The sequence below is a fragment of the Ruegeria sp. AB7 genome, from assembly GCF_056542625.1.
Map to the genome: position 1 here is coordinate 114339 of NZ_JBQGAC010000003.1, position 56544 is coordinate 170882.

Below are 56544 nucleotides of genomic sequence, written 5' to 3' on the forward strand. Positions count from 1 at the left end.
GTTTCGAGGTGGTTCTAAGCTTTCGGATCAGGCCCCTTATCCCTCCGTAGAGACAGATGGGTTGGGCCGGCATCGATTCTTCTGCCCTGACTTTGTCGAAACGCCCCTTGTGAATGCATCGGCGCTGGCACCCGTCGCGAATCTCTGGGTTAAAGATGAGCGAAGCCGTATGGGCCTGGGATCGTTCAAAGCGCTGGGTGCGGCTTATGTGATCGCCTGCGAAGCGAATGACATCTCGGTCACGCCAGATGGTAACACGCTCAAAGGGCGCACCTATGTTACGGCAAGCGCGGGCAATCACGGGATGAGCATGGCCGCGGGCGCGCGCACTTTCGGAGCTGATGCAGTTGTCTACATCGCAGAAACAGTTCCAGAAAGCTTTGCAGATCGCCTGCGCGCTCAAAACGCACAAGTGGTCCGGGCGGGTGCTGATTACGCCGCCAGCATGGAAGCAGCCAGTCAGGCGGCGCAGAACAATGGCTGGACTTTGCTCTCGGACAGTTCCTGGGAGGGGTATACTGAACTACCGTACTTGCTGATGGAAGGGTATCTGCAAATGGCGGTCGAAGCCGCCGAGCAATGTACTGAGGCACCAACGCACGTTCTTCTGCAAGCCGGTGTTGGCGGCATGGCCGGAGCCGTCGCTGCCTATGCGCGGGTCGTTTGGGGAGATGCTCCGCAGATCATTGTTGTCGAGCCAACCTCTGCCCCGGCGCTGCAGGCCAGTATCGAAGCGGGGCATTGTGTGTTTGCTGACGGGCCCGACAGCATCATGGGGCGACTGGATTGCAAAGAGCCCTCGCTGATCGCCTTGAACGGCTTGGCCCGAGATGCCGATCTGTTTCTGACAATCGAGGATGACACTGTCGAAGCACAGCTTCCGGCCATGGCGAAGGCCGGGTTGGAAACCAGCGCCTCGGGCGGTGCTGGCATTGCGGCCGTTCTGAACGACGCGATCCGTAGTGAACTGGGTATTGGACCGAATTCCAAAGTGCTCTGCATCTTGAGCGAGCAACCTGCATGAGAGGTTTCGCACCAGAGGAATTCGCGACCCGCGTTGCGCGCGCCCAGCATCGGATGCAAGAAACCGGTCTATCGGCCCTGTTGCTTACGACTGAGCCCCAGCTTCGCTATTTCACAGGTTATCTGACCCGTTTCTGGGAAAGCCCAACGCGGCCTTGGTTTCTGATCGTTCCGATTTCTGGCAAGCCGGTTGCAGTAATCCCATCCATCGGTGCTGCATTGATGGCGCAGACATGGATCGACGACATTCGAACCTGGAGTGCACCCGACCTTGAAGATGATGGGGTATCCCTGCTGGCCGATACACTGAGAGAGTTGACGCCTGAAAACGCCTCAATCGGCTGCCCCGACGGGCATGAGACCCATGTAAGGATGCCACTGGCCGATCTAAGGCATCTCGAATCCGCAATTGGAGCGCGCCAAATTACGGGTGACCATGGCATCCTACGGGCGCTGCGCATGGTGAAATCTGACGCTGAGATCGCAAAGATTCGAACTGCCTGTCAGATTGGTGCCCACGCCTTTGCACGAGTGCCCGAGGTTGCCTCAGCAGGGACACCGTTGGATCAGATATTTCGAAACTTTCAGAGACTCTGCCTTGAAGAAGGTGCCGACTGGGTGCCCTATCTGGCCGGAGGGGCCGAGCAATGCGGGTACTCGGATGTAATCTCACCCGCGACACAGACCCCGCTTCGTATAGGCGATGTGCTGATGCTCGACACCGGCCTCGTCCACGATGGCTATTTTTGCGACTATGATCGCAATTGGTCCATCGGCCCAGCGAGCAAAGCGGTACGCGATGCACATGCCAGATTGGTCGAGGCTTCGGATGCAGCGTTTGATCAAGCCCGCCCAGGCGTGACGGCTTCTCAGCTTTTTCATACGATGAACACAATACTTACCGATGGCAGCGCGGGTACCGATGCCGGGAGACTGGGCCACGGGTTAGGAATGTCGTTGACCGAATGGCCTTCGCTTATTCCCGATGATCATACTGAACTGCAACCGGGAATGGTTTTGACGCTTGAACCGGGTATTGCGGTCGATGGCAAAATTCTCGTGCACGAAGAAAACATTCTGATCACCGAAGGCGCGCCCGAATTCCTCAGCCCCCGGATAGGACCGGAGATTGCCGAGATATGAGCACGTTGCCGTACACACTGGATCCTGACGATCCCTCGGCCGTACCAATGGGGCTGATCGTTTTACAGACTGACGAGACAATCGAACCTGAGTTTCGTAGCCTTTTTATCGATGACAAAAGCCCTCTTTATGTCAGCCGCATTCCCAGCGGGGCCGAGGTTAACACCGACACGCTGGCGCAGATGGAGACCGACTTGCCTGCAGCGGCTGATCTGCTGCCAAAGGCGCGGCCCTATCGAGTTGTTGGCTATGGATGTACGTCAGCCAGTTCGGTTATCGGCTCGGATCGGGTTGAGCAGATGGTCATGCAGACCTGTAATACAGCGACCGTCACCAACCCGTTGCGGGCAGCCTCCGCCTGCGCGAGACATTTGGGCGTCTCAAAATTTGCACTGCTGTCGCCTTACATTGAAGAAGTAAACACTCCGTTGCGACGCGCGTTTGCAGAACAAGGCATCTCGATGGATGTGTTTGGCACTTTCGGCGAATCCGAAGAAGCCAAAGTTGTGCGGATCTCAACCGATTCCGTGGTCGATGCCGCCGTGCGACTGGGAAGAGATTCAACAGTCGACGCCGTATTCCTTAGTTGTACGAACCTTCGGACACTGACGGCTATCCCAAGGATCGAAGCGCAGATCGGTAAGCCTGTCCTGTCAAGCAACCAGAGTTTGGCCTGGCATATGAAACAACTGAACGTGTCGCAAAATTAGGCAAATGCGGCGTTTACGCGACTCCAATTGCTTTACGGGCTTGCGACCATTTGTTAGCCTCGTCATCAATGCACGAGAAGATCAATGAGGCCCGGACCAACCGGGTAATCATTTGACGCAACAGGGGGTCTTGTGACCGACACAAATAGCGACGCCGCGTTTGTTGAATTTCAGCGCGTTCAAAAGTCTTATGATGGCGAGAACCTCGTCGTCAAAGATCTCAACCTGGCAATGCCAAAGGGCGAATTCCTGACCATGCTCGGGCCGTCCGGATCAGGTAAGACGACCTGCCTGATGATGCTTGCCGGATTCGAAACCGCCACACATGGCGAGATTCTTCTGGATGGAAAACCCATCAATAATATCCCTCCGCACAAACGTGGCATCGGGATGGTGTTCCAGAACTACGCTCTGTTCCCGCATATGACTGTGGCCGAGAATCTTTCATTCCCGCTGGAAGTCCGCAAGCTGGGCAAGTCCGAGCGCGAGGAGAAAGTCAAACGCGCGCTGGACATGGTGCAGATGGGTGCCTTCGGCAATCGTCGCCCCGCGCAGTTGTCGGGTGGTCAGCAGCAACGGATCGCACTGGCACGTGCGCTGGTTTTCGAGCCCGAACTGGTGTTGATGGACGAACCGCTGGGTGCGTTGGACAAACAACTACGCGAGCATATGCAGTTCGAAATCACCCGTCTGGCGCATGAACTGGGCATTACCACCGTCTACGTGACCCACGACCAGACCGAGGCATTGACCATGTCCGACCGTGTTGCGGTGTTTGACGATGGCCGCATTCAGCAACTGGCCCCGCCGGATCAGCTGTATGAAGAACCCGACAACAGTTTCGTGGCGCAATTCATCGGTGAAAACAATACCCTGGAAGGTGTTGTCAAATCCATCGATGGAGATACCTGCCTTGTGCAATTGGATGACGGCTCGGAAATCGATGCGGTGCCGATCAACGTGCACAATCCGGGCGAACGTACCAAGGTCTCGATCCGGCCCGAGCGCGTAGAATTCAATAAAGACCGACTGCATGCCGATGCACATACGTTGAAAGCAACGGTCAAGGAATTCATCTATATGGGCGACGTGTTCCGCTTCCGCATGTCGGTGGCGGGCAATGACGAGTTCATCGTCAAAACACGGAATGCCCCCGACGCCATCCGTCTGAATCCCGGACAGGAAATCGAGATCGGCTGGCTTGCAAAGGATTGTCGTGCGCTCGACGCATAGACCAAGCCGCGCGATACAAACGTGGCTTACCGAGGGACCAGCTGGCGAAAACCCGTGCGTCAGCTGACCAAACAACAAACGGGAAGTACTGGGAGTAACACATGAAAACTACCAAAACACTGCTGACAGCAGCTGCTATTGCGACAGCGGCTGGCGGCGTTTCCGCCGAAGAGATGACCATCGTCTCGTGGGGCGGCGCCTATTCCAAATCACAGCTCAAGGCTTATCACGAGCCCTATTCGGAGAAGACCGGCGTCACCATCCTGAACGATGACAGCTCGAACGAGGCCGTCGCCAAACTGCGTGCGATGAACGAAGCGGGCAACATCACGTGGGACGTGGTTGATGTGGTTGCGGCGGACGCGATCCGCCTCTGCGACGAAGGTCTGGCACTTGAGATCGATTTCGACACTCAACTGGCCCCTGCCCCCGATGGCACGCCTGCCTCCGAAGATTTCGGTGACCTTCTGGTCAGCGACTGCTTTATCCCGCAGATCGTCTATTCAACCACTTTCGGTTATCGCACAGATCTGGTCGGTGATACTCCGCCAACCGACATCTGCGCAGTATTCGATCTTGAAGCCTATCCCGGCAAGCGCTCGCTGGAAAAGCGCCCGATCAACAACATGGAATGGGCGTTGCTGTGTGACGGCGTTGCAAAAGACGACGTTTACGACGTTCTGGCCACTGCTGAAGGTCAGGACCAGGCCCTGGCCAAACTGGACACCATCAAGGACAGTGTCGTCTGGTGGTCTGCCGGTGCCGACACGCCACAATTGCTGGCTGATGGTGAAGTTGTCATGGGTTCGACCTATAACGGTCGCCTGTTCAGCGTGATCGAAGAACAAAAGCAGCCGGTAGCGATGCTGTGGGATGCTCAGGTATTCGATCTTGATGGCTGGATCATTCCTGCAGGCCTGAGCGAAGAGCGTCAACAGCGCGCGCTGGACTACATCATGTTCGCAACTGACACGCAGCGTCTGGCAGATCAGGCCAAGTACATCTCGTACGGCCCGGCTCGTGCTTCCTCTGCTCCGCTGGTGGGTCAGCACGCCGATCTGGGCATCGACATGGCACCACATATGCCGACCGATCCGGAAAACGCCAAGAACACGTTCCTGTACAACTACGAGTTCTGGGCGGATTACCGCGACGATATCGACGCCAAATTCCAGGCTTGGCTGGCGCAATAAGCGTCTGATTTCCTGAGATTGTCGGGGGCGGCCTATCGCCCCCGACCCCAAAAATACCCAAGGGGTAACGATGACTGACGCCACCCAAAATACTGGTCCCATGCTGGCCGCGGACGGCACGCCACTCAAGCAATCGCTGGCCCGGTCTCTGCGACGGCAAAAGCTGCGGGCCTTGATGCTGGTCGCCCCACTGCTGCTGTTCGTTATGTTCTCGTTCATCGTGCCTATTGCGGCGATGCTGTTCCGATCCGTGGAAAACAGCATCGTACAAGAGACACTGCCCTTGACGGTCGAAGCATTGCAAAGCTGGGATGAAACCAGCGGCGAGTTGCCCGACGAGGCCGTTTATGACGCCTTTGTCCGCGACATGGTCGTCGCCGTCGATAACAAGACACACACCCGGCTGGGTTCGCGTCTGAACTACGAAGAGACAGGCATGTCTTCGATGTTCCGCCGCTCGGGTCGGAAAATGGGTAAGCTGGACCCCGAAACCGATGGGCCGTTCAAAGACCAGGTCATCGAGATTCACGACGGCTGGGGTGAACCGCAGACATGGGCGGTTATCAAGACGCATTCGCCCGCTGTCACCAATGGCTATTTCCTGAACGCTGTGGACATGCGCCGCACGCCCGAGGGCGCGCAGGCGCAGCCCGAGGACAAGCAGATCCTGATCAAGCTGTTCGGACGCACTTTGTTCATGTCGCTGGTGATCACCGCGTCCTGTATCCTGCTGGCCTATCCGGTCAGTTATTTGCTGGCGACACTTCCGATGCGGGTGTCGAACCTGCTGATGATCCTCGTGTTGTTGCCCTTCTGGACGTCATTGTTGGTGCGAACCTCGGCGTGGAAGGTGATGTTGCAGCAACAGGGCGTGATCAATGAAACATTGGTCTGGCTGGGACTGGTAGCCGACGACGCCAGGCTGGTGATCATCAACAACCAGATCGGCACGATCATAGCTATGACGCATATCCTGCTGCCGTTCATGATCCTGCCAATGTATTCGGTGATGCAAACCATACCGCCCTCGTACACCCGCGCCGCAAAATCCATGGGCGCGACCAACTGGACGACATTCTGGCGCATCTACTTCCCGCAATCCATTCCTGGCATTGGCGCGGGCTCAATCCTCGTGTTCATTCTGGCGATCGGCTACTACATCACGCCTGAAATCGTTGGCGGCACCAAAGGTGTCTTTATTTCGAACCGGATTGCCTATCACATCTCGTCCTCGCTGAACTGGGGGCTGGCCGCGGCATTGGGAACGATCCTTCTGGGCGTCGTACTGCTGCTCTACTGGTGCTACGACAAGATTGTCGGCATTGATAACGTGAAGCTGGGATAATCGACATGGCCGCACTTACTCCGATATCCCGCAAACCTTTGTCCATGGTCTTGCCAAGCGTTGCGCTGGCAGGCGCCTTCGCCGGTATCTTTGTTGGCGCGGGCAATGGCTCGGTCTTCCTCGGCATCATTGGCGGTGCAGCCTTGATCGCCGCTGTGGCCTGGGTCTACATCACGTTACTCAAGAACGAAAAGCTGGCACGATGGATCAATATCCTTGGCTTTGGCATCGTCGGTTTTCTGTTCTCTGGCCCAATGGGCGGCGTTCTGGGCCTTTTGGGTGGATGGTTCTTCGTCTGGTTTATCTTTTGGCTGTACGAAGGTCGATATCGCCAAAAACTGTTGCCCTATCTGACCGCGAAACAAGTGTTCTATCACTACTTGTTCCGGGTGATCTGCGGCGCGATCTTCGTGTTCCTGATCACCCCGATCCTCGTGGTTTTGCCGCTCTCGTTCAACGCGCAGGACTTCTTTACCTTCACGCCAGAAATGCTGCGTCTGGACCCGGAAGGGTACTCGCTAAAGCACTACCGCGATTTCTTCACCAACAATGAATGGCAGCGCAGCTTCAAGAACTCGCTCATCATTGCCCCGATTGCGACGGTCATCTCGGTCTCGCTGGGGACGCTGGCGGCCATTGGCCTCAGCCAGAGCCACGTTCCAGGCCGCCGCGCCATCATGGGCATCCTAATCTCGCCAATGATCGTGCCGCTGATCATTTCAGCCACAGGCATGTTCTTCTTCTACAGCGATATCGGCCGCTTCATGGAGGGAACACTGGGCATGAACAAGAACTTTGTGGGCTATGTGAAAGTGATCCTCGCTCACGCCGTCCTGGGTATTCCATTCGTCATTATCACCGTGACCGCAACGCTGGTGGGCTTTGACCGCTCGCTGACGCGGGCAGCGGCGAATATGGGCGCGGGTCCAGTGCGGACATTCTTCAAGATCCAGATGCCCTTGATCCTGCCGGGTGTGATCTCAGGCGGCTTGTTTGCCTTCATCACCTCATTCGACGAGGTGGTCGTGGTACTGTTTGTCGGCTCGGCTAGCCAAAAAACGCTGCCATGGCAGATGTTCACCGGCCTGCGCGAACAGATCAGCCCGACTATTCTGGCGGTGGCCACGATCCTCGTGGTGATCTCGATTGCGCTGCTGACCACGGTCGAGCTGCTGCGCCGCCGGTCCGAGCGCCTGCGGGGCCTTTCCCCCGCTTGACGCAGGCCTAGGTCTGATCTAACGATTCACCTGTTCATCCCAGCCGCGATGGCGTCGCGGACGCACTGGGATGATCGGCTCTCGGACCCCGAGACCGCCTGTCCTGAACGCCGGGACAAGTGGCCGGGTTTGCCGCCCGGCAATGATGAGAGACCAAGTCATGACAGATACAACAAAACGCCCCGAATTCTTCATTTGCCACAATGGCGACAAAGCGCCCCTGCCGTTCAGCGAGGGCGAATACGACCGCCGCCTTGGCGCCCTGCGCGCAATCATGGCCAAGCATGACATCCCCGCCGTCCTGCTGACCTCGATGCAGAACATCGCCTATTATTCCGGCTTTCTGTACTGCTCTTTCGGCCGCCCCTACGGCTGCGTGGTAACACAGGACGCTTGCACCACTGTCTCGGCAAACATCGACGCGGGCCAACCGTGGCGGCGCTCGGTTGAGGACAACGTCATCTACACCGACTGGAAGCGCGACAATTACTGGCGCGCAGTGGCCAGCCTGATCGGCGGGGCCAAACGGATCGGGATCGAAGGCGACCACATGACATTGGCGGCGCGCAACACGGCGCTGGACATGCTGGGCGGACCGGAACTGATCGATATCGCACCTGACACGATGTTTGCCCGCATGGTGAAATCTGCAGAAGAAATCGAACTGATCAAAGGCGGCGCACGCACCGCTGACGTGGGTGGGGCCGCCATTCACGCAGCGATCCGTGAAGGCGCCACCGAGATCGAGATCGCCATGGCTGGACGCGACGCGATGGAAGAGGAAATCGCCCGCGCCTACCCGGATGCCGAATACCGCGACACATGGGTCTGGTTCCAGTCGGCGCTTAACACCGACGGCGCACATAACCCGGTGACTAAACGCGCGCTGCAAAAGGGCGATATCCTGTCGCTGAACACCTTCCCGATGATCTCGGGCTATTACACCGCGCTGGAACGCACGCTGTTCCTGGGCGAACCCGACGCCGACAGCCTGCGCCTGTGGAAGGCCAATGTCGCGGCGCACGAACTGGGCCTGAGCCTGATCAAACCCGGCGCGACCTGTTCGGGCATCACGGCTGAGATCAACCGCTTCTTCGCGGATGAGGGCCTGCTGCAATACCGTTCGTTCGGGTATGGCCATTCCTTTGGTATCCTCAGCCACTACTACGGGCGCGAGGCGGGTCTGGAGCTGCGCGAAGATATCGACACGGTGCTGGAACCCGGCATGGTCGTCTCGATCGAGCCGATGCTGTGGATTCCCGAAGGCCAACCCGGCGCGGGCGGCTATCGTGAACACGACATCCTTGTGGTTGGTGAAGACGGCGCCGAGAACATCACCGGCTTCCCCTATGGTCCCGGCCACAACATCATCGGGGCATAAGAAAACGGGTGGGGCTGATGGCCCCACCTACTACCGCTGGTTGCGTTCGTGAAAGATGAAGCCGAGAAAGTTCAGCAACAGCTGCGCTGCCAGAATCTGGGTGCTCTCGGTCGGGTCATACGCAGGCGCGACCTCGACCAGATCGATGCCTACAACATCCCCGCGTTTGGCCAGACCCTGTAGAATTTCCAGTACATCGTAGTAGAGAAACCCGCCATGGCTGGGCGTACCTGTGCCCGCCGCGATTGAAGGGCAAAAAGCGTCGATATCTATCGTTACGTAATACCGTGCCCCCTGCGGGATACGCGCCAGCACTGCCTCGGCCCCCAGTTTGCGCACCTGCCGCACCGACAGGATATCCGAGCCCCGCGCGCGGGCGTCCTCGTAGCCCTCTTTCGCAGTGGATGAGACATTGCGGATGCCCAACTGCGTCATGCCTGAGACATAGTCTTTCTCAATCGCCCGCCGCATCGGGTTGCCATGTCCGGCGGTCACTCCGTGGCGTTCATCGACAAAATCCAGATGCGCGTCGATCTGCACCACATGGATCGGGCCGTTCTGCGCGCAATCCCCGGCGAAGGCATTGATACAGGGGATGTTGATCGAATGGTCCCCGCCAATTGTCACCGGCAAGGCCCCTGCTTTCAGGATCTTGCCCACCCCCAAGGCGATATTCGCATGGCTCTCGTCGGTCTTGGTATGGATAATATCCGCATCCCCCAGATCAACGATCCGCACGGAGCCATCCAGATAGGTTGCGTCATCTTCGTGATCATAAGCCCCGGCGTGGCCGAAACTGAACAGGGTCGAAGCTTCGCGCACGGCCCGAGGTCCAAACCGCGCTCCCGGTCGCCATTGGGTCCCGAAATCGAAGGGCGCGCCGAGAACGGCGATATCCGCCTCTATCTCATCCCAATTCTCAACATAGGGAGATTTGGCGAAGGTTGAGATGCCGACAAAAGGCAGGTTTAGTCGCCCCGCCTTATAACCATGGTCTTGCATGGGTATTTCCTTTTTCATTGCCACTGTCACGTTCGATGACATCAATCGCAGCAGCATCTTGTGCTCAGGATGGACCAATGTCGAGATGCCCGGCGTGCAGCTTCAGAATTTCGAGCCACTCACGCGAGTGTTGCGTGTATGTGATCTGCTTTGCGGGCAAGATCGAATATGAACCCGATCGGAGGATGCCATGTCGATTCCACGTCGCAGCTTTGTCGGCCTGTTGGGGGCAAGCGCTGTAGCACCTCGCGCTCTTTGGGCGCAGGATGACCCTGTCTACGATGCCGTACGTTCAACTTTGTATGGTAGTCGGACCGATTTCGAAGCCGGGATGGCGTTCCTGACCGAGCGCAGCAACCCGGACGTTGTGCCCGCGCTTTTGACGGCGATGCGCTATGGCAGACGGCGAGAGCGAGACATTGCCAAAGTCATGGAAGCGTTGAGTGGCGCGCGCCACGGCACGGACTGGTTCGAATGGATGCTATGGCAAGAACGGAACGCTCAGATTGTACCTCATCCATCTTTGATACCGTTCAAACGCGAAGTTCTTTTGGGCATCGATCAGAACTTCGATGTGTTCCTGAAACCCGAATATTTGCAACGCGACAACATGAAGATTCGGCTGGAAGAGATCAGTTGGGGTGGTGTGCTCAAGGACGGTATCCCTTCGCTGGACAATCCCAAGCTGATCCCTGCGGCGCGGGCGGACTACATGAAAGACGACGATTTGGTCTTTGGCGTCTCGATCAACGGCGATGTACGCGCTTATCCGCTGCGCATCATGGGCTGGCACGAGATGTTCAACGAGGTGATCGGAGGCGTTCCGGTAGCACTGGCCTATTGTACGCTGTGCGGATCGGGGATTTTGTTTGAAACGCAGGTCGAGGGGCGGCGGAAGCCGTTTGTATTTGGCTCGTCCGGGTTCCTGTATCGGTCGAACAAATTGATGTTCGACCGTGAGACGCATTCGTTATGGAACCAGTACACAGGTAAGCCCGTGGTCGGACCGCTGGTCAACAGTGGGATCGAGCTGAAGCAGCGTCCTGTGGTGATCACCCGCTGGGACAGCTGGAAGGCGTCGCATCCGGATACGCAGGTGCTGTCGCTCAGCACCGGTCATCGGCGCAACTATGGCTCGGGCGTTGTGTATCGCGATTACTTTGCCTCACCCGATCTGATGTTCCCGGCCTTGGTCGATCAAAGTCGGCATCGCCAGAAGGACTACGTGTTCGCCGTGCGCCAGTTCGGCGCGGCGCGGGCGTGGCCGTTGGACGCGTTCAAGGGCAAGCCGGTGATCAACGACGCGATTGGCGGGCGGGCACTGATGCTGATGGGCGACCCGGACAAGCGCAGCGTGCGCGCCTACGAGCGTGGATCGCGCCAGTTCCGCGCGACCACCGATGGCGGGCTGCTGGACGAAACGGGCAACAAGTGGCGCGTCACCGAAGAGGCACTGATTGGCCCGGATGGCGCAGAGTTGCCGCGCGTCGCGGGACATATCTCGTATTGGTTTGCCTGGGACAATTATCTGGGCGACGCAGCCAGCGTTTACGGACGCTGATCAAGAATGTTCCTCGGCCGCTGTGGCGGCCAGCGCGCGGTTGTAAGCTTTCAGCGCGTCGATGTGATAGAGCGCGCCAACGGGGTTTTCACAGCCGTCCTTGTCGATGATCACCACCGGGATGCAAGGGATGTCATCGCGGTCGAAATATGGCATCGCGGCCTCAAGCGTGGCGCTGGCCTTGACGCATAGGCCTTGTTCGATCAATGCCTGCGCGTCTTCCTTGGAGATCGAACGCGCGTCCCCCAGCGGGCGCATCACCGCGCCTGCCCGCAACATTGCCAGCAGGTACGCCTGCGGCCCGGCGGCCAGGTGCACATTGCGTCGTTCCAGCTGGGTCAGGAAGAAGGACCGGTCCACAAGGCGCGAGGCCAGCGCAGTGGACATCGAGACCGAAACCATCACGGCGAGGCCGATCTGCCAGTCTCCGGTCAATTCAAACACGATGAGCGTGGTCGAGATTGGTGCGCCCAGCACCGCGGCAGCCACCGCGCCCATCCCGGCAAAGGCATAGAGCGTATGGGTGCCTGACACATCTGGCAGCAATCCGGTGGCGATCAGGCCGAAGGCCAACCCGGTCAGCGCTCCGATCATCAATGAAGGGGAAAACACACCACCACCCATGCGACCGCCCATGGTAATCGCCACTGCGACGGTCTTGATGACCGCGAACAGGATCGCGGTCGTCAGCACAAGGTCCCCGGTCAAGGCACGGATCGTGGTTTCGTATCCCACGCCGATGATGTGCGGAAACCAGACCGCCAACAGGCCGAGCATCGCGCCCGAAACACCGGGGCGCAGCCAGCGCGGCAGAGACAAGCGGTTTTGGATATGCGTGCCGATATCCTCGGCGAAGAAGATCGATCGCATCAGCAGTAGCGAAACCAGCCCGCAAATCAGGCCTAGGATCAGAAAGGCGGGCAGCTCGACATAGAATTGCAACGACCCGGGCGTTTCCAGCGTGAATTCGGTCACGTCACCATAAGCCAGCCGATTGATCACGGTCCCCGCGACCGAGGCGATGACAATGGGCGCAAAGGCATGAACGGCGAAGTGGCGCAACACAACCTCAAGCGCAAACAAGGCCCCGGCGATAGGGGCGTTGAAACTGGCCGAAACAGCAGCGGCCACAGCGCAACCCAATAGGTCGCGCCCGGTGATACCGTCGGCGTGGATACGGTCGCTGACCCAAGTCGAGATGACCCCGGCCATATGCACAACAGGTCCTTCCCGCCCCGTGGATCCGCCTGAGCTGAGCGTGATCAGCGAAGCGAAAAAAGATGCGATACCGGCCTTCTTTTCGACCCGTCCATCAGTGATGGCCGCACCCTCGATCACATCAGCTACCGAACGCACACGGCCATCATCGGTGTACCTGTTCAGGATGATCCCGACGACCAACCCGCCGACCACAGGTGTAAGGAAAATCCAGAGCCAATGCAGCTTCTCAGCATGGCTGTGCAGGAACAGGATATCTTCGGTGTTGTAGAGATAAGCCTGCAACGACGAGATCGCCATCCGGAATCCCAGCGCCATGAAGCCTGCAGCGATCCCGATGACCAGAGCAATAAACCAGAACTGAATCTGGCTGGGGCCACGATGAAGCATTACCCGCCATGCATCCCGCAGCGCCGAGAGGGCTTGATTGAGCTGATTGCGCAGCACGGTGCGGGTCGATTGGGTCATTGGCCCTCGTTGGGGTGGTCGCCTGACCCTTAGTAAGCCACGCGCGCGCCTTAGAAAAGTCGGTTCACGACAAGATGCTCACAGAATGCGCGTCATGCATCCAACAGGGCACGGGCAGCGGCACGTGCCTCATCCGTAATGGTGTCGCCTGCGACCATCCGGGCGATTTCGTCGACGCGGTCGGGGTCGGCCAGCGGGATCACGGTGGACAGGGTCTGATCGCCGGTGACCTGTTTCTGCACCCGCCAGTGATGCGCCGCCCGTGCGGCCACTTGCGGCGAGTGGGTGACGACCAGCACCTGCCCGCCCTGCGCGAGTGCGGCCAGACGGCGGCCCACCGCGTCCGCCGTGGCACCGCCGACACCGCGGTCAATCTCGTCAAAGATCATCGTGCGGGCACTGTCTTCGCCCGTTAGGCAGACCTTAAGCGCCAGCAGAAAGCGGCTGAGTTCGCCGCCCGAGGCGATTTTGTTGAGCGGCCCTGACGGCGCCCCCGGGTTGGTGGCGACGGTGAAGGCCACCGCATCGATGCCTTCGGGGCCCGGGTCGGTCGCAGTGATCTCGGTCCGGAACACGGCGCGTTCCATTTTCAGGGGCGCGAGTTCAGCCATTACTGCGGTGTCCAACGCACTGGCGGCCTTACGGCGCGTTTCGCCAAGCGCGGTGGCCGCGTTGTCATACGCAGCCTGTGCCGCGTCCACAGCAGCGCGTTTGTTGCTGAGGTCGGCGTCACCCGCATCCAGCCGGTTCAGGCGGTCGCGCAAGGTATCGGCGAAGGTGCCCAGATCATCGGGGGCCACATCGTGTTTGCGTGCCAGCGCGCGAATGGCAAAGAGGCGTTCCTCGGCCTGTTCCAGTTCCGCTGGGTTGAAATCGAGCGCTTGCAGACAGGCGTTGACGCCGTCCTGCGCCTCGCCCAGTTCGATAAGGGCGCGACCCAGCGCGGCAATGGGGCCTTCTAACTGGCCACCCGCATTGTCCGACACGCCTTCCAGCCAGCGCACGGCATCGGCCATCGCGCCCTCGGCCCCGTCGCCGTCCAGCAAGGCAAAGGCACGGGCCACGTCGTCGCGAATCCGTTCGGCCCCTTGCATCATGCGGCGGCGGGCGTCGAGATCTGCATCCTCGCCCGGCTGCGGGTCAAGCTGATCCAACTCGGCAACGGAATGACGCAGGAACTCTTCTTCGGCACGCATAGCCTCCAGCGCTGCCTCAGTCTGCGCCAGAGCTTTGCGGGCGATGGACATCTGGCCCCATGCGGCACGCACGGCGGCCAACTGATCCCCTGCCCCGGCATAGGCATCCAGCATTGCGCGATGCCCGCGTGGGTTCAGCAGGCCTCGGTCATCATGTTGGCCGTGCAGTTCGATCAGAGTATCCGACAGCGCCCGTAACACTTCGCCCGAACAACGGCGGTCATTGACCCATGCAGTCTTACGTCCCTCGGCCGTGTTGACGCGGCGCAGGATCAGCTCCTCGCCACCGGGCAGACCCGCCTCGGCCAGAACCGAATGGGCAGGGTGATCGTCAGGCAGTTCAAACTCGGCCACAACTTCGCCCTGTGCGGCCCCCTGACGAACCAGCTCGGCGCGCCCTCGCCAGCCCAGCACAAAGCCCAGCGAATCCAGCAAGATCGACTTGCCCGCGCCGGTTTCACCGGTCAAAGCATTCAAGCCCGGCTGAAACGTCAGCTCCAGCCGGTCGATGATCAGCATGTCGCGGATATCAAGGGCGCGCAGCATCGGGTCTTTAGCGTCCCAAGCCTTTAGCCATGGCCGTTACAACCACTCACCCTTGACGGTCTGGCGATAGATCGTGCTGAGCCAATTGTTACCTCGGCTCTTTAGATCGAGACCACGCGACGTCAGCAACGTGTACCCCGCGTCGTACCATTCCGAGGACTGATAGTTGTAACCCAGAATCGCACCCGCGGTCTGCGCCTCGTCCACCAGTCCCAGCGCCAGATACGCCTCGATCAGGCGATAGAGCGCCTCGGCGGTATGAGATGTGGTCTGAAAATCCTCGACCACCACGCGGAATCGGTTGATCGCCGCAGTGAAGTGATCCTGACGCAGATAATAGCGCCCGATCTCCATCTCTTTGCCAGCCAGATGGTCAAAGGCAAGGTCGAATTTCAGTACGGCAGATGTGGCATACTCACTGTCTGGGTAGACTTCGATCACCGTGCGCAGCGCCTGCAGTGCCTGAAAGGTCAGCCCCTGATCACGACCCACTTCGTCGATCTGATCATAGTAGCTGAGCGCCAGAAGATACTGGGCATAGGCGGCGTCTTCGTCAGTGGGATAGAAATCGATATAGCGCTGCGCGGCGGCGCGGCTTTCTTCATAGTTCTGGTCCGAATGGAATGAGAACGCCTGCATGATCAGCGCACGTTTCGCCCAATCGGAATAAGGATAAAGCCGCTCTACTTCAGAGAAATACCAAGCCGCGTCGTCCGAGCGATTCTGCGACAGCTCGTATTCACCGCGGGTGTAAATCTGTTCAGGTGTGAAACCTTCGAGGTTTTGGCTGCGGTCTGCCCCACGGTTACCAAACAGACCTCCGGCATTGCCACATGCCGTCAAAGTTGCTGCCAGAAGAAGCGCACCTGCGATTCTGACTGCCGCTTTGCTGCCAACCATTCCGCCCATCCTTGTCGTCTACTTAGCGGGAATTACCCCTGATCGGGCCTCGGTCTAGCACATAAAATTCCAGTGCAAAACGCCTTATCCACCCTCATGGCGCAAATGTCGTCAGAGTTGATCAGATCACGCAACCTGCGGGATTTCGCTCCGCACAAGGCCCTGGCCGGGCAGACGCGCGGCTTGTTCAGGGGTACAAAGGATCGGACGCACAGCGCCCGGTGTTTCGAACAGTTTGCGCAGCAATGTGTTGGTCATCGAATGCCCCGACTTCTCGCCGACAAAGCGCCCCAGAATCGGACCGCCTGCAAGATAGAGATCACCCAGAGCGTCCAGCATTTTGTGGCGCACCGCTTCATCCGTGTGACGGAAGCCACCCGGGGTCAGGACTTCGTCGCCCTGTACGACTACCGCATTGTCCAATGTGCCGCCCAAGGCCAATCCGTTTTCACGCATCGCTTCAACATCTGTGCGGCGGCAAAACGTGCGACTGTCGCAGAGTTCACGCGCAAACGAACCATTGCGCATGTCCAAAACCTTTGTCTGGCTGCCAATGGCGTCATCTTCGAAATCAATGTGGAACTCGATCTCCAGACCTTCCGCAGGCGCGATCGATGCCTTTGCGCCCTCTCGTTCAACAGAGACGGGCTTAAGCACCTCATAAGCTAGTACCGGACTAGCCTGACGGCGAACGCCTTTGGCCATAATGCCCTGAACAAAGGCCACGGACGAGCCATCCATGATCGGGACTTCGGGACCATCGATTTCAATCAGTGCATTATGCACACCACATCCGGCAAGTGCCGCCATGATGTGTTCCACAGTCGATACCGACACATTCGCATCGTTAACCAATCGTGTGCAAAGAGGCGTCCGCTCAACAACGTCATAGATTGCGGGGATCAACGCATTGCCCAGCTCGATATCAGTCCGTTTGAACCAGATTCCATGACCTGCCGCTGCAGGCTTCAGAACCATCGTCGCAGGCTTGCCGCTATGCAGCCCAGTGCCCACAAACGTGACTGAAGATTTGAGCGTATGTTGCAATGTGAGCCTCGGTGAGTTGTGTCCAGCCTATCAGGGGCTGTGTTGCACCCTCAACTAAGGAAGGGGGCGTTAAGGCTCAACTCACCTTTTGCAACCGAATGAAACATGAATGTGACACATCGGCAAATCCCTGCTTACACCAGCTCAACACTTTGTGTTTCCACAAAAAAGGGCCGCGCGATGGCGGCCCTTCGGGATGATTTTGTTACCGCGATCAGTTGGCCTGACGCCGTAGGAAGGCGGGAATTTCGATGCGCTCCTGATCAGGATCGGCTTCATCCTGAACAGGCGCCGTCGCGTCAACCGACCGCATCGCAGGCTGTTGGCGTACCGGTTGAACGGGCGTATCGGCCGCATGGCCGGTCATCCGGTCAATCAATCGGTTGAAGCCAAAACGCGGGCGATCCTCGGTCGCTTGCTGCGGCTGAGGGGCCGGTTCGCGAGGTGCCTCAGGCGTCGGACGCAGCCGGTTCGAAGGTACTTTCTGAACTGCGGCCTGCAACCGCTGCATCGCTTCCGGAGACGGTGTGCCGGGGGTCTGGGCACGCGGTGCGTCGTAGGAGTCGACTGTCTCTTCGACTTCGGGTTGCGGTTCGAACTGCGCAACCTGAGGCTGATAGGCGGGCGGAGGCAGCCCGTCATCTTCCTGCTCGGCAGCGGGTTGTTCGTCTTGCCAGCCTTCATTGAACTCGACATCTTCGATGGACTCGAAGAGCGTGGGCGCAATGTTGTCCTCAGCCGGGGCCTCATCTGCAGCGATTTGTTCAGGCGTGGAGTCTTCTGCCGAAACCGTGCGTGTCAGCGGAGCCGACATCGAACGGCGGGCGACCGGTACATCTTCGATTTTCTCGCTGGCATCGATACCGGTGGCAACGACTGAAACGCGCATGCCGCCTTCCATTTCGGTGTCCAGGGTCGAACCGACAATGATATTGGCCTCCGGGTCCACTTCCTCGCGGATGCGGTTGGCGGCCTCGTCCAGTTCGAACAAGGTCAGATCGTGCGCACCGGTGATGTTGATTAGCACACCCTTGGCACCCTTGAGGCTGATTTCGTCCAACAGCGGGTTGGCAATGGCCTTCTCGGCTGCCTGAATGGCGCGATCTTCACCGGTCGCTTCGCCTGTGCCCATCATCGCCTTGCCCATCTCGTCCATCACGGCTCGAACGTCGGCGAAGTCGAGGTTGATCAGACCCGGACGCACCATCAGGTCGGTTACGCCTTTGACGCCCTGATACAGGACATCGTCGGCCATCGAGAACGCCTCGGTAAACGTTGTCTTTTCGTTGGCCAGACGGAACAGGTTCTGGTTTGGAATGATGATCAGCGTATCAACGACTTTCTGCAGCGCATCAACGCCGTCTTCGGCCTGACGCATACGCTTGGCGCCTTCGAACTGGAAGGGTTTGGTGACAACCCCAACGGTCAGGACACCCAGCTCCCGCGCTGCTTGCGCGATGATCGGGGCTGCGCCGGTGCCTGTGCCGCCACCCATGCCGGCGGTGATAAAGCACATATGAGCACCCGCTAGGTGATCGACGATCTGTTCGATGCTTTCTTCAGCTGCTGCAGCACCCACGGTCGGACGCGCACCTGCACCTAACCCTTCGGTGACTTTGACGCCCAGCTGCACCCGCGCCGACGAACGGCTTTGCTGCAGCGCCTGTGCGTCTGTGTTGGCGACGACAAATTCTACGCCGTCCAACTGTTTTTCAATCATGTTGTCGACAGCATTGCCCCCAGCGCCGCCAACGCCAAATACGGTAATCCGAGGCTTGAGTTCGTCGTGCCCGGGCATCGAAAGATTTAATGTCATGCTCTGTCCGCCTGTTTTTTATGTTGCCGCAAAATGCGGTTTTTCTGACCTATCCACAGTCGATTTTACTGTGTCATTTCGGAAACGTCACCAGAAAAATCGCACGAATCCACAAAATATGGAGGAAATAAGGCAGCAAACAGCGGCATTTCGCTGTTACCGCGACATGTTGCGGCGAAAGGCTCATGCGCCACTACACACGGAAAGACCCCACCCGCCTTGAGGGGATGCGAAAACTTTTAGTCGCTCGTTTGGTCGCGGAAAACTGCTCAATGTCCTGCCGCTGGGCCTCTGCCGGGCCTTGAACCTTATTTTGCGGCAATTTGGCAGTTGCCGCAACTGATTTCTTTAGCCTATCGGGGCACTTGGGCAATTCAGGCCATCTTCAGAGATGCTACGGACCTCTTGCGTTTCGCTGCCGACGAAGCGCGCCAGCCGCACCATCAGCCGGTCATTGTACAGGTAGGGCCACCAGCAGACTGGCAGACCATCGGGCGCATCATCGTACAGAAAACAGATCTGGCCATTTGGCGTGGTGATCTGGCCATAGACACAGCCCCGCCCCTCCATCCGCCAGACCGAGAGAGACGGGCTGAGGAATTCCTCGGTCCCGACCAACATACCGCTTCGGATTTCATGGAAGGTGATCGTTTTGCCAACGACGGCGCTCAGAAACGCCTCGGGCGTAATAAGGGTTTGAGCCGGGGCCGCAGCGGGCCCAAGGGCCGCGCCAACGGCTGCACCACGCAGGGCATTACCAATTGTCACGGAACCAGCGCACGGCGCGCTTGAACGGGCGCGCGGCATAGGTGTCGACCGGGATCTCAAAATCCCACCATTCGTCCTGAGGATGCGCTGCAAACAGGCTAAGCCCCACTGCCGAAGAAAAACCGGGCCCGGTCGCGGATTGCGGCAGGCCATGAACACGCAGCGGGCGGCCCAAACGAACACGCTGACCCAGAATCCGGCTGGCAAGCCCGTCTAGCCCCATGATCTGGCTGCCACCACCAGTCAGAACGATCTGCTGGCTTGGCAGGTGGTCGAAACCGGCAGCGTCCAGACGAGTACGCACCTCTTCGAGAATCTCCTCGACGCGGGGGCGCATGATGCCGATCAACTCGGCACGGCTCACGGTACGGCGGTCATGCTCCCAATCGCCAGTATCGCCACCGATGTCGATCAGGTCGCGATCATCGGCTCCGGTCGCGTGAACGCCACCGTTAAAGGTCTTGATCCGTTCGGCCACCGCTGCGGGCACGCCGAGGCCCATCGAAATGTCGCTGGTCACGTGATCCCCGCCCATGCGCACGCAATCGGCATAGATCATGTGTTTCTTCATGAAGATCGAGATGCTGGTGGTGCCGCCGCCCAGATCGATACAGGCCGCGCCCAACTCCTGTTCGTCCTCGACCAATGCGGAAATGCCCGAGACATAGGCCGAGTTCGCAATCCCTGCCAGCTCCAGATCGCAGCGTTTGATGCAGCGGACGATGTTCTGGATCGCCACCGCATCGACGGTGAGCATGTGCATATCCACTGCAAGGCTCTGCCCCAACTGTCCACGCGGATCGATTAGTCCCGAGCGGTTGTCGAGCGCGAAATTCACCGGTTGCGCATGCAGTACCTCGCGCCCTTCGCCGTAATCGGGCACGTCGCAGGCGTTCAGGACACGACCGACCTCGGCTTCGGTAACCAATTGGCCTTCCAGATCAACCTGCGCATCCAGCCCGTAGGAACGCGGGTTCGCCCCTGAGAAGGATGCAATCACGTGATCGACGCGGATATCGGCCATCTTCTGCGCCGCCTGCAGCGCGGTGCGGATGGCGCGCTCGGTTTCCTGCATCGCGGTAACCTCGCCGAACTGCACCCCGCGCGAACGGGTGGTCGCAGCGCCAATGACCCGGAAACCGGTTTGTCCGGCCATCGACCCGATCGAGTTATCCTCGGACAACCGCCCCGTCCCGTCGAAGCGCAATACAAGGCAAGCGATTTTGGAGCTGCCGACATCCAGGATAGCAACTACACCGCGTTGCATTGCCTGTCGGCGCATCTGCCGCATAGCCCTTTGGGACTGATAAAGATCGGTCATCATGGTCGTTACTGCCCGCTACTCACATCTACTTTTGTGTTCCACCAGTCTTCGCTGGCCGTTTTGTTCATTCGGATGGTCGGTCGCTGCCCCAGTCGCATGTCGACCACGGCCACGTCACGTTCTAGAAGGTCCTGAACCTCGTTCACCGCCAACACGCGTTCCAGCGCGCGCGCCGGACGTTCGGTCGGCAACATGATGCGCTGGTTGCGATCCAGCACCAGATCCCAGCGCCGTTCGCCAACGCGCACCAAACCGCGCACGCGTTCGCCCAAGCTGCGGGCTGTGGTCAGGATTTGCAGCGCCTCGGGGACATGTTTGTTCGCGCCCTTCCCTGCGATCAGTGGCAGGGCTGCGTGATCGGCGCGTGCTGAAACACGGTCAACATGAGCTCCGGTTTCATCCAATAGCTCGATCCCGTCTCGGGTGCGCCAGACGATGACCGGCTGGCGTTCGACCACATCTACCTGAAGAATCCCGCCAGGGCGAATGCGTACGGTTGCCGATTTCACCGGGTCAAGCCCGGTGATGGTGTCGCGGATCAACTCCACATCCAGATCCCACGAGCTGAGCGGGAAATCGAGCGGCACGATCTCGCGGATATCCTCAGACAGTGCGGTTCCTGCCCCGTCGATGGCCATCAGGTTGACCATGAATTCGGGGCGCTCCTGGATCGAGGTCTTGATGTCGGCGATATAGGTGCTGACCGCCTCACGACGTTCTTCGGCGGCAAAGAAGCCACCCACCAAACCAACGACGGTCAGAACCGGCAGGCCAATTTTTAGCCCGCGCCGGATGCCGGGGGTGAGCATCCAGCGCTGAAAGCGGTAGCTGAGGCGCGAGGGCGCGGGGTCCACGTTGCGCGCGCGGCCAAAAAGACGCGCCCCGCGCAAATGCAGCTTAGGTTCGGTTTTGGGCTCGGGCCTTGGCGCGGCGGTGAAATCGGCATCCGGCCCCGCCAACGGTTTGGTCCGGTGAATCACCGGCGCGCGGGTGGCGGTCAGCGGTCGCATGAGGCGTCCTCCACCATCCAGGCGCAGAGCTGGCCGAAACTGATGCCAAGATGCTCGGCCTGTTCGGGTACCAGCGAAGTCGGCGTCATGCCAGGCTGGGTGTTGGTTTCCAGCAGAAACAACCCGTCGGCACCCCTGCCGTCATCCCAGCGGTAATCGGTACGGGACACACCGCGACAACCCAGCGCGTTATGCGCCTTCACCGCATAGTCCATGCAGCGGTCAAAGATATCCTGCGGGATCTCGGCGGGCAGCACATGCCACGAGCCGCCGGGCTTGTACTTGGCATCATAATCGTACCAACCGCCATCGGTCATGATCTCGGTCACCGTCAGGGCGCGATCGCCCATCACGGTCACGGTCAGTTCACGGCCCGCGACGTATTTCTCGACCATCACCTGATCAGGCATCGCCTCGTCCAGTTGCGGCGGGCCGTTGGCATTTTCATGCACGATATAGATGCCGACGCTGGAACCTTCGTTGTTGGGCTTGGCCACATAGGGCGGCTCCATCACATGGACCTCGACCACCTCGACCTTGGGAACGATCAGGCTGGGTACGATAGGTAATCCTTGGGCGGCGTAGACCTCTTTGCTGCGTTGCTTGTCCATCGCAAGGGCCGAAGCCAGCACGCCGGAATGCGTGTAAGGAATGCGCATCCATTCCAGTAGCCCCTGCACACAGCCATCCTCGCCCCAGCGTCCATGCAGGGCGTTGAACACCACATCGGGTTGGATATCGGTAAGGCGAGCAGCAAGGTCCGGACCTGCGTCCAGTTCGACCACTTCAAAGCCTTCACCCACAAGAGCGGCTGCGCATTCGCGCCCAGAGCTGAGAGACACCTCGCGTTCCGCCGAGGGGCCGCCCATCAACACCGCCACTTTGGGGTTTGTCCTGCTCGACATACCCAATGTGCGCCTCAATGTCCCCGGACCTTATGTGGTGGTCCGTACTGCGTTTATGCCTTTGATCCGTCGTCCTAATTTGCCTGTTATGGTCTGACGGTCGGGGCTTTATTCTTCCAGCGGATCACCGACCCGCATGATTTCCCACTCTAGCGTGATGCCGCTTGTTTCGTAAACCTTTTTTCGCACCTCTTCGCCCAGACCTTCGAGGTCTGCGGCGGTGGCGTCGCCTGTATTGATCATGAAATTCGAGTGTTTGGGACTCATCTGCGCGCCACCTTTTGTGGCCCCGCGCATACCCGCGTCATCGATCACTTTCCACGCCTTGAGGTCATGCACATCGTCCGCGCGCCCGGTCGACGAGAACCCGGCCGGATTACGGAAGGTCGACCCGGCGCTGCGGTCCTTGGTGGGTTGAGTTTCGTCGCGCTTTTTTAGCTGCGCCTCCATGCGAGCGTGCAGCTCAGCTGGATCGCCCGAGGGGCCTTGAAACGTCGCCGAGATCAGCACCGCGCCTTCGGGCAGGTCGGACTGGCGATAGCGGAAGCTGAGGTCTTGCGGGGTCAGGTCCACGATCTCTCCGGCGCGGGTGACGACGGTAGCCTTTTGCAACACATCCGCCGTATAGCTGCCGTAACAGCCCGCGTTCATACGCACGGCCCCGCCGATCGAGCCTGGTATCGTGCGCAGGAAAGTCAGGTCCACACCTCCATCCGCTGCTTTACGCGCCACATGCGCATCCAGCGCGGCGGCACCCGCGCTGACGGTATTGCCGTCGACCGAGATACTATTGAACCCGCGCCCCAATCGGATCACCACCGCCCGCAGACCACCATCACGTACGATCAGATTGGATCCGACACCCATAGGAAAGATGGGAACATCCGCAGGCAGATCACGCAGAAACGACTGAAGGTCTTCGGTATCGGCGGGTTGAAACAGATAATCCGCTGGTCCGCCGACGCGCAGCCAGGTGAGTTCGGAAAGAGAACGCGCCGCGGACAGGCGGCCACGGACGTCGGGCAGTTCGCTCATGCGCCTTCCCGCGATGCAAGGCTGCGCCCGCCTACTCCCCCCATGATCACCGCAAACAGGAAGGGCAGGACCGCACCGGTCAGCCAGACGAAGGGTCCGAACGCCTGTTCTTCTTCTCCTGTCCCGACACCGGCCAGCACTATGATCAGTACCAGACCAAGGGCCGAGGTCAGCCCGATCAGCCACAGCAGTGCCTTGAGGCCGATCCAGCGCGCGGCGACAAAACCCGCAAGCGTCCCGAGGATCAGGGTAATCAGCGGCAAATAGGCGAAAGTGGCGATGTCGACCATGGGGGCCTCCTAAAAATGGCCAGTTACTTGTTCGCCGCCTTCATGCCCTGCATTTTCGCCTTTGTCCAACGGGTGAGGTAAATCACCGGCCAACGCAGAACTGACATACCTGCCGCCAGAACCAGCAGCCCGATCCATGGACCATTTTCATAGGTGACATAGCCTAGGATGGGGACGCCAACGGCGATCAGGAAATAGGCGCGCCGCCAATGGTTGTCCTTGCTGGGCAACATCGCCAACACGTTGGCGACAACACCCCACAGACCGGCAAGCGCAATCGACCAGTTCATTCCGACACCTCTTTACCCGTCCACTTGCGCCAGTAGTAGCGGATCGGGTTGCGGTACATCGAAACAAAACCGCCAGCAGCCAAGACTCCGACGAACCAGCCATAGTCTAAACTCAGCCACAGAATCAGAACAGGCGCGCTGGCAAACAGTACAACACCCGGTGGGAATTGCAGGCGCATCGGCAGCATCGCCACAATGGTGGAAGCGAAGACCCAGACGCAGGCGAGTATGAGCGACAACGCCACGAGGTTAGCTCGCTTTGGCGATTAACCGGTCAGGCAAACCGTTGGCCCAGGTACTGATCGTACCTGCGCCGAGGCAGACAACCATATCGCCCGGGCGGGCCTGTTCACGGACAAGGCGGGCGAGGTCTTCTTCGTTCAAGATCGCGCGCGCGTGGCGGTGGCCGTGGCGGATCAGGCCCTGCACAAGATCGTCACGGCTGGCACCTTCGATCGGATCTTCGCCTGCGGCAAAGACCTCGGCAATAGCGACCACGTCGGCGTCGTTGAAGCAGGTGCAGAAATCGTCGAACAGGTCGGACAGGCGGGAATAGCGGTGAGGCTGGTGGACGGCGATAACGCGGCCCTCGGTGGCCTGACGTGCGGCCTTGAGAACGGCGGCGATTTCGACCGGATGGTGGCCGTAATCGTCGATGATGGTGACGCCGTTAATTTCCCCGACCTTGGTAAAGCGGCGGTTGACGCCGCCGAAATCGGCCAGCGCATCGCGGATTTCACTGGCCTTCATGCCCAGATGACGGGCCACGGCCACGGCGCTCAGCGCATTAGAGACATTGTGGTCGCCGGGCATTGGCAAGGTGCAACCTTCGATCACCTTGTCTTCATGGCGTAGGTGGATGTCGAAATGGGCGACGCCACCCTTATAGGTCAGGTTTTCGGCCCGCACATCGGCCTGTGCGTTGAATCCATAGGTGCGCACACGACGGTCCGAGATGCGGCCGACCAGAGCCTGCACCTCGGCATGATCTGTGCAGCAGACGGCCAGGCCATAAAACGGCAGGTTCGAGACGAACTCGTAAAACCCGTCCCGCAGCTTATCGAAATCGCCCCAATGCTCCATGTGTTCAGGGTCGATATTGGTGACGATGGCTATGGTTGCAGGTAGGCGATTGAATGAGCCGTCGCTCTCATCCGCTTCAACCACCATCCATTCACCCTGCCCCATGCGGGCGTTGCTGCCATAGGCGTGGATGATGCCGCCATTGATGACAGTGGGGTCGAAATCGCCGGCAACCATCAGTTCGGCCATCATTGTGGTCGTGGTCGTTTTTCCGTGGGTTCCGGCGATGGCAATATTCGAGCGCAGCCGCATCAGTTCGGCCAGCATATCGGCGCGGCGGACAACCGGCAGGCCCTGCGCGCGTGCTTCGTCCAGTTCCGGGTTCCCCGGTTTGATCGCGGTCGATACCACGACCACGGCGGCATTCTGCAAGTTCTCGGCACGCTGGCCTTCGAAAATCTCAGCACCCAGCCCAGCCAGCCGGTCAGTAATCTTCGAGGTTTTCAGGTCCGAACCTTGTACACGGTAGCCAAGATTCAAAAGCACCTCTGCGATACCCGACATCCCGATCCCACCGATGCCCACGAAGTGGATCGGTCCAACGTCCTGCGGCAGTTTGGTTGCTGGATTCATGAGGTCTCCTTCTGCGCCAGTTGCTCGACAAGGGCGACCAGACGCTCGGTGGCGTCCGGTGCCCCGACCGATAGCGCGGCATGGGCCATTTGCTGTGCGGCTTCGGGGTTGGTGAGAACCGTGGTCATTTGCTGTGTCAGCGCGGGAACGTCAAGGGCGTTTTCGGGGATCATAATCGCCCCACCTGCCTGAACCAACCCACGCGCGTTGGCTGTTTGATGATCTCCGGCAGCCGTGGCAAGCGGGATCAAAATCGACGGACGGCCAATCACGGAAATGTCGGCAATACTGGAGGCACCCGACCGGCTGACAACCAGCTGCGCGTCGGACATGCGGCGAGGTACGTCATCAAAGAAAGGCTGTACATCGGCGCGTATGCCGTGATCGGCGTAAAAGGCCTTGACCCGTTCACCATCCTCATCGCGGGCCTGATGCGAGACGCGGATGTACCCGCGCAGATATTCAGGCAGCGCAGCGATGGCCCCCGGCACCACGTCACTGAGGATACGTGCGCCCTGTGAGCCGCCCATCACCAGGACGGACATCGGGTACTCCCCAGGCGGGATATAGGGGGCAGCAGCGCGTTCAAGAACGGAGGCGCGAACCGGGTTACCAGTGTGTATGCCCTTGGACCCTTCAGGCAGATCGGTGGGCCAGACACCACAGGCCACTTGAGCCACACGCGTGGCAAACAGTTGGTTTACCCGGCCCAGAACGCCATTTTGTTCATGGATCATACGCGGCAGCTTCAGCAGGATGGCCGCGCCCAGCGCCGGTATCGACGGATAGCCGCCAAAGCCCACCAACACATCCGGCTTGTCACGGATCATCTGCGCAGCCATGCTAGTGACTCCAGCAGCAATCTTGGGTCCAACCAACATCTTGGCCGCTAATCCGCCTCGGGCGAAGGTGGCCGAGGATGCCTCGACAATCTCGACGTCTGCGGGGAACGCGCCGGTATAGCGCGCTCCGCGCGGGTCGGTGGACAGGCGCACACGCCAGCCTTTCTGTAGCATCGCCTCGGCCAACGCCTGCGCGGGGAACATGTGGCCGCCGGTGCCACCTGCTGCGATTAGTAGATAAGGTTTGCCCATCAGCCTCGTCCGCGCAGAATGTCGCCCAGCTCGCCCTGCGGGCGGGTTCGGGTGAAGGCCAGCAACATGCCAACCGCGATGCCGCCAGCAATCAGGGACGATCCGCCATAACTGACAAACGGCAGCGTCATGCCCTTGGCGGGCAGAAGACGCACGGCGACGCCCATGTTGATCATAGCCTGCACGCCGAACATGCAGGCCAGACCAGTGCCAGCCAGACGGATGAACATGTCGCGTTCGCGCATCAGCCGCAGCAGCGAACGCACAACGATCAGCGAGTACAGCGCGATGATAATCAGCACCAGAATCAGCCCGTATTCTTCGGCCGCGACCGCGATGATGAAATCCGTATGCGCATCAGGCAGAGACCACTTGACCTGCCCCTCACCCACGCCGACGCCGAACAGGCCGCCTTCGCGGATAGCATTGGTGGCATACCCAAGCTGGGTGGTCGGATCGAGTTCCTGATTAAGGAAACCATCGATACGACGGGCAAAGTGCTCGGAATTGGAATAGGCAAACATGCCGCCCAGAACGACCGCCCCGGCCATGCCGACCAGCAATAGCATCGGGGCTCCGGCAACAAAATACATCACACCCCAACCAAAAAGGATAAGGCAGGCCTGCCCGAAATCGGGCTGCATCACCAGCATTGCCACGATGGACATACACAGTGCAAAGGACCACAACCGCCCCGGCGGGCCGTTGATTTCCTGTGATGCGGCCAACAGCCATGCGGCCACCACGACAAAACCGGGCTTGAGGAACTCGGATGGCTGCAACGAGGCAAAACCCAGCGAATACCAGCGCACCGCGCCTTTGCCAAAGTCTGTACCGAAGACCGGCAGGAAGGCCAACGCCACGAACGAGGCCAGAAAGCCCAGAATCGCCAGCCGCCGCACCAGTGTCGGCGACATCATTGAGGTCAGCAGCATCGCGACCAGCGCCAGCCCGCCAAAGATCGCCTGACGTTCTACATAGTGAAAAGGATCGAACCCGTTACGCCCCGCCAGTGGCGGCGACGAGGCCAGCCCAAGCAAAAGCCCGATGACAAACAGGATCAGAACGCAGGACATCGTCCAGCGATCAATCGTTCGCCACCACTTCGGAAGAATCGGTTCTCCGCGCTGGTCCTGGACCGCGCCATACACCATCTCAGTCATGAGATACCGCCACTATCTGCCTCGTTAACGTCCCGTTTTCGGGATCTGATTGAGAGTCTACAGGGATTTTTACATTTGGGCTAGCAGAATGACAGGCAGAACTGGAATTCCGGAACGATAAGCCGCCGTTGACAAACGCGCATGCATTCAAGCAGCGCATGCTGCCTGTTCTGATCGACGGCCCGTTGAGGCTCGGTTTGAGTTCATCCAAATATCAACCGCGCCCAACGTCATTGTTCAAAAAGTAAATCGTCAGTCTTTGATGGGGTATCTGTCAGGCTCTTCAAACACATCGATCACTCGGGAACCCGCCTTGATGCGCCCGCCATGCTCCACTCCGGCTGGGATAGAATAGCTGTCGCCGGGCAGATAAACTTTCGTCTCTCCGCCAATGGTGAGTTCAATTTCTCCTTCCACCACCGTACCCCATTGGGCACCATGTGAATGTAGTGGGAGTTCCATTTCTTTAAGAAAAGTAAAAAAGGCGACCAAACCAGCATCAGATCGAATGACTGCCGTCTGCACGACGTCTTCGGGAAATGGCACGTCTAGTCTTGGAAAGTCTGTAATGAAGTTTGGAAAGCGCATATTTTTATCCCTTTAAATGGATCTAACCGGCAAGCATTAGCACAGAGCCTAGCATGTCAGGATGTACTACGACTAAAAATCCACATACCATATGGCACAAACCCAAGTGCCGCTGAGAAATTCTGTGGGCCAAACCCACACCGTTTTTGGTCTGCGCTCTTGCCATCGCTCACAATCCACGCCATGCGCAGCATATGGATTTCGAGACGATCATCCTCGGTGCTGGCGCGGCTGGCATGATGTGCGCAGCCCATTGCGGTGGCCAGGCGCTGGTGATCGACCATGCAAAAGCTCCCGGAGAAAAGATCCGCATCTCGGGTGGTGGACGATGCAATTTCACCAATATGTATGCGGGACCGGGCAATTTCCTGTCTCAGAATCCGCATTTCAGCAAATCAGCGCTGGCGCGATATACACAGTGGGACTTCATCGAACTGGTCGATCGCCATGGCATTGCATGGCATGAAAAAACGCTTGGGCAATTGTTCTGCGACGGGTCTTCGAAACAGATCGTCCAGATGCTGCTGAATGAAATGGTCAAGGCCGAGGCCGAGCTCTGGGTGCAGACGTTGCTGCGCAACTTGCGCAAAACCGAAAGCGGTTTTGCTTTGGATGTCGAACGCGATGGCAAGCACATCCCTCTGACCTGTCGCAATCTGGTTCTGGCCACGGGTGGCAAATCGATCCCCAAAATGGGCGCAACGGGGTTGGCCTATGACATCGCGCAGCAATTCGGGCTGCAGATAACCGAGACACGGGCGGCGCTGGTGCCGTTCACCTTCTCGGACGGGCGGTTCAAGGATTTGTCCGGCGTCTCTTTGCCCGCTCGACTGTCAAACGAGCGCAGCAGTTTCGACGAGGCTTTATTGTTCACCCATCGCGGGTTGAGCGGTCCTTCGGTGCTGCAATTGTCTTCGTACTGGCGCGAGGGTGAGGCAATATGGGTCAACCTGATCCCTGATTTGCCTTTATACGATCTGCTTCGCGATCAGCGGCAGGCTGTTGGGCGCAAGGCGCTGACCACCGAATTGGCACGCCACCTGCCCACGCGTCTGGTGGAATACCTCGCACACCATATCCCGATGAAGGGCAATCTTGCGGATCAGTCCGACACGGCGCTGTCGGAACTGATCGCCGCATTGTCCAACTGGCGGCTTACGCCGTCGGGCACCGAGGGCTATCGCACCGCCGAGGTCACTCTGGGCGGAATCGACACTGACGGGCTGTCGTCCAAAACGATGGAGGCCAGGGATGTCCCCGGCCTCTATGTCATTGGTGAAGCGGTGGATGTCACCGGCTGGCTTGGCGGTTACAACTTCCAATGGGCGTGGTCCTCGGGTCACGCCGCCGGAAGTGCCATCGCAAGCCGTTAGCCTACGACGTTGTAACCCCGTCCGCGCATACAGTTGCGCACGATGACTTCCTTGTTCTGGTTCTTGTTGATCACGTCAGCGCCTGCTCCAACCAACGCACCGGCAACGGCGGCGCGACCCAGGTTGTCGCTGCTGTCCTGAACGATGCCGGTGACGGCTGCAGCACCTGCAGCGCCGATTGCGGCATTACCTGCGGTCGATCCGTCAACGCTGGCCTGCGAGGCTGCAAGTTGCTGGCACTGATACAGGTCCGAGTTGTAGTTAGGGCCTACCGGGCCATCGATCACGGGCTGATAGTTGGCCCCGGTATTGGTGCAAGCCGCAGCAGCCAGCAGCGCTGGTACGACCAGAAGAAGTTTACGGTTTGGCATATTCATGACCTCGTGTTGAATTTCCTGAAGGCAAAAACCAATGCAGGCAGTGCGTCAAGCAGATAGGCCCACAGCTTCGCCGAACCGGCGATCTATTGCAAACGCATTGCTTTCAGAGGTGTTTTTTAACCTGAACCACGAAGTCATCGCCACGTTGCTCGAAGTTGTCATACTGGTCGAAACTGGCCGCAGCAGGTGCCAATAGAACGGTTTCACCGGGCTGCGCATCGGCCATGGCCTGCATAACCGCCGCTTCCATAGTGGTGCAGACTTGCGCATCGGCCTGCAACTGCATTGCAAAGCTCGCCGCCTCACGCCCGATGACGTAGGCCTTGATTACGTGGTCCCCTGCCCCGTTCAGCGCCTCAAGCCCGCCTTCTTTCTCAAGCCCGCCACAGATCCAACGTATCTTCTTGAACGCGCTCAAGGCTTTGAGGGCGCTATCTACGTTGGTGGCTTTCGAGTCATTCACATAGGTCACACCGTCCGCCTCGGCGATGATCTGACTGCGGTGCGGCAGACCCGGGAAGCTGTGCAGCGCGTCTTCGATCACGCGCGGAGCAAGGCCCAGCGATCGGCAGGCGGCATAGGCGGCGCAGGCGTTCTGGTGATTATGCGCACCGGGCAGGCCCTTGATCTCACGCAGGTCGATCGATCCGGCCTGACGGCCCTTGCGGTATTCCGACAGGAAACCCTTGCGGGCAAAGACCTGCCAACCCGACCCGGTCAGCTTGCGCGCCACCGAGACGCGGATCACCCGGTCATCTGACGGTCCCTCGGCCAGTTGCCCGGCCAGAAACGCGCCCTCGGCCTCATCTATCCCGATCACTGCGCGGTCTGGGCCTCCTTCGGCGAACAGGCGACGTTTGGCGGCAAAGTAACCACCCATTCCACCATGTCGATCCAAGTGATCAGGTGAAAGATTGGTGAAAACCGCCACATCCGGCGTCAGTGCGCGGGCCAGTTCGGTTTGGTAGCTCGATAGCTCCAGTACCACGACCGATCCATCGCCACCTGGGTCGATGTCCAGCACGCCGCGCCCAATGTTACCCGCCAGTTGCGAGTCGCGCCCGGCCTCGGTCAGGATATGTTGGATCAACGCAGCGGTGGTTGATTTGCCATTCGATCCCGTCACCGCGATGACGCGCGGTGGGATGTCGTAGTTGTTCCATTCAGGGCCTGCGAAAGAGCGAAAGAACAGACCTATATCATTGTCGACCGGAACTCCGGCTTCCAACGCAGCGGCCACAACCGGGTTCGGCGCGGGGTAGAGATGAGGGATGCCGGGCGAGACAATTAGTGCGGCAATATCGTCAAACGCCCCGTGGCGGCGCAGATCGACACACGAGAATCCCTCGACCTCTGCCGCTTCACGCGCGGCGGGGTTGTCATCCCAGCAGATCGGCTCAGCCCTGCCAGCGCGCAGCGCTCGTGCGGTGGTCAGACCCGACCGACCTAGCCCCAGAACCGCTACTTTCTGCCCTGAAAACCCTTTGACCGGGATCATTGCCATACACCTTCTATCCAAGCCGCTCTTCCAGCCAGTCCGCCCGCCAAGAGACCGGCCCTTTTGGAACGTTTTCTATTACGAACCCATAGTCTGGTAACCGGTCGCACAAAGCATCGTATTCCGCAATAGCTGCGGCCAAGTTGTGCCGCCGGTCATCATCCTGTTCGAATATCTCAGGCCAAGGAGGAAAGAGAAACACGCATGGGTCGTAGCCCAAGTGCAGTATCTGTTCACGCACTTTGGTCTCCAACGGTGTACCGGTTCGATCAAACCAAATCAGCGCGTCCAATGCCGAACGATCAAATAGCACAAGATCATCTTTGACATTGTTGAAGTCAGATATCGCAAGTTCAATGATCCGGCGGCAGAATACCTCGGAGTTGACCCAAGGCAGAGCGCGACCACCACCTTGTCTTTCCTCGGCAATGACACGACGACCCGGCTCGGAAACTGTTGAATATCCGCGTCGGGCCATCTCCTCCAGCAGTGTTGATTTGCCACCACCGGAGCATCCAGAAAGCACGACGCAACGCGGGCTCATCTGACTTTCAGCGTCGCCAGCCCGATCATCGCTAAGATCAGTGAAATGATCCAGAACCGGATCACGATGGTGGGTTCAGCCCAGCCCTTTTTCTCATAATGGTGATGGATCGGTGCCATCAAGAACACGCGCTTTCCGGTCCGTTTGAAATAAAGAACCTGGATGATCACGCTCAGCGCCTCGACCACGAACAGCCCGCCCACGACTGCCAATACCAACTCGTGTTTGGTAGCCACGGCGATCGCGCCCAGCGCACCGCCCAGAGCCAGTGATCCGGTATCACCCATGAAAACCGCCGCCGGCGGGGCGTTGTACCAAAGGAATCCCAGCCCTGCGCCAAACAGCGCTGAAGTGAAGATGAAGATTTCACCGGTGCCAGGCACATAGTGAACATCAAGATACTCGGTGAAGTCGACCCGCCCAACCGCATAGGCAATCACACCAAGGGTCGAGGCCGCGATCATCGCGGGCATGATCGCCAGCCCGTCCAGACCATCTGTCAGGTTCACCGCGTTGGCCGCACCCACAATGACGATCACCGCAAAGGGGATATAGAAAAGGCCAAGATTGATCAGCGTATCCTTGAACACCGGCAGAGCCAGCTGGTTTTGCAAATCGCTGGGATGGTGCAGCGTCGCCCAGAGTGACGCCAGCACGGCAATGATGATTCCCAGCGCCAACCGCATCTTACCGGAAACGCCCTTGGTGTTCTGCTTTGAGACTTTGGCATAATCGTCCGCAAAGCCGATCGCCGCATAGGCCAGCGTCACGAACAGTACCATCCAGACATATGGATTGTCCCAGCGCGCCCAGATCAGGGTCGAGGTGACCAGCGCACCCACGATCAGCAGCCCGCCCATGGTAGGGGTTCCAGCCTTGGACAGATGCGCCTCGGGGCCGTCATCGCGGATCGGTTGACCTTTGCCTTGCCGTTTGCGCAATACGTTGATCAAGGGTTTTCCGAACAAAAACCCAAAGATCAGCGCAGTCAGAAAGGCGCCCCCTGCCCGGAAGGTGATATAGCGGAAGAGGTTCCAGAAATCCCCTCCGTCCGACAGGGCGGTTAACCAATAGAGCATTACAAAACCTTTCTCACAATACGGCGGCTCTCTGGCGCGCTGCCATGCCCCATTTGCCGCAGACCGTCAACGATCTGCGCCAGAGCCATGCTGAGGGAGCCCTTGGCCATCACTACATCGCCGCTACGGATCAATTCCGGCAGATGGGCGGCCATCTCATCGCTGGTTTCCGTCCACAACCCGCGCTTGCCCTCGGGCAGAGCCTGATGCAGCGCTTGCATCAACGGGCCGATGCAATGAACCTGATCGACATGCGCCATCGCAGGCACCTTGGCCATGGCGGCGTGCATCGCCTGCTCTTGCGCACCAAGCTCTTTCATGTCGCCCAGAAACGCGATCTTGCGTTTGCCCGCCGACGTAGACAGCACGTCGAGAGCGGCCTCCATCGAGGTTGGATTGGCGTTGTAGCTGTCATCGAGCAGTTCAATCTGCCCGCCATCTGGCAGCGCGATCACCTCGCGCACACCGCGCCCTTTGACCGGAGACCAGCCGCGCAGACCGGCAATCGCCTGATCCAGATCGACCCCCAGCGCGACACAGGCCGCCAGAGCGCCCAGCGCATTCATAGCAAAGTGAGTTCCCGCGGATTGTACATCGAATGTGATGTCTGCTCCGCCGACAATACCGTGTCCCCGCACCGAGTCAGGGCCTTGGAGCACGTTGGTAAGGGCATAGTCCCGCGCCTTGTGGCCAAATTCGACGATCCTCGCACCATGCGCAGCGGCGCAGTCGCGCAAGATGCCCGCGTGTTCGATATCGGCGTTGACGATAGCGGTGCCGCCCTCGGCCACCCCGTCGAAGATCGCAGCTTTTTCAAATGCAATACCCGCAACCGAGTCGAAGGCTTCGAGGTGGACGGCGGCTACTGTGGTCACCAGCCCCACATGCGGTTGCGCCTGACGCGCCAGCGGGGCGATTTCGCCCGGATGATTCATGCCGATCTCAATCACCGCGAACTCGGTGTCGCGCGGCATTCGCGCCAGCGTCAAAGGCACGCCCCAATGGTTATTGTAGCTGGCGACGCTGGCATGAGTTTTGCCTTGCGTCTCCAGAATGCTGGCCAGCATTTCCTTGGTCGAGGTCTTACCCACGCTGCCAGTCACCCCCACCACGCGCGCACCTGTCCGGGCGCGAGCCGCCTGCCCCAACGCCTCTAGACCCGTCTGCACATCGTCGACGATCAACAGCGGTGCATCTTCGGGCACGCCTTCGGGAATATGCGACACAAGCGCTGCGCCTGCGCCTTTTTCAAGCGCTTGGGCGACGAAATCATGGCCGTCGCGGGCAGCCTTCAACGCAACGAACAGGTCACCCGGCTGCAGGGTGCGCGTGTCGATGGAGACGCCGTTCACCTGCCAATCGGTGGTGGCGCGCCCGTTGGTGGCCTCTGCGGCCTCGGCTGCGGTCCAGAGCGTCATGCGACCCTCCCGTCCAGCGCGGCAACGCTGATACTGGCCTGTTCCACATCGTCAAAGGGCAGAACCTGATCTCCGACGATCTGGCCGGTTTCGTGTCCCTTGCCCGCAATCAGCAGAGCGTCGCCCGGTTGCAGCGCGTCGATGCCGCGCAGGATGGCCTCGGCCCGGTCGCCGACTTCCGTGGCTTCGGGTGCGCCCAACATGACAGCACCGCGGATGGTGGCCGGGTCTTCGCTGCGTGGGTTGTCATCGGTAACAAAGACCAGATCAGCGTTTTCAGCAGCGGCCCGCCCCATCAATGGGCGTTTAGTGGCGTCTCGGTCACCGCCTGCACCAACAATGGCGATCAGACGTCCCATGACATGCGGGCGCATCGCCTTCAGTGCAGTGGCCACGGCATCCGGCGTATGCGCGTAATCGACAAACACCGCCGCGCCGTTGTCGCGGGTGGCAGCCAGCTGCATCCGTCCGCGCACGGTGATCAGGTGCGGCAAGGTTTCGAACACGCGGTCGGGGTCCTCGCCCGCCGCGATGACCAATCCGCAAGCCAGCAAAACGTTCTCGGCCTGAAAGCCGCCGATCAGATTCAGGCGGGTTTGATAGGCCTTGCCTTTCCATGAAAAGCGCAAATCCTGCCCGGTCGCGTCAAAGCGTTGATTCAGAAGACAAAGATCAGAACCCTCAGGGCCCACGGTGATGATATTCTGGCCGCGTGCCTCGGCGATCTTGCGCATCTCGGCACCCTTGGGATCACCAAGGTTGACCACAGCGACCCCGTCTTCGGGCAGCACACGATCAAACAGACCCGCCTTGGCTGCGAAATAGGCCTCGAACGTGTCGTGATAGTCCAGATGATCCTGCGTGAAATTCGAGAACCCGGCAGCGGTCAGATGCACCCCGTCCAAGCGACGCTGTTCAAGCCCGTGCGAGGAGGCCTCCATCGCCGCATGGGTCACGCCATTTTCGGCAGCCTCGGCAAGACAGCGGTGCAGAGTGATCGGCTCGGGTGTGGTATGGGCCAGCGGCGCAGTCCATGCGCCCTCGACCCCAGTGGTGCCCAGGTTGACGGCGGCAAGTCCAAGCTCGGTCCAGATCTGGCGGACGAAACTGGCGACCGAGGTTTTTCCATTGGTGCCGGTGACCGCCACGATAGTCTGCGGTTGCGCGCCAAACCATAGGGCGGCGGCCCCTGCCAGTGCCTGACGGGGGTCTTCCGTGACGATCAGCGCAGCATCGGATGCGGCCAGTTCGTCGGTGGCGATCTCGGCCCCTTTCGCGTCCGTCAGGATCGCGGCGGCCCCCATGCGCAAGGCGTATTGGATGAAGTCTCCACCATGGACTCGGGTGCCGGGAAGGGCTGCAAAGAGGAAACCGTCTTTGACCTCGCGGCTGTCGACAGCCAGACCGGTGATTTCGGGATTGGCCCCTCCCCGTGCGGTCAGGGCCAGTTCGCTGAGTTTCTTTGACCGATTGCCCATGACCCACCTTTCGCTGGACAGCCTAATTTGAGGTCAGCGTTATAGCAGCGCGCGCCTCAGGCTCAAGCCGGGGTCTGAGACCCAATAGCGGCGCCACCCGTCCAATCAGTTCGGCAGCAACGGGAACGGCAGTCCAACCCGCCGTGCGGCGCTTTTCGCCATAGGCTACGATGGACGGTTCATCCAGCGTGACGATTAGCACATATTTCGGATCATAAGCCGGGAAGATGGTGGCGAAGGTGGCAATCACCTTGTCCTCATAGTACCCGCCACGCGGCTTGGGTTTATCGGCAGTACCGGTTTTTCCCGCCACGTCGTACCCTTTGACATCACCAAAGCTGGCGGTGCCATCCGTGACCACTTTGCGTAGCATATTTTGCGCCTGCTTGGCGGTGTTTTCGGACATCACGCGAGGGCCGTATTGCGGGCCATTGCGGCGCAGGATTGTTGGGCTGACATAGTACCCGCCATTGGCAATCGCTGCGTATCCAGCAGCCAGATGCATGGGGCTGGTCGAAATGCCGTGGCCATAAGAAATCGTCACTGTGCTCAACTCACCCCATTTCTTGGGCTTGAGCGGTTGCCCGCCCTTGGCCTCGACAATCTCGAATGGGGTTGGGTCGAACATGCCTAGCGCGTTCAGAAAATCCTGTTGCCGGTCGGCCCCGATTTGCAAGGCCAGCCGCCCGGTGCCTCGGTTCGAGCTGTACTTGATTACATCCGAGACACTGATCTCACCATAATTCTTGCCGTTAAACTCGCCAATCGGAAAGCGCCCGATTTTCATTGGTCCGGAAGTGTCAATGATGGTGTTGGAGTTCACCAGACCTAGCTGCACCGCCTGCGCGGCGGTGAAGATTTTGAACACCGAACCCAGCTCATAGACACCCTGTACATAGCGATTGAACAGCGGGCTGTCCGAGGGATCGAAGCCCGAGGTCGGTGGGCGCGGACGGTCATTGGGGTCAAAAGACGGCAACGACGCGGCCGAGACGACCTCGCCCGTATGGGCGTTCATCAGAACCGCCGAGGCTCCTTTGGCGTTCATGATCTTCATGCCGCCATATAGCACCTGTTCTACCGCCGCTTGAACGGTCAGATCCAGCGACAGTTGCAGCGGCTTGTTGCCGTTGGCCGGGTCGCGCAGATAGCCGTCGAACTGTTTTTCGACGCCAGCTACGCCGATCACCTCAGCTGCGCTGACACCTTCGCGGCCAAAGCCCGAGCCGCCCAGAATATGCGCCGCGAGTCTGCCATTGGGATATAGCCGCATTTCGCGCGGGCCGAACAGGATGCCGGGATCTCCGATGTCATGCACCGCCTGCTTCTGCTCGGGCGAGATGCGCTTCTTGATCCACAGGAATTTTCGCTTACCGGTGAAGTCTTTGACCAAACGCTCTTTTTCCAGATCAGGGAAAATAGCGACCAGTTGCTCGGCTGCGGCGATCGGGTCAATCATCAGCGGTGGCTGCGCATAGACAGAATAGGTGTCCAGATTGGTCGCCAGAATACGGCCTTCGCGATCCACGATATTGGCGCGTTGCATGGCGATGGAGGCCCCCGGCGCACTTGCCAATGGTTCTTGCGCCTCGGATGTCGCCAGAACGCCCATACGAAAGCCTACGACCGAAAAGGCGCAAAAGAAGAAAATACCCAACACCAACAGGCGGCCCTCGGCGCGTGCGCGGGCGCGGTCTTTCATGTCTTCGTGGCGTTTGCGGATGTTCTCTCGTTCAATCGCCTTGGGGTTTTCACCCTTTGCACGGGCGTCGAGGATACGGGCCAGAGGGCGAAGTGGTGTACGGGTCATGGAACCTGCACCTCGATCAGTGCCTGAATGTCAGTGACGTCCTGTATTTCAAGCGGGTCGACGATGGGCAGATCCGGGTCATCGCCATAGGAAATCTGATCGGCGCGACCAAACTGCTCAGCCCGCAGAGGCAGCAAGCTGAGACGTTCGAAATTCAAGTCCGCCAGCTCACGCAAACGATCAGGCCGGTTTAGATAGGCCCATTCAGCATTCAGCACGGCGAGTCGCGCCTGCGCCATACCGATCTGGCCTTGCAGCGACTGCGTTTCCTTCAGCACCTGCTGCGTGCGGTAGTTCTCTTGATAAGCCCAAAGCGCCAGCCCGAACACGGATAGTGCAGTCAACACATACAGAATACTCTTCATCTTGCCCTTCCCCCCAATTGCGGCATGCCGATGGCCCGGGCCTCAATTTCCCCTGCCGGGGCATCCGTTCTTATCGCGACACGCAATTTTGCCGAGCGTGCACGTGGGTTTTCTTCAAGTTCCTGCTCATCCGGCCCAACGGCCTTGCGGGTCTTGAGTGTGAATTGCGGCTTCTCCTGCTCCATCTCAGGCGCATAACGGTTGGCGCGTCCGGTTTTGCCCGCGCGCGATTGGAAGAACCGCTTCACCATCCGGTCTTCTATGGAATGGAAAGTCACAACGGCCAGTTGCCCCCCCGGTTTCAAAGCGCGCTCGGCGGCCATAAGCCCCTGAAACAGTTCTTCGTATTCTGCGTTCACCGCGATCCGTAGCCCCTGAAAACTGCGCGTCGCCGGGTGCGATTGGCCCGGTTTGGGGCGCGGCAGGCAGGATTCGATAATCTCGACCAGCCGCAGAGTTGTTGTGATCGGTTCTTCGGCCCGCGCCTTGACGATGGCCTTTGCTATACGACGACTGGCGTGTTCCTCACCGAAATGGAACAGGATGTCGGCCAATTGCGTCTCGGTTGCCGTATTCACCAGATCAGCTGCGCTTTCACCATCTTGGCTCATCCGCATGTCCAACGGACCGTCTTTCATGAAGGAAAAACCGCGTTCAGCCTGATCCAACTGCATGGATGAGACACCAAGGTCCAGCACCACGCCATCCAGGTCCTGTGCATAATCATCCATGCGAGAGAACACGCCCTGCTGCATCACCAGCCGGTCACCATATTCCCCAGCCCAGTCAGCGGCCATTTCAAATGCCAGTGGGTCGCGATCGACGCCAATGACTTTCTCGGCCCCGGCCTCCAGCAACGCACGAGTATAGCCGCCTGCGCCGAATGTGCCGTCCAGCCAGGCACCGGATACCGGCGCCACAGCGGCCAGCAACGGGCGCAGCAGTACGGGGATATGAGGTTTGTCCGATGAGGTCTGAGCGCCGGCCATGCCGTCACCCATCCCCGATGCCATCGAGATACTGCATCGGATCGAAGTCATCTGGCAGATCGTCCAGCCATTCCTCGGTGGTGGCCAGTTCTTCGGCCTCGTATGTCTCGGGCTTCCAGATCTGGAAGGTATCACCGGCGGCGATAAAGAACGCCTCGTTTTCAAGGTCGATCTTGTTGCGCAGCTTTGCGGGCAGCACCAAACGACCCGTTTCGTCCACATTGGTCGGGAAGGACTGACCATGGAACATCCGCTGAAGCATCCGACGCTGCATCGAGCCACGTGGCAGCGCATCGATCTTGGCATCCACCTCGTCGATCGCTTCCATGGTGTAACATTCAAGGTATTTGCGGCGGTGGTCGCCATAGACAATCACGAGTTCAGGATTGTCACCGGGTTGCCAGCTGGGGTCCGAGGCCTCAAGCACACGACGAAACGAGGCCGGGATTGAGACCCTGCCCTTCGTATCCACCTTATGCTGGCTTTCGCCTCTAAACCTGCGCGCCAAGACGACTGTCCCTTTCGCTTGCGCCCCACCTCAAAATTCACGTTCCCCCCGGAAGTAAAACGGCGGGTTGATCTGCTGCCACTGATCAACCCGCCGCATTGACCCGCTTTGCGGGATGTCCAGCTGCGCGCGCCACCTGGGGGGATGTCTGCTCGCCCGCGCGCCGGATCTGTTAAGTGATGAAAGCGAGATGCCTGTATGAAACCTGTTTTTGTATTTTTGGTTCGGGGTCGTTTGGTGCCCCTCAACTGTCCTCGCCCTCATCGGGTACACAAGGGATGCCATGGGAATTCATGGAAATCAATAGGAAATTTGCATATGGAGGCCTGATGCAGGCTTCAGATCGAGACTAATGCAATCGAAACTCGGATCAAATATGCCACAAATTGTGCTCCTAATGCTCACTAACACTAAATATGTAAGAATTGATGCGTAAATTATTCCTCCCATGAATTCCCAACAATTATTAGAATTGTGCATTATTTGGCGCAGACACCCATGAATGACAGCCGAAGAGGACGAATCGCGGTCCCTTTAAAGGCCATTCCCATAGGCGACCCATGCTTTCCCATAGCACCTTCACCCCAGGCGCCGGACCTGCGGTGAGAAGATTTGCCCCCTCCTGAGTTGACACAACATGCCCAAACAAACGCCAATTCCGCTCAATAGATGAGCGGTCACCATCACAGGGTCTGGACACACGAAACGTCAACCACACGCGAAAACCAGTATTTTAAAGGCAATTATTGGGGCGTACCGGATTATCCTGCCAATCCATGCATTTGCTGCATAGCAGCATTGACGACGCGAACTATTGTGCAATCGCAGCATTTGCCTATCTTCAGTCTCAAGCAAACGCCGGACGATGCCGGCAACAGTAAGAATGAACGGATCATGAAGATGGCAGTCGCAAGCACACAAACAGCTCTGAAAGGCACACCGGCAAATGGAATCTCAACGCTGGTTGAGACCGTGAAAACCCGGGTTGCTCGTTATCGCCTGTACCGTCAGACAGTCAACGAATTGTCGGGACTGTCAGATCGGGAATTGGCTGATCTGGGCTTGCACCGCTCGATGATCCGCCGGCTGGCCCAACAGGCCACCGAAGAGCAGATCGCGCGGTAAGCGCAACAAGAACACCGAGATCAGGTCCGTCCTCCTCCCTTTCGGACCTGTATTTCAGCGGCAGCGTCTCTCCTCCTCCCTGACGTTGCCGCACCTAATACCGGCCCTGACCGCCGGAACCTGATACATCGGGGCTCTCCTCCTCCCTGCCTCGATGTTGAAAGCGCGCGGCGACGTCTTCCTCCTCCCTGACGTCGCCGCGTCTTCCTCATACCGGGATCAAACCCGGGTTCGGATACATCGGGGCTTCCTCCTCCCTGCCCTGATGTAGAAAAGAACGGCGGTTCCCCTCCTCCTCCCTGGGAACCGCCGTTTTTCGTTTTTTGCGCACAAGATGTAGGCTGGGGTCGTGAACGATTTGTCAGGAGTCTCCCATGGCCGCTTATTTCATCGCCCAGATTTCCATTCATGACCCGGATGGGTACCAGAAATACCTCGAAGGATTCATGCCGATCTTTGACCGGCATGGCGGAAGGCTTCTGACCGTATCCTCAAAACCCGTTGAAGTGATCGAAGGCAGTTGGGAAGAAGATGGGATCGTCCTGATGGAGTTTCCGGATATGGCTGCCGCAAACGCGTGGAAGGACGATCCGGACTATGTCGAATTGGCCAAGATCAGGCAAAAAACGGCGACGGCGAATCTTGTGCTGGTCGAAGGGTTGTAAGCTTCAGAACGGCACGTCATCCTTGTTGGTCAGAAAGCGCGAGACCACTTTTTTCAGCCCTGCCTTGTCGAAATCGACCTCGACTTTGTCACCTTCGATGCCGATCACTGCGCCATAGCCGAATTTCTGGTGAAACACTCGCTCGCCCAGCGTAAAGCTGGCCACGGCTGTCGCATCAATCACAGTATTCCGGCTTTCTTTTGGCTGAGACATGCCATATTGCCCCTGCCGCGCCTGCATCCGCTTCCAGCCCGGAGAGTTATAGACATTCGCCTCGGCTGCGCGGGTTTCGATGCCGGCGGTGGTCTGACCACCACCATAGAGCCCCGGAGGTGTCAGCACTTCCACGTGATCTTCGGGCAACTCATCAATGAACCGGGACGGCATCGAATTCTGCCATTGTCCGAACACCCGTCGGTTGGCTGCAAAGGAAATCGTACAGACTTCTTCTGCACGGGTAATACCGACATAGGCCAGCCTTCGTTCTTCTTCGAGGCCTTTGAGACCGGATTCGTCCATCGAACGCTGAGAGGGGAACAATCCATCCTCCCACCCCGGAAGGAAAACCGCGGGAAACTCCAGCCCCTTGGCCGCGTGCAGCGTCATGATCGAGACTTTGGCCCCATCGCCATCCTGCTCATTGTCCATCACCAGGCTGACATGTTCCAAAAACCCCTGCAGGTTCTCGAAATTGTCCAGCTGGTTGACCAGTTCTTTGAGGTTTTCCAATCGTCCAGGCGCCTCGGGCGTCTTTTCGTTCTGCCAATGCGCGGTATAGCCGGATTCGTCCAAGACGATCTGCGCCAGCTCGATATGCGTATGCTCGGGCGCGCCGTATCGGATCGGTGAAACACCGTCATCAATCACCGTATCATCGTCCACCTCGATCCGAGGCCCACGCGTCATTGCATTCCACCGCGCCAATCCGTCGATCAGTTCGCGCAGCGCCTTGCCACCCTTACCCTTGATCAGTCCGTTCTCGACTGCAATCCGCGCGCCTTCGACCAGAGACACTCCGTTCTCGCGCGCCACAACCTGAATCGTTTGCTGCGCCTTGTCGCCAAGACCGCGTTTGGGCGTATTTACGATCCGCTCGAAGGCCAGATCATCCTCGGGGCTGACCACCAGCCGGAAATAGGCCATGGCATCGCGAATCTCCATCCGTTCATAGAATCGCGGGCCGCCGATCACCTTGTACGGCAGACCAATGGTCAGGAACCGATCCTCGAACGCCCGCATCTGGTGCGAGGCGCGGACCAGAATGGCAATTTCATCCAAGTTGAACTTCATTGCTTTACTTGGCACGATCGACTGCAACATATTTGCTGCCTTCGGATCATCTGCCAACAAATTCAGAACTAAGTTCTGTGTCTTTAGGTCTGAATAGACCCTTCCAGTCTCGAAAGCTTCTTTAACGTAAGTATGTTGGTCTATCGGCCCGAGGCCCATTTTTGCCCGTCGATCAAGTTCTTGTTCAAAGTTTCTCAAACGAGGGTTAAAGCGATTTTTTGCCTCGACGGATCGACCGCTTATGTGATCTTCGATTTTTTCTCCGATCCACCGGGCTTCTTCCTCGCCATCCCAATGCCCAATCACACGAACAGTATGTCCTTCCTCTTCAGCATCAGTCCAAAGCTCCTTCCCCAGTCGGTCGGCATTACCTCGGATAACACCTGAAGAAGCTTCCAAAATATGCATGGTTGATCGGTAGTTCTGTTCCAACCGCACCACCAAGGCCCCGGGGAAATCCTTCTCGAACCGCAGGATGTTTCCCACCTCGGCCCCGCGCCAGCCATAGATCGACTGATCGTCGTCGCCGACGCAGCAGATGTTCTTGTGCTTCTTCGCTAGCAGACGCAGCCAGAGATATTGGGCGACGTTGGTATCCTGATACTCGTCCACGAGGATGTAGCGGAACCAGCGTTGGTATTGCTCCAGCACGTCCGAATGGGTCTGAAAAATCGTGACCATGTGCAGAAGAAGGTCGCCGAAATCCACCGCGTTCAGCTCGCGCAGACGCGTCTGGTATTGGGCATAGAGTTCGATGCCCTTATGATTATAGGCCCCGGCATCTGCCGCAGGCACCTTATCGGGCGTCAAGGCACGGTTTTTCCAGTCATCGATGATCCCTGCCAGCATCCGCGCGGGCCAGCGTTTGTCGTCGATATTGGCGGCTTGAGTAAGCTGTTTCAGCAACCGTTTCTGATCATCCGTGTCCAGAATGGTGAAATTCGACTTCAGCCCGACCAGTTCCGCATGACGCCGCAACAGCTTGACGCAGATTGCGTGGAAGGTGCCCAGCCACGGCATCCCCTCGGCCGGTCGGCCCAACATACGACCCACGCGCTGTTTCATCTCGCGCGCGGCCTTGTTGGTGAAGGTTACCGCCAAAATCTCATTCTCGCGCACGTGGTGGGTTCTGAGCAGATGGGTGATCCGCGCAGTCAGTGCCTTGGTTTTGCCCGTTCCCGCACCCGCCAACATCAGCACCGGGCCATCCAGCCGCTCAACCGCTTCGCGCTGCGCCGGGTTTAGATCGTCAAGATAGTCGCTTTGTGGCCTCATCGCGGCCATCGCCTGCCGTGACAGTGATGCGCCTTCGAAGGCGTCCATTTCGTCAAAACTGCTCATGGCTCTAAACTACGTCGGATGGGCGCGGAGGGAAAGGGTTTGTTCACGGCTTGTTCGCTCAATTCAAATAGAATCATCCCTCCAAAGGGCGCAGCCAAGATTTTCGGGGAAACGGGCATAATCTGCTCTTTTCTACGAGGGATTGATGCCGCAATGCAGCATGTGCAATAAGTTTGCGCAAAAGGGCGGCGTTTGCGAGCGTTAACATGCCGGTTCTACCCAGAACTACATATGTACGTGGCCGTATTGTCCGCCTATGCACAAGGCCACAGCCATTAAGACCGGGACCTGAAATGACAGACTTCAAGAAAATCCTGATTGCCAATCGCGGCGAGATTGCCATCCGTGTGATGCGGGCAGCCAACGAGATGGGCAAGCGCACCGTCGCGGTCTTCGCCGAGGAGGACAAGTTGGGCCTGCACCGGTTCAAGGCGGATGAGGCCTATCGCATTGGCGCAGATCTGGGACCGGTTGCGGCGTATCTGTCGATTGACGAGATCATCCGGGTGGCCAAAGAAAGCGGCGCAGATGCGATCCACCCCGGTTACGGTTTGCTGTCCGAAAACCCGGATTTCGTGGATGCCTGTGTTCAGAACGGCATCACCTTCATCGGACCAAAGGCCGAGACCATGCGCGCGCTTGGCGACAAGGCCAGCGCTCGGAAAGTGGCGATTGCCGCCGACGTTCCGGTTATCCCGGCGACCGAGGTGTTGGGCGACGACATGGTAGCCATCAAGGCCGAGGCAGCCGAGATCGGCTATCCGCTGATGCTGAAAGCATCTTGGGGCGGCGGTGGCCGCGGTATGCGCCCGATCCTGTCCGAGGATGAGCTGGAGGAAAAGGTTCTGGAAGGCCGCCGCGAGGCCGAGGCGGCGTTCGGCAATGGCGAGGGTTATCTGGAAAAGATGATCACCCGCGCCCGTCACGTCGAAGTGCAGATTCTGGGCGACAAGCATGGTGAGATCTACCACCTCTATGAACGCGATTGTTCGGTCCAGCGCCGCAACCAGAAGGTCGTGGAACGCGCGCCTGCCCCGTACCTGACCGAAGAACAGCGCGCCGAAATCTGCGAGCTGGGCCGCCGTATCTGCGCCCATGTGAACTATGAATGCGCGGGCACAGTCGAGTTCCTGATGGATATGAACACCGGCAAGTTCTATTTCATCGAAGTGAACCCGCGCGTGCAGGTGGAACACACCGTAACCGAGGAAGTCACCGGCATCGACATCGTGCAGGCTCAGATCCTGATTGCCGAGGGCAAGACGCTGGCCGAGGCCACCGGCAAAGCCAGCCAGGACGATATCCGCCTGAACGGCCACGCGTTGCAGACCCGCGTGACAACCGAGGACCCGCTGAACAACTTCATCCCCGATTATGGCCGCATCACCGCCTATCGCTCGGCCACCGGCATGGGCATCCGTCTGGATGGCGGCACCGCTTATGCAGGCGGTGTGATCACGCGGTATTACGATTCGCTGCTGACCAAGGTGACCGCTTGGGCCCCAACGCCAGAAAAGGCGATTGCGCGGATGGACCGTGCGCTGCGGGAATTCCGTGTGCGCGGTGTTTCCACCAACATCGCATTTGTCGAAAACCTGCTAAAGCACCCGACTTTCCTGTCGAATGAATACACCACCAAGTTCATCGATGAGACACCGGACCTGTTCCAGTTCAAGAAGCGCCGCGACCGGGGCACCAAGGTTCTGAACTATATCGCCGACATCACTGTGAACGGGCATCCCGAAACCAAGGATCGCCCGATGCCGCGCCCCGACCTGAAAGAGGCCAGGCCCCCCGCCCCCAAGGCCGAACCGCAGATGGGCACCCGCAACCTGCTGGAACAAAAAGGCCCGCAGGCGGTGGCTGACTGGATGAAGGCGCAGCGTCAGCTGCTGATCACCGACACCACCATGCGCGACGGGCACCAATCGCTGCTGGCAACCCGGATGCGTTCGATCGATATGATCAAAGTAGCACCCAGCTATGCTGCGAACTTGCCGCAGCTATTCAGCGTCGAATGCTGGGGCGGTGCTACCTTCGATGTCGCCTATCGCTTCCTGCAGGAATGCCCTTGGCAGCGCCTGCGTGATCTGCGTGAGGCGATGCCGAACCTGATGACCCAGATGCTGCTGCGCGGGGCGAACGGGGTTGGCTATACCAACTATCCCGATAACGTGGTGCAGGAGTTTGTGCGTCAGGCGGCCAAGGGTGTCGACGTGTTCCGCGTGTTCGATTCGCTGAACTGGGTCGAGAACATGCGCGTCGCCATGGACGCGGTGATCGAAAACAACAAGATCTGTGAAGGCACCGTTTGCTATACCGGCGATATTCTGGACCCGGACCGCGCTAAGTATGACCTCAAATACTATGTCGGCATGGCCAAGGATCTGCGTGACGCGGGCGCACATGTGCTGGGCCTGAAGGATATGGCGGGGCTTCTGAAACCGGCCTCCGCCAAGATCCTGATCCGGGCGCTGAAGGAAGAGGTCGGGCTGCCGATCCATTTCCACACGCACGACACCGCAGGCATTGCAAGCGCCACCATTCTGGCCGCCTCCGAGGCCGGCGTGGACGCGGTGGATTGCGCGATGGACAGTTTCAGCGGCAACACCTCTCAGGCAACGCTCGGCACCGTGGTCGAGGCGTTGCGCCATACCGAGCGAGACACCGGGCTGGACATCAAGGCCATCCGCGAGATCAGCGACTATTTCGAGGCGGTGCGTGCCCAATACGCAGCCTTCGAGTCCAGCCTGCAGGCCCCGGCCTCCGAGGTATATCTGCACGAAATGCCTGGTGGTCAGTTTACCAACCTCAAGGCACAGGCGCGTTCGCTTGGACTCGAAGAACGCTGGCACGAGGTTGCTCAGATGTATGCGGACGTGAACCAGATGTTCGGCGATATCGTCAAGGTGACGCCGTCGTCCAAGGTGGTCGGTGACATGGCGCTGATGATGGTCAGCCAGAACATGACCCGTGCGCAGGTCGAAGACCCGAACACTGATGTAGCCTTCCCCGACTCGGTGGTGGACATGATGCGCGGCAATCTGGGTCAGCCTCCGGGCGGGTTCCCCGATACCATCATCCAGAAGGTTCTGAAGGACGAGGCCCCCAACACCGAACGCCCCGGCAAGCATGTCGAAGCGGTCGATCTCGAGGCCACCCGCGCCGATTTGTCCAAACAGCTTGAGGGTAAAGAGATCGATGACGAGGACCTGAACGGATATCTGATGTATCCCAAGGTGTTCCTCGACTATATGGGCCGTCACCGCACCTATGGCCCGGTCCGTACCCTCCCCACGCGCACCTTCTTTTACGGCATGGAGCCGGGCGAGGAGATCACCGCCGAGATCGACCCAGGCAAGACGCTGGAAATTCGCTGTCAGGCCATCGGCGAGACGGACGAGAATGGCGAGGTTCGCGTGTTCTTCGAACTCAACGGTCAGCCCCGCGTGATCCGCGTGCCGAACCGTTTGGTGAAAGCATCAACCGCTCAGCGGCCAAAGGCCGAAGTTGGTAACCCCAACCATATCGGCGCGCCAATGCCGGGTGTCGTTGCAACTGTTGCCGCTGTCACAGGTCAAGAAGTCAAAGAAGGCGATCTGCTGCTGACCATCGAAGCGATGAAGATGGAAACAGGTATCCACGCCGAGCGCGACGCGGTGGTCAAGGCCGTTCACGTCCAGCCCGGAGGTCAAATCGACGCCAAGGATCTGCTGGTCGAACTGGAATAACCGGTTTAGCCTTCTAAGCTAATAAGGGCCGTTCGGGGAACCGGGCGGCCCTTTCAACATCAGGAGGCCGCATGCTGACCATCACCCCGATCTACGCCGCGTTGATCGCATTTCTGTACGTCGCACTCAGCGTGAATGTCATTCGGCAACGCCGGGTGGGCAAAATATCGGTCGGGGATCATGGCGACAAGGCCATGATCAAGGCAATGCGAACGCATGCGAACTGCGCCGAATACGCTCCCTTTGCTTTGCTGCTTATCGCCATGGTCGAACTGCAAGATGCTGGCGGCTGGCTTGTGAACCTGCTGGGGATGTTACTTTTGGCGGGCAGGCTTCTGCACGCTTATGGTTTTGGCAAGACCCCACAGATCATCATCCTGCGCCAGATCGGAATGGGTCTGACCTTTACGGCCATATTGCTGGCGGCCATGGCGAATCTTGTTCTGGCTATATGAGAACGTTTAGCCCGTCAAAACCTGCGTCTCGATCAAAGGAGCATGCGGGAGGCTAGGCTGCGCCTCTGCCAGTGTTTCATTGCTCTGACTGTAGATCACGGTGGTAAGAACAATCAGCGCCGCCAATGCCGCCATTTTAATGTCTGCAATATCTTTCATTTCCTCTGCCCAATCCCTTATTTCGTTCATTGCTATATCTCTTGAACACCGCAGCCCCGAATTTCCGTCGAAAGATTTTTTGCTGTTTTTTGTGTTTTTCCGCTTGCAGCCTCGTGTGGGAATTTATACATCCCTCCTCACTCAACGGCGCGGGCGTAGCTCAGGGGTAGAGCATAACCTTGCCAAGGTTAGGGTCGGGCGTTCGAATCGCCTCGCCCGCTCCATTGAGAGGTCTACGGACCATATAAGTATCTGATGCGGGCGTAGCTCAGGGGTAGAGCATAACCTTGCCAAGGTTAGGGTCGGGCGTTCGAATCGCCTCGCCCGCTCCAGATACCAAACTCTCCGAACATGCTGGTTCTTTCGCGATTGCTGCGGCATCTTTGCTGCACATGAAATTACGACGGAGATACGGATATGCCCGATTACGTCATTCGCGCCTTAACAGCAGACGAACTTCAAACCGCTGTAGATTGGGCGGGACAGGAAGGCTGGAACCCCGGGCTGCGCGACGCGGTCTGTTTTCGCAGTTCGGACCCCGAAGGATTCAAGGGCGGTTTCCTGGACGGCCAGATGATCGCGTCCGCATCCGCCGTGAACTACGATGATGCCTACGCATTTCTTGGCTTCTACATCGTGCGTCCCGAGTTTCGCGGCTCGGGATACGGATTGCAGGTCGCCGAAGCGGTCAAGGCACATTGCCAGGATCGTAACATGGGCATGGATGGTGTGGTCGAACAGCAGGACAACTATCGGAAATTCGGTTTTGAACTGGCGTATGACAATTATCGATTCGCGGGCACCGTCGGCGGCATCCTGGATGACCTGGGTCGCGTGGAGGACACTCGGGTTCGTCCAATCAACGCAGTAACCGATGATCTAAAGTCGTATGACCGAGGCCTGTTCCCCGCCGCGCGCGACAAGTTCTTGCGCGGCTGGTTGGAGGCACCCAGCCACGTTTCGCGGGTGTTTGAGGAAAATGGGCGGATCAAAGGCTATGCAACGTTGCGGCGCTGCCTGAGCGGGTACAAGGTCGGGCCTCTGTTTGCCAACAATCCACAAATCGCGCAGGCGCTTTTGGTTTCCCTTCTGACGACGCTCCCCGCCGATCAGGCAAAGGCCGAGGTGTTCATCGACAAGCCTAATCCAAACGCACAAGCCATGGAATTGGCCAAACAGTTGGGGCTGACCAAGGTATTTGAAACGGGGCGCATGTATTCAAGTCACGCGCCGGACATCGACCTTGACCGGATATATGGCATCACGACGTTTGAACTGGGTTAGAACGCCTTGAACGTCATCGTGGTCAGCGAGCGTTCGATATTGGGAATCACCAGCAGGTTTTCGTTGATGAAATGGCCCACATCCTCGGTTTCGGGGATGTAGAGCTTCAGCAGCAGATCGTATTCGCCGCTTGTGGAATAGAGTTCGGAATGGATTTCACGCAGCGCGATCTCTTCGGCGACTTTGTAGGTGGTACCGGGTTTGCAACGGATCTGGATGAAAACGCAGGTGGACATGGGCCGGGCCTTGTTGGTTCGTGTTGCCCGCAGGCTGGCACGGGCCGCGCCCAGGTGCAATCCCCTGCAACAGTTTGCAGCGAAGGCTTAAAGCGGTCTGGATAGGCCGTTCATCCGCGTCTATAAGCGCGCCTGTAGCAAAAGGAATTCGCCCATGCGCAGCGCTAAGATCAGCCGTCAGACCGCCGAAACCGAGATTTCGGTCGAGGTCAATCTGGACGGCACCGGCCAGTATGACAACCAGACCGGCGTCGGGTTCTTTGACCACATGCTGGATCAATTGGCGCGGCATTCGCTGATCAACATGACGATCCGTGCCAAGGGTGATTACCACATCGACGACCACCACACGGTCGAGGATACCGGAATCGCGCTGGGTCAAGCGCTGACGCAGGCGCTAGGGGACAAGAAGGGTATTCGCCGCTATGGCGAGTGCCATCTGCCCATGGATGACGCACAAGTACGCTGTGCGCTGGACCTGTCGGCTCGTCCGTTCTTGATCTGGAACGTGGATCTACCGACGCAAAAGATTGGCACATTCGACACCGAGCTGGTGCGCGAGTTCTTTCAGGCGCTCAGCACCCATGGCGGGATCACCCTGCATATCGATCAGTTGCATGGTTTCAACAGCCACCACATTGCCGAGGCCGCCTTCAAGGCCGTTGCCCGTGCTTTGCGCGACGCGGTCGAAACCGACCCACGCAAGGCGGATGCGATTCCCTCGACTAAGGGCGCGCTGTAGATGCTGACAGCCATCATTGACTACGAGAGCGGTAACCTGCACTCGGCGGAGAAGGCGTTTCAACGGATGGCCCGCGAACTGGATGCGGGCGAGGTCGTCGTGACATCGGATGCAGATGTTGTCGCGCGGGCTGATCGATTAGTTCTGCCCGGTGATGGCGCTTTCCCGGCATGCGCCGCCGAGTTGCGCGGCCACAAAGGCATCTATGACTCTATGGTTGAAGCCGTTGAGCAGAAAGGCCGCCCGTTTCTGGGCATCTGCGTCGGAATGCAGCTGATGGCGACCAAGGGTCATGAATACTCCGCGACCGATGGTCTCGGCTGGGTTGCCGGTGATGTTGTGAAGATTGAACCCTCGGACAGCGCGCTCAAGGTGCCACATATGGGCTGGAACGATCTGATTCTGGAAAGCGACCATCCGGTCTTTGACGGGATAAAATCAGGCGATCACGTCTATTTTGTGCACTCCTACCACTTCCGGGTGATGGATCCGGCGCAACGGTTGGCCTATGTGGACTACGGGCAAGAGGTCACGGCCGTGATTGGCCGCGACACGATGGTTGGGATGCAGTTCCACCCTGAGAAAAGCCAGGACGTCGGCCTGCGTATGATCGGCAATTTCCTGACCTGGAAGCCCTGAGGTTTACTGCACCCGCGTCCAGACCTGCCCCCGGCAGACCAGACCACCCACGGCACACCCCTTGACGGTCAGCTTGTTCTGGCTGTCCAGTGTCATTTTCGAACTATAGGTTTTGTCGCGATCCGGGGCCCAGATTTTGCCGTCGTCATAGCTGCCGTCACCCTCGGGGATCATGTCCCAGATGATTTGCTTGCCAAGGTTTTCGTACTCCAGCTGTTGGTTGCCTTGGGCATCAAATGCGCTGTCGATAGTTCCGCAGATGGCGCTGCCACATTCCGAAATCGACACATGCAAATAGCCGCCCGTATCGCCCGGAGCGGTCTTCCACAGCCCGTCTACCGGATCGGCAGCAAAGGCGGTGGTGGCCATCGCAGCGAAGACCGCTGCAAGAGAATATGTCTTCATGGTTATCTCCCTGTCTTTCCGGTCAGTCTGACCTGCCGTTCGGCACCGGGCAAGAATGACTTAGCGTCGCGTTGCGCCCCTGCCCTGCCTGTGCGATATCCCGCGCGTGTAACAGTGATATAGGGCCGCCCGACATGATCCTCTACCCCGCCATCGATCTGAAAGACGGCAACGCCGTGCGCCTGCTGCGTGGTGAAATGGATAAGGCGACGGTCTTTAACGAAGACCCTGCTGCGCAGGCCCGCGCCTTTGTCGAGGCTGGTTGCGAGTGGCTGCATCTGGTTGATCTGAACGGTGCTTTTGCCGGGGAGCCTGTTAATGCGGCACCCGTTGAGGCAATTCTGAAAGCCTGTGATGTGCCCGCTCAGCTGGGTGGTGGTATCCGGGACATGGCCACAATCGAGACCTGGATCGAAAAAGGTCTGGCGCGGGTGATTCTGGGCACCGTTGCAGTCGAAAACCCAGATCTGGTGCGCGAAGCTGCCAAAGCCTTCCCGGGCAAGGTAGCCGTCGGTATAGATGCACGAAACGGCATGGTTGCCACCAAGGGCTGGGCCGAAGAGACCGAAGTACAGGTCACCGATCTGGCGCACAGTTTCGAGGACGCTGGCGTGGCAGCGATCATCTATACAGACATCAACCGCGACGGTACGATGCAGGGTCCGAATATCGAAGCCACGGCGGCGCTCGCGCAGGCGGTTTCGATTCCGGTAATTGCCTCGGGCGGCGTCAGCTCACTGGACGACCTGATCGCCCTGCGTGATTGTGGCGTCGAGTTGAACGGCGCGATCTCTGGCCGCGCGCTATATGATGGCGCGATTGACCTAAAAGAGGCCATTCGCGCCCTGAACTGAGTTATTGAGCAGCGGCGGCGGTCAGTTTCGCCAAAGCGCCGCGCATCTTTTCGATGACGGGGGATTTCTCGACTTCGTCGAGCTCGTCCATCGTCTCTTTCGGATCTTCATAAGCCAGCCAGACCTGTCCGTTTGCGTCTTCGTAGGCCTGCACCTTCAGCGGCAAGAACAGCCCCGCGCGCGGGTCGATCTGCATGGCGGGAGTGCCCAGAGCCGGGTTGCCGAAAATCAGCACCTGATTGGCCGGGATCGGCGTTCCGACCTTTTCCGCCCCCGCCGCGTGATCCACGCGGGCAAACACGGTGGCGCCCGCATTACCCACGGCGGCTTCCAGCGCGTCCAGCGCCTCGGCCACGGATTTGTTGGTTTCCACTTTGATGATGTCGTCAGCCATGGCGGACAGGGCGCCTCCGAATGTGAGAATTGAAGCCAAAAGAAGTTGTCGCATCTGCGTAATCCTTTTCATAAATTTCACCCCTAATTTCCATGGCTTCGCGACAGATCACAATCACAAGTCTGGCATCGGCGGGGCTTTGCCGGTACAGGTGCCCCGAGCAAAGGAAAGCCCATGCTGAAAACCCGCATCATTCCCTGTTTGGATGTCGCCGATGGCCGTGTGGTCAAAGGTGTGAATTTCGTTGGCCTGCGCGATGCTGGTGACCCCGTGGAATCGGCCAAGGCATACGACGCTGCCGGAGCGGATGAGATCTGCTTTCTGGACATCCATGCGACGCATGAGAACCGCGGCACGATGTTCGATGTGGTCCAACGCACGGCAGAGCAGTGCTTTGTGCCTCTGACTGTAGGTGGTGGCGTGCGCACCAAAGATGACGTGCGGGCCCTGTTGCTGGCGGGGGCTGATAAGGTCAGCTTTAACTCGGCCGCCGTCGCGAATCCGGACGTCATCGCCGAAGCAGCGGACCAGTTCGGCAGCCAGTGCATTGTCTGTGCCATTGACGCCAAGACGGTCAGCCCCGGCAAGTGGGAGATTTTCACCCATGGCGGACGCAAACCAACAGGCATCGACGCCGTTGAATTTGCTAAAACCGTTGTTGCCAAGGGCGCGGGGGAAATCCTGCTGACCTCAATGGACCGTGATGGTACCAAGGTCGGGTTCAACCTGCCCCTGACCCGAGCGATCAGTGACGCGGTGGAAGTGCCGGTGATCGCCAGCGGGGGCGTGGGCAATCTGGACCATCTTGTCGAAGGTGTGACTAAAGGTGGGGCCAGCGCGGTGCTTGCCGCCTCGATCTTCCATTTCGGCGAATACAGCATCCACGAGGCCAAAGAGCATATGGCCGCCGCTGGCATTCCGATGAGGCTGACATGAGTATTTTGCACGATCTGGCGGCTACGATTGAGGCCCGTAAAGGGGCAGATCCAGACAGCAGCTGGACCGCCAAGCTGTTGGCCAAAGGTCCCGAGAAATGTGCCGAGAAATTCGGCGAAGAAGCCATTGAAGCAATCATCGAAGCCGCCAAAGGGGACAGGGGAAAACTGACCTCCGAGGCGGCTGATGTGCTTTATCACCTGCTAGTGATGCTGGCTGCGCGCGATGTTGCGCTGGATGATGTGCTGGGCGAACTGGCCCGTCGACAGGGCACCAGCGGCATCACGGAAAAGGCATCCCGACCAAAAGACTAAGCGGGTTTCGTGCGATGACCCGGCCCGCTATACTGCGGCTTCGGGTGCATTGAGGCAAAGGACGCGCAGATGATCAGAGCTTTGGTGTTCGCGGCAGCGCTTGCCACCCTCGCCGCCTGTGCCACCCCTCCCCCGTCTTCCGGAGATGAGGTCCAGCGGCTGGCGGCTGAAATCCAAAGCCTCGGCCCCGATATCGACCCGGAAGAGGCCACCCGCGCCGCCCGCATCGCCTATGCCTATACTGCGCAACTGGCGCAGGAATACGAGATCACCGACCCTCCGCTTATCCACAACGCCAAGGTCAACAAAGGTCTGCGTCCGCGTGGTCTGTGCTGGCACTGGGCTGAAGATATTGAGCGGCGACTGGATCAGGAGCAGTTCCGCACTCTGGAAATGCACCGCGCCATCGCCAACGCGGATAACCCGTTCCGCATCGACCACAGCACTGCCATTATCAGCCGCAAGGGAGAGAGCATGTACGAAGGCGTTGTCTTGGATCCCTGGCGCTATGGCGGAGTGCTATTCTGGTCGCCCCTGGTTGAGGACACCCGTTACGAGTGGGTTCCACGCGAAGTGGTTCTGGAAAAGCGGCGACAGGAACAAACATCCAGCCCGTAAGACTGAGCTTCTGCAGGCAGTGATCGAAGCGCCATAGCGACCCGACGAAAGCGTTACCCGTCGCGCCCCGGCTCGTTTGGATTGCTGGAAAACAGCGCGATTTTGTTGCCCTGAGGATCGCGCAGATAGCCGACATAGAAATTCGGACCATACGAGGCGCGAAAGCCCGGCTGGCCTTCGTCAGAGCCGCCTGCGGCAAGCGCAGCGGCGTGAAGGTCGCAAACCTGCTGTTGGGTGCGCGCCTCAAACGCCACCATGGACCCGTTGCCAGCCGAAGCCGCGCCTCCATCAAAGGGTGATTTTACATAGAACTCGGGCTGAACCGGGGATTGCCCCGGCGGCACTGGCAGCGCATAGCTCAAGTCTCCGTGATACCGCTCCAACGCATAACCAAGGGCGGGCAGGAACGCCGAATAAAACCGCTCAGCGCGCGTGATATCGTCAACACCAACGGTCACATAAGCAATCATTCCGCATGGTCCTGTCTTATTGGTTTGCTGAATGGGTATAGGTCAATTGGACCTCGCCCTCAACAAATGCACCATTTCTGTTCAATTCAGGCCGGGGCGTAGACACAAACGTCAGGGCTGTCACAGCTTGGACGAAATCACTCCAGTCGCAAACCCACCCATACGCAGTTCGCCAAACAGGCGCTGATATTCGATCTTGGGGCAGCGGTTCATGACTACGTCGATATCGCGGGCCTGCGCTTTGGCAGCGGCCTCGGCATGTTCAACTCCGATCTGCATCCAGATGGTGCGCAAGTCGGGAAACGCATCCAGCGCCTCGTCG

At 58.9% G+C, this 56544-nt stretch carries 56 protein-coding genes and 2 tRNA genes (2 of these 58 running past the window's edge); 23 read left to right on the forward strand and 35 right to left on the reverse strand.

Translation table 11 applies throughout. From position 1 onward, the window contains the following. The 8 genes from ACR0EN_RS10420 to ACR0EN_RS10455 all read left to right on the forward strand — a co-directional run. Positions 1–1024 carry the 3' portion of a pyridoxal-phosphate dependent enzyme gene (locus tag ACR0EN_RS10420; protein ID WP_170818744.1) on the forward strand. The gene continues 20 nt to the left of window position 1, outside the view, so 1024 of the gene's 1044 nt are visible here — the last part of the coding sequence; the start codon falls outside the window, past its left edge; it ends in the stop codon at positions 1022–1024. Next, complete coding sequence (locus ACR0EN_RS10425; RefSeq protein WP_170818745.1) at positions 1021–2166, forward strand: M24 family metallopeptidase; 1146 nt, start codon at positions 1021–1023, stop codon at positions 2164–2166. The genes ACR0EN_RS10420 and ACR0EN_RS10425 overlap by 4 nt, the downstream gene beginning before the upstream one ends. Then, positions 2163–2876: a maleate cis-trans isomerase family protein gene (locus ACR0EN_RS10430; RefSeq protein ID WP_170594782.1), complete on the forward strand. Its 714-nt coding sequence runs from the start codon at positions 2163–2165 to the stop codon at positions 2874–2876. Before ACR0EN_RS10425 ends, ACR0EN_RS10430 begins: the two co-directional genes overlap by 4 nt. A gap of 132 nt (positions 2877–3008) precedes the next feature. Continuing rightward, positions 3009–4109 carry an ABC transporter ATP-binding protein gene (locus ACR0EN_RS10435; RefSeq protein WP_170401347.1) on the forward strand — a complete coding sequence of 367 codons (1101 nt, stop codon included), beginning with the start codon at positions 3009–3011 and terminating at the stop codon, positions 4107–4109. A gap of 101 nt (positions 4110–4210) precedes the next feature. Then, on the forward strand, positions 4211–5302 hold the full coding sequence (locus ACR0EN_RS10440) for an extracellular solute-binding protein (RefSeq protein WP_170391999.1): 1092 nt from the start codon (positions 4211–4213) through the stop codon (positions 5300–5302). A gap of 70 nt (positions 5303–5372) precedes the next feature. After that, positions 5373–6647: an ABC transporter permease gene (locus tag ACR0EN_RS10445; RefSeq protein ID WP_170392001.1), complete on the forward strand. Its 1275-nt coding sequence runs from the start codon at positions 5373–5375 to the stop codon at positions 6645–6647. A 5-nt stretch (positions 6648–6652) separates the two neighbouring features. Continuing rightward, entirely contained in the window at positions 6653–7864 is a 1212-nt protein-coding gene (locus ACR0EN_RS10450) for an ABC transporter permease (RefSeq protein WP_480586611.1), read from the forward strand. Positions 7865–8024: 160 nt separating this feature from the next. Continuing rightward, a complete protein-coding gene (locus ACR0EN_RS10455; RefSeq protein WP_170818746.1) occupies positions 8025–9245 on the forward strand; it encodes an aminopeptidase P family protein in 1221 nt (406 codons plus the stop codon). A 30-nt stretch (positions 9246–9275) separates the two neighbouring features. Here the strand turns inward: ACR0EN_RS10455 and speB are convergent, their stop codons facing one another. Further along, entirely contained in the window at positions 9276–10247 is a 972-nt protein-coding gene (gene speB, locus ACR0EN_RS10460; protein ID WP_480586614.1) for an agmatinase, read from the reverse strand. 190 nt (positions 10248–10437) lie between these two features. On the opposite strand from speB, the gene ACR0EN_RS10465 reads away from it, so the two are divergent. Then, positions 10438–11808, forward strand: a complete 1371-nt coding sequence (locus ACR0EN_RS10465) for a DUF3179 domain-containing protein (protein WP_480586617.1) — start codon at positions 10438–10440, stop codon at positions 11806–11808. On the opposite strand, the gene ACR0EN_RS10470 is transcribed toward ACR0EN_RS10465, so the two are convergent. From ACR0EN_RS10470 to ACR0EN_RS10550, 17 genes are all read right to left on the reverse strand, one after another. After that, the gene (locus ACR0EN_RS10470; protein ID WP_170420848.1) at positions 11809–13494 is read right to left on the reverse strand and encodes a chloride channel protein; all 1686 of its coding nucleotides are present in this window, start codon (positions 13492–13494) and stop codon (positions 11809–11811) included. A 92-nt stretch (positions 13495–13586) separates the two neighbouring features. Next, positions 13587–15236, reverse strand: coding sequence for a DNA repair protein RecN (gene recN / locus ACR0EN_RS10475; protein ID WP_480586620.1), 1650 nt, complete (start codon positions 15234–15236; stop codon positions 13587–13589). Between the two features lie 36 nt (positions 15237–15272). Then, positions 15273–16136 (reverse strand): outer membrane protein assembly factor BamD, encoded by an 864-nt coding sequence (locus ACR0EN_RS10480; protein WP_170392015.1) that lies wholly within the window; start codon positions 16134–16136, stop codon positions 15273–15275. 126 nt (positions 16137–16262) lie between these two features. After that, a complete protein-coding gene (lpxC, locus tag ACR0EN_RS10485; protein ID WP_170401357.1) occupies positions 16263–17183 on the reverse strand; it encodes a UDP-3-O-acyl-N-acetylglucosamine deacetylase in 921 nt (306 codons plus the stop codon). A gap of 214 nt (positions 17184–17397) precedes the next feature. Beyond that, positions 17398–18999: a cell division protein FtsZ gene (gene ftsZ / locus ACR0EN_RS10490; RefSeq protein WP_480586623.1), complete on the reverse strand. Its 1602-nt coding sequence runs from the start codon at positions 18997–18999 to the stop codon at positions 17398–17400. A 348-nt stretch (positions 19000–19347) separates the two neighbouring features. After that, positions 19348–19767 carry a hypothetical protein gene (locus ACR0EN_RS10495; RefSeq protein ID WP_480586626.1) on the reverse strand — a complete coding sequence of 140 codons (420 nt, stop codon included), beginning with the start codon at positions 19765–19767 and terminating at the stop codon, positions 19348–19350. Next, positions 19754–21088, reverse strand: coding sequence for a cell division protein FtsA (gene ftsA / locus ACR0EN_RS10500; RefSeq protein ID WP_170392023.1), 1335 nt, complete (start codon positions 21086–21088; stop codon positions 19754–19756). Before ftsA ends, ACR0EN_RS10495 begins: the two co-directional genes overlap by 14 nt. Positions 21089–21096: 8 nt before the next feature. Then, on the reverse strand, positions 21097–22101 hold the full coding sequence (locus ACR0EN_RS10505; RefSeq protein WP_170732913.1) for a cell division protein FtsQ/DivIB: 1005 nt from the start codon (positions 22099–22101) through the stop codon (positions 21097–21099). Continuing rightward, a complete protein-coding gene (locus ACR0EN_RS10510; RefSeq protein ID WP_480586629.1) occupies positions 22089–23006 on the reverse strand; it encodes a D-alanine--D-alanine ligase in 918 nt (305 codons plus the stop codon). Before ACR0EN_RS10510 ends, ACR0EN_RS10505 begins: the two co-directional genes overlap by 13 nt. Positions 23007–23114: 108 nt before the next feature. Then, positions 23115–24041, reverse strand: a complete 927-nt coding sequence (murB, locus tag ACR0EN_RS10515) for a UDP-N-acetylmuramate dehydrogenase (RefSeq protein ID WP_480586632.1) — start codon at positions 24039–24041, stop codon at positions 23115–23117. Beyond that, entirely contained in the window at positions 24038–24331 is a 294-nt protein-coding gene (locus tag ACR0EN_RS10520; protein ID WP_170401372.1) for a hypothetical protein, read from the reverse strand. Before ACR0EN_RS10520 ends, murB begins: the two co-directional genes overlap by 4 nt. Before the next feature lie 23 nt (positions 24332–24354). Further along, on the reverse strand, positions 24355–24621 hold the full coding sequence (locus tag ACR0EN_RS10525) for a DUF2484 family protein (protein WP_170392032.1): 267 nt from the start codon (positions 24619–24621) through the stop codon (positions 24355–24357). Then, a complete protein-coding gene (locus ACR0EN_RS10530) occupies positions 24618–24866 on the reverse strand; it encodes a DUF2484 family protein (RefSeq protein WP_480586634.1) in 249 nt (82 codons plus the stop codon). The genes ACR0EN_RS10525 and ACR0EN_RS10530 overlap by 4 nt, the downstream gene beginning before the upstream one ends. Before the next feature lie 4 nt (positions 24867–24870). Further along, positions 24871–26277 carry a UDP-N-acetylmuramate--L-alanine ligase gene (murC, locus tag ACR0EN_RS10535; RefSeq protein WP_480586637.1) on the reverse strand — a complete coding sequence of 469 codons (1407 nt, stop codon included), beginning with the start codon at positions 26275–26277 and terminating at the stop codon, positions 24871–24873. Further along, entirely contained in the window at positions 26274–27371 is a 1098-nt protein-coding gene (locus ACR0EN_RS10540; protein ID WP_480586640.1) for a UDP-N-acetylglucosamine--N-acetylmuramyl-(pentapeptide) pyrophosphoryl-undecaprenol N-acetylglucosamine transferase, read from the reverse strand. Before ACR0EN_RS10540 ends, murC begins: the two co-directional genes overlap by 4 nt. Beyond that, positions 27371–28534: a putative lipid II flippase FtsW gene (gene ftsW / locus ACR0EN_RS10545; RefSeq protein WP_170392040.1), complete on the reverse strand. Its 1164-nt coding sequence runs from the start codon at positions 28532–28534 to the stop codon at positions 27371–27373. The genes ACR0EN_RS10540 and ftsW overlap by 1 nt, the downstream gene beginning before the upstream one ends. A 252-nt stretch (positions 28535–28786) precedes the next feature. Next, entirely contained in the window at positions 28787–29122 is a 336-nt protein-coding gene (locus ACR0EN_RS10550; protein ID WP_170392042.1) for a cupin domain-containing protein, read from the reverse strand. Between the two features lie 194 nt (positions 29123–29316). On the opposite strand from ACR0EN_RS10550, the gene ACR0EN_RS10555 reads away from it, so the two are divergent. Next, positions 29317–30495 carry a BaiN/RdsA family NAD(P)/FAD-dependent oxidoreductase gene (locus tag ACR0EN_RS10555; protein WP_480586644.1) on the forward strand — a complete coding sequence of 393 codons (1179 nt, stop codon included), beginning with the start codon at positions 29317–29319 and terminating at the stop codon, positions 30493–30495. Here the strand turns inward: ACR0EN_RS10555 and ACR0EN_RS10560 are convergent. The 10 genes from ACR0EN_RS10560 to mraZ form a co-directional block, all read right to left on the reverse strand. Continuing rightward, positions 30492–30866 carry a glycine zipper family protein gene (locus tag ACR0EN_RS10560; RefSeq protein WP_255611713.1) on the reverse strand — a complete coding sequence of 125 codons (375 nt, stop codon included), beginning with the start codon at positions 30864–30866 and terminating at the stop codon, positions 30492–30494. The genes ACR0EN_RS10555 and ACR0EN_RS10560 overlap by 4 nt on opposite strands. A gap of 112 nt (positions 30867–30978) precedes the next feature. Next, positions 30979–32373 carry a UDP-N-acetylmuramoyl-L-alanine--D-glutamate ligase gene (gene murD / locus ACR0EN_RS10565; RefSeq protein WP_480586883.1) on the reverse strand — a complete coding sequence of 465 codons (1395 nt, stop codon included), beginning with the start codon at positions 32371–32373 and terminating at the stop codon, positions 30979–30981. 13 nt (positions 32374–32386) lie between these two features. Then, complete coding sequence (locus ACR0EN_RS10570) at positions 32387–32917, reverse strand: AAA family ATPase (protein ID WP_480586648.1); 531 nt, start codon at positions 32915–32917, stop codon at positions 32387–32389. After that, positions 32914–33996: a phospho-N-acetylmuramoyl-pentapeptide-transferase gene (gene mraY / locus ACR0EN_RS10575; protein WP_170392049.1), complete on the reverse strand. Its 1083-nt coding sequence runs from the start codon at positions 33994–33996 to the stop codon at positions 32914–32916. The genes ACR0EN_RS10570 and mraY overlap by 4 nt, the downstream gene beginning before the upstream one ends. Then, the gene (locus ACR0EN_RS10580; RefSeq protein ID WP_480586651.1) at positions 33996–35414 is read right to left on the reverse strand and encodes a UDP-N-acetylmuramoyl-tripeptide--D-alanyl-D-alanine ligase; all 1419 of its coding nucleotides are present in this window, start codon (positions 35412–35414) and stop codon (positions 33996–33998) included. Before ACR0EN_RS10580 ends, mraY begins: the two co-directional genes overlap by 1 nt. Beyond that, positions 35411–36892: a UDP-N-acetylmuramoyl-L-alanyl-D-glutamate--2,6-diaminopimelate ligase gene (locus tag ACR0EN_RS10585; protein ID WP_480567201.1), complete on the reverse strand. Its 1482-nt coding sequence runs from the start codon at positions 36890–36892 to the stop codon at positions 35411–35413. Before ACR0EN_RS10585 ends, ACR0EN_RS10580 begins: the two co-directional genes overlap by 4 nt. A 22-nt stretch (positions 36893–36914) precedes the next feature. Further along, positions 36915–38702 carry a peptidoglycan D,D-transpeptidase FtsI family protein gene (locus ACR0EN_RS10590; protein WP_170818756.1) on the reverse strand — a complete coding sequence of 596 codons (1788 nt, stop codon included), beginning with the start codon at positions 38700–38702 and terminating at the stop codon, positions 36915–36917. Continuing rightward, positions 38699–39067: a cell division protein FtsL gene (gene ftsL / locus ACR0EN_RS10595; RefSeq protein WP_480586656.1), complete on the reverse strand. Its 369-nt coding sequence runs from the start codon at positions 39065–39067 to the stop codon at positions 38699–38701. Before ftsL ends, ACR0EN_RS10590 begins: the two co-directional genes overlap by 4 nt. Beyond that, complete coding sequence (gene rsmH, locus ACR0EN_RS10600) at positions 39064–40056, reverse strand: 16S rRNA (cytosine(1402)-N(4))-methyltransferase RsmH (protein WP_170818849.1); 993 nt, start codon at positions 40054–40056, stop codon at positions 39064–39066. The genes ftsL and rsmH overlap by 4 nt, the downstream gene beginning before the upstream one ends. Before the next feature lie 4 nt (positions 40057–40060). After that, positions 40061–40564, reverse strand: coding sequence for a division/cell wall cluster transcriptional repressor MraZ (gene mraZ / locus ACR0EN_RS10605; RefSeq protein ID WP_170401403.1), 504 nt, complete (start codon positions 40562–40564; stop codon positions 40061–40063). Positions 40565–41464: 900 nt separating this feature from the next. On the opposite strand from mraZ, the gene ACR0EN_RS10610 reads away from it, so the two are divergent. Together ACR0EN_RS10610 and ACR0EN_RS10615 are read left to right on the forward strand one after the other, a co-directional pair. Further along, positions 41465–41689 (forward strand): DUF1127 domain-containing protein, encoded by a 225-nt coding sequence (locus ACR0EN_RS10610; protein WP_170392061.1) that lies wholly within the window; start codon positions 41465–41467, stop codon positions 41687–41689. A gap of 374 nt (positions 41690–42063) precedes the next feature. Then, on the forward strand, positions 42064–42354 hold the full coding sequence (locus tag ACR0EN_RS10615) for a DUF1330 domain-containing protein (protein WP_170401405.1): 291 nt from the start codon (positions 42064–42066) through the stop codon (positions 42352–42354). 3 nt (positions 42355–42357) lie between these two features. Here ACR0EN_RS10615 and ACR0EN_RS10620 read toward each other — a convergent pair whose 3' ends face one another. Next, entirely contained in the window at positions 42358–44985 is a 2628-nt protein-coding gene (locus tag ACR0EN_RS10620) for an ATP-dependent helicase (protein WP_480586659.1), read from the reverse strand. A 293-nt stretch (positions 44986–45278) separates the two neighbouring features. Here ACR0EN_RS10620 and ACR0EN_RS10625 point away from each other — a divergent pair, with 293 nt between their 5' ends. Both ACR0EN_RS10625 and ACR0EN_RS10630 read left to right on the forward strand, forming a co-directional pair. Next, a complete protein-coding gene (locus ACR0EN_RS10625) occupies positions 45279–48716 on the forward strand; it encodes a pyruvate carboxylase (protein ID WP_480586662.1) in 3438 nt (1145 codons plus the stop codon). 71 nt (positions 48717–48787) lie between these two features. Beyond that, complete coding sequence (locus ACR0EN_RS10630) at positions 48788–49171, forward strand: MAPEG family protein (protein WP_480586664.1); 384 nt, start codon at positions 48788–48790, stop codon at positions 49169–49171. 6 nt (positions 49172–49177) lie between these two features. On the opposite strand, the gene ACR0EN_RS10635 is transcribed toward ACR0EN_RS10630, so the two are convergent. Beyond that, on the reverse strand, positions 49178–49360 hold the full coding sequence (locus tag ACR0EN_RS10635; RefSeq protein WP_480586667.1) for a hypothetical protein: 183 nt from the start codon (positions 49358–49360) through the stop codon (positions 49178–49180). Positions 49361–49479: 119 nt separating this feature from the next. Between ACR0EN_RS10635 and ACR0EN_RS10640 the strand changes: the two genes are divergently transcribed. From ACR0EN_RS10640 to ACR0EN_RS10650, 3 genes are all read left to right on the forward strand, one after another. Continuing rightward, positions 49480–49554, forward strand: a tRNA-Gly gene (locus ACR0EN_RS10640). A gap of 33 nt (positions 49555–49587) precedes the next feature. Then, positions 49588–49662 (forward strand) — tRNA-Gly (locus ACR0EN_RS10645). A gap of 85 nt (positions 49663–49747) precedes the next feature. Next, complete coding sequence (locus tag ACR0EN_RS10650) at positions 49748–50614, forward strand: GNAT family N-acetyltransferase (RefSeq protein ID WP_480586671.1); 867 nt, start codon at positions 49748–49750, stop codon at positions 50612–50614. On the opposite strand, the gene ACR0EN_RS10655 is transcribed toward ACR0EN_RS10650, so the two are convergent. Then, entirely contained in the window at positions 50611–50850 is a 240-nt protein-coding gene (locus tag ACR0EN_RS10655) for an Lrp/AsnC family transcriptional regulator (RefSeq protein ID WP_170325761.1), read from the reverse strand. The genes ACR0EN_RS10650 and ACR0EN_RS10655 overlap by 4 nt on opposite strands. Before the next feature lie 154 nt (positions 50851–51004). Between ACR0EN_RS10655 and hisB the strand changes: the two genes are divergently transcribed. Next, positions 51005–51592 carry an imidazoleglycerol-phosphate dehydratase HisB gene (gene hisB, locus ACR0EN_RS10660; protein WP_170401424.1) on the forward strand — a complete coding sequence of 196 codons (588 nt, stop codon included), beginning with the start codon at positions 51005–51007 and terminating at the stop codon, positions 51590–51592. Then, positions 51593–52231, forward strand: a complete 639-nt coding sequence (gene hisH, locus ACR0EN_RS10665; RefSeq protein ID WP_480586674.1) for an imidazole glycerol phosphate synthase subunit HisH — start codon at positions 51593–51595, stop codon at positions 52229–52231. A 3-nt stretch (positions 52232–52234) separates the two neighbouring features. Here hisH and ACR0EN_RS10670 read toward each other — a convergent pair whose 3' ends face one another. Further along, a complete protein-coding gene (locus tag ACR0EN_RS10670) occupies positions 52235–52636 on the reverse strand; it encodes a DUF2147 domain-containing protein (RefSeq protein WP_170392077.1) in 402 nt (133 codons plus the stop codon). Between the two features lie 134 nt (positions 52637–52770). On the opposite strand from ACR0EN_RS10670, the gene hisA reads away from it, so the two are divergent. Then, positions 52771–53490, forward strand: coding sequence for a 1-(5-phosphoribosyl)-5-[(5-phosphoribosylamino)methylideneamino]imidazole-4-carboxamide isomerase (gene hisA / locus ACR0EN_RS10675; protein WP_480586677.1), 720 nt, complete (start codon positions 52771–52773; stop codon positions 53488–53490). A 1-nt stretch (position 53491) separates the two neighbouring features. Here hisA and ACR0EN_RS10680 read toward each other — a convergent pair whose 3' ends face one another. Then, positions 53492–53938: a DUF302 domain-containing protein gene (locus ACR0EN_RS10680; protein WP_480439179.1), complete on the reverse strand. Its 447-nt coding sequence runs from the start codon at positions 53936–53938 to the stop codon at positions 53492–53494. A gap of 120 nt (positions 53939–54058) precedes the next feature. Between ACR0EN_RS10680 and hisF the strand changes: the two genes are divergently transcribed. From hisF to ACR0EN_RS10695, 3 genes are all read left to right on the forward strand, one after another. Next, positions 54059–54820: an imidazole glycerol phosphate synthase subunit HisF gene (gene hisF, locus ACR0EN_RS10685; protein ID WP_480586681.1), complete on the forward strand. Its 762-nt coding sequence runs from the start codon at positions 54059–54061 to the stop codon at positions 54818–54820. Further along, complete coding sequence (locus tag ACR0EN_RS10690; RefSeq protein ID WP_170392083.1) at positions 54817–55134, forward strand: phosphoribosyl-ATP diphosphatase; 318 nt, start codon at positions 54817–54819, stop codon at positions 55132–55134. Before hisF ends, ACR0EN_RS10690 begins: the two co-directional genes overlap by 4 nt. A 69-nt stretch (positions 55135–55203) precedes the next feature. Next, complete coding sequence (locus ACR0EN_RS10695; protein WP_480586685.1) at positions 55204–55752, forward strand: hypothetical protein; 549 nt, start codon at positions 55204–55206, stop codon at positions 55750–55752. A gap of 53 nt (positions 55753–55805) precedes the next feature. On the opposite strand, the gene ACR0EN_RS10700 is transcribed toward ACR0EN_RS10695, so the two are convergent. Next, entirely contained in the window at positions 55806–56222 is a 417-nt protein-coding gene (locus ACR0EN_RS10700) for a VOC family protein (protein WP_480586688.1), read from the reverse strand. A gap of 120 nt (positions 56223–56342) precedes the next feature. After that, on the reverse strand, positions 56343–56544 hold the 3' portion of the coding sequence (locus tag ACR0EN_RS10705) for a CoA-binding protein (protein WP_170392089.1). The gene runs 269 nt beyond the window's last position; 202 of the gene's 471 nt are visible here — the last part of the coding sequence; its start codon lies beyond the right edge, outside the window; its stop codon occupies positions 56343–56345.

Bases quoted from the DNA above. Each gene is read 5' to 3' on its own strand.
- ACR0EN_RS10425 (WP_170818745.1), top strand. From the start codon at position 1,021: ATGAGAGGTTTCGCACCAGAGGAATTCGCGACCCGCGTTGCGCGCGCC.
- ACR0EN_RS10430 (WP_170594782.1), top strand. From the start codon at position 2,163: ATGAGCACGTTGCCGTACACACTGGATCCTGACGATCCCTCGGCCGTA.
- ACR0EN_RS10440 (WP_170391999.1), top strand. From the start codon at position 4,211: ATGAAAACTACCAAAACACTGCTGACAGCAGCTGCTATTGCGACAGCG.
- ACR0EN_RS10445 (WP_170392001.1), top strand. From the start codon at position 5,373: ATGACTGACGCCACCCAAAATACTGGTCCCATGCTGGCCGCGGACGGC.
- ACR0EN_RS10450 (WP_480586611.1), top strand. From the start codon at position 6,653: ATGGCCGCACTTACTCCGATATCCCGCAAACCTTTGTCCATGGTCTTG.
- ACR0EN_RS10455 (WP_170818746.1), top strand. From the start codon at position 8,025: ATGACAGATACAACAAAACGCCCCGAATTCTTCATTTGCCACAATGGC.
- speB (WP_480586614.1), bottom strand. From the start codon at position 10,247: ATGCAAGACCATGGTTATAAGGCGGGGCGACTAAACCTGCCTTTTGTC.
- ACR0EN_RS10465 (WP_480586617.1), top strand. From the start codon at position 10,438: ATGTCGATTCCACGTCGCAGCTTTGTCGGCCTGTTGGGGGCAAGCGCT.
- ACR0EN_RS10470 (WP_170420848.1), bottom strand. From the start codon at position 13,494: ATGACCCAATCGACCCGCACCGTGCTGCGCAATCAGCTCAATCAAGCC.
- recN (WP_480586620.1), bottom strand. From the start codon at position 15,236: ATGCTGCGCGCCCTTGATATCCGCGACATGCTGATCATCGACCGGCTG.
- ACR0EN_RS10480 (WP_170392015.1), bottom strand. From the start codon at position 16,136: ATGGTTGGCAGCAAAGCGGCAGTCAGAATCGCAGGTGCGCTTCTTCTG.
- ftsZ (WP_480586623.1), bottom strand. From the start codon at position 18,999: ATGACATTAAATCTTTCGATGCCCGGGCACGACGAACTCAAGCCTCGG.
- ftsA (WP_170392023.1), bottom strand. From the start codon at position 21,088: ATGACCGATCTTTATCAGTCCCAAAGGGCTATGCGGCAGATGCGCCGA.
- ACR0EN_RS10505 (WP_170732913.1), bottom strand. From the start codon at position 22,101: ATGCGACCGCTGACCGCCACCCGCGCGCCGGTGATTCACCGGACCAAA.
- ACR0EN_RS10510 (WP_480586629.1), bottom strand. From the start codon at position 23,006: ATGTCGAGCAGGACAAACCCCAAAGTGGCGGTGTTGATGGGCGGCCCC.
- murB (WP_480586632.1), bottom strand. From the start codon at position 24,041: ATGAGCGAACTGCCCGACGTCCGTGGCCGCCTGTCCGCGGCGCGTTCT.
- ACR0EN_RS10520 (WP_170401372.1), bottom strand. From the start codon at position 24,331: ATGGTCGACATCGCCACTTTCGCCTATTTGCCGCTGATTACCCTGATC.
- ACR0EN_RS10525 (WP_170392032.1), bottom strand. From the start codon at position 24,621: ATGAACTGGTCGATTGCGCTTGCCGGTCTGTGGGGTGTTGTCGCCAAC.
- murC (WP_480586637.1), bottom strand. From the start codon at position 26,277: ATGAATCCAGCAACCAAACTGCCGCAGGACGTTGGACCGATCCACTTC.
- ACR0EN_RS10540 (WP_480586640.1), bottom strand. From the start codon at position 27,371: ATGGGCAAACCTTATCTACTAATCGCAGCAGGTGGCACCGGCGGCCAC.
- ftsW (WP_170392040.1), bottom strand. From the start codon at position 28,534: ATGACTGAGATGGTGTATGGCGCGGTCCAGGACCAGCGCGGAGAACCG.
- ACR0EN_RS10550 (WP_170392042.1), bottom strand. From the start codon at position 29,122: ATGCGCTTTCCAAACTTCATTACAGACTTTCCAAGACTAGACGTGCCA.
- ACR0EN_RS10555 (WP_480586644.1), top strand. From the start codon at position 29,317: ATGGATTTCGAGACGATCATCCTCGGTGCTGGCGCGGCTGGCATGATG.
- ACR0EN_RS10560 (WP_255611713.1), bottom strand. From the start codon at position 30,866: ATGCCAAACCGTAAACTTCTTCTGGTCGTACCAGCGCTGCTGGCTGCT.
- murD (WP_480586883.1), bottom strand. From the start codon at position 32,373: ATGATCCCGGTCAAAGGGTTTTCAGGGCAGAAAGTAGCGGTTCTGGGG.
- ACR0EN_RS10570 (WP_480586648.1), bottom strand. From the start codon at position 32,917: ATGAGCCCGCGTTGCGTCGTGCTTTCTGGATGCTCCGGTGGTGGCAAA.
- mraY (WP_170392049.1), bottom strand. From the start codon at position 33,996: ATGCTCTATTGGTTAACCGCCCTGTCGGACGGAGGGGATTTCTGGAAC.
- ACR0EN_RS10580 (WP_480586651.1), bottom strand. From the start codon at position 35,414: ATGACGCTCTGGACCGCAGCCGAGGCCGCAGAGGCCACCAACGGGCGC.
- ACR0EN_RS10585 (WP_480567201.1), bottom strand. From the start codon at position 36,892: ATGGGCAATCGGTCAAAGAAACTCAGCGAACTGGCCCTGACCGCACGG.
- ACR0EN_RS10590 (WP_170818756.1), bottom strand. From the start codon at position 38,702: ATGACCCGTACACCACTTCGCCCTCTGGCCCGTATCCTCGACGCCCGT.
- ftsL (WP_480586656.1), bottom strand. From the start codon at position 39,067: ATGAAGAGTATTCTGTATGTGTTGACTGCACTATCCGTGTTCGGGCTG.
- rsmH (WP_170818849.1), bottom strand. From the start codon at position 40,056: ATGGCCGGCGCTCAGACCTCATCGGACAAACCTCATATCCCCGTACTG.
- ACR0EN_RS10610 (WP_170392061.1), top strand. From the start codon at position 41,465: ATGGCAGTCGCAAGCACACAAACAGCTCTGAAAGGCACACCGGCAAAT.
- ACR0EN_RS10615 (WP_170401405.1), top strand. From the start codon at position 42,064: ATGGCCGCTTATTTCATCGCCCAGATTTCCATTCATGACCCGGATGGG.
- ACR0EN_RS10620 (WP_480586659.1), bottom strand. From the start codon at position 44,985: ATGAGCAGTTTTGACGAAATGGACGCCTTCGAAGGCGCATCACTGTCA.
- ACR0EN_RS10625 (WP_480586662.1), top strand. From the start codon at position 45,279: ATGACAGACTTCAAGAAAATCCTGATTGCCAATCGCGGCGAGATTGCC.
- ACR0EN_RS10630 (WP_480586664.1), top strand. From the start codon at position 48,788: ATGCTGACCATCACCCCGATCTACGCCGCGTTGATCGCATTTCTGTAC.
- ACR0EN_RS10635 (WP_480586667.1), bottom strand. From the start codon at position 49,360: ATGAACGAAATAAGGGATTGGGCAGAGGAAATGAAAGATATTGCAGAC.
- ACR0EN_RS10650 (WP_480586671.1), top strand. From the start codon at position 49,748: ATGCCCGATTACGTCATTCGCGCCTTAACAGCAGACGAACTTCAAACC.
- ACR0EN_RS10655 (WP_170325761.1), bottom strand. From the start codon at position 50,850: ATGTCCACCTGCGTTTTCATCCAGATCCGTTGCAAACCCGGTACCACC.
- hisB (WP_170401424.1), top strand. From the start codon at position 51,005: ATGCGCAGCGCTAAGATCAGCCGTCAGACCGCCGAAACCGAGATTTCG.
- hisH (WP_480586674.1), top strand. From the start codon at position 51,593: ATGCTGACAGCCATCATTGACTACGAGAGCGGTAACCTGCACTCGGCG.
- ACR0EN_RS10670 (WP_170392077.1), bottom strand. From the start codon at position 52,636: ATGAAGACATATTCTCTTGCAGCGGTCTTCGCTGCGATGGCCACCACC.
- hisA (WP_480586677.1), top strand. From the start codon at position 52,771: ATGATCCTCTACCCCGCCATCGATCTGAAAGACGGCAACGCCGTGCGC.
- ACR0EN_RS10680 (WP_480439179.1), bottom strand. From the start codon at position 53,938: ATGCGACAACTTCTTTTGGCTTCAATTCTCACATTCGGAGGCGCCCTG.
- hisF (WP_480586681.1), top strand. From the start codon at position 54,059: ATGCTGAAAACCCGCATCATTCCCTGTTTGGATGTCGCCGATGGCCGT.
- ACR0EN_RS10690 (WP_170392083.1), top strand. From the start codon at position 54,817: ATGAGTATTTTGCACGATCTGGCGGCTACGATTGAGGCCCGTAAAGGG.
- ACR0EN_RS10695 (WP_480586685.1), top strand. From the start codon at position 55,204: ATGATCAGAGCTTTGGTGTTCGCGGCAGCGCTTGCCACCCTCGCCGCC.
- ACR0EN_RS10700 (WP_480586688.1), bottom strand. From the start codon at position 56,222: ATGATTGCTTATGTGACCGTTGGTGTTGACGATATCACGCGCGCTGAG.